We start from the raw sequence: 56,062 nt of genomic DNA on the forward strand, positions 1-56,062 counted from the left end.
AATCGGCCACGTTCGAGATCGACGCGCCGTACGCGTTCGGCACCATCTCGGTCGAGGCGGGCACGCACCGACTCGCCCGCATCAGCCCGTTCGGGTCGGCCGACAAGCGCCAGACGAGCTTCGCCGGCGTCGAGGTCATCCCGCTCCTCGAGGAGGCCACCGAGGTGGAGGTGCCCGAAGCCGACATCCGCGTCGACGTCTACCGCTCCTCGGGCCCGGGCGGCCAGTCGGTGAACACGACCGACTCCGCGGTGCGCATCACCCACCTCCCCTCGGGCATCGTCGTCTCCATGCAGAACGAGAAGTCGCAGATCCAGAACCGCGCGGCCGCGATGCGCGTGCTCCAGACCCGGCTGCTGCTGCTGCAGCGCGAGCAGGAGGCGGCCAAGAAGAAGGAGCTCGCGGGCAGCGTCACCGCGAGCTGGGGCGATCAGATCCGCTCGTACTTCCTGTACGGCCAGCAGCTCGTGAAGGATCTGCGCACGGGGCACGAATCCTCGCAGCCGGAGGCGGTCTTCAACGGCGACCTCGACGGGTTCATCGCCGCCGGGATCCGGTGGCGCTCGCTCGCCAAGAACGACTGATCGCGCGACTGGGAGTTCGCCCGAAGCGGCCCCGCTCCAGCGCGCCTCAGCATCGGCGCGGTCGGCAGGGCGTACAGTCGTCTCGTCATGATCCTCTTCGAGAACGTCACCAAGAAATACCGGGGCACCGCGAAACCCGCGCTCGACGGTATCGACCTCCGGGTCGATCGCGGCGAGTTCGTGTTCATCGTGGGCGCCTCCGGTTCGGGTAAATCGAGCTGCCTGCGGCTGATCCTGCGCGAGGATCAGCCGAGCGCCGGCAAGATCCACGTGCTGGGGCAGGATCTCAGCAAGATCTCCTCGCGCAAGGTTCCGTACTTCCGCCGCAACCTCGGCACGGTCTTCCAGGACTTCCGACTCCTCACGAACAAGACGGTGTACGACAACGTGGCCTTCACGCTGCAGGTGATCGGCAAGTCCCGCGGCTTCATCCAGGAGGCCGTTCCCGACACGCTCGAGATGGTCGGGCTCGCGAATAAGGCGAAGCGCTTCCCGCACGAGCTCTCGGGCGGCGAGCAGCAGCGCGTCGCGATCGCGCGCGCCATTGTGAACAAGCCGGCGATCCTCATGGCCGACGAGCCGACCGGCAACCTCGACCCCGCCACCAGCCTCGGGATCATGCAGCTCCTGCGCGCGATCAACGCGGCGGGAACGACGGTCGTCATGGCGACCCACGAGGCGACCTTCGTCGACATCATGCAGCAGCGCGTGGTCGAGCTCTCGCAGGGCGTCGTCGTGCGCGACGAGGTCGGCGGCGGGTACGGCGAGACCGCTTCGATCCCGATCGCCGACCTCTCCGACGAGAGCGTGCAGGTGCTGCGCACCTCGGAGGCCGTCGTGCGCGCCGCTCTGGCGCCCGAGATGCTCGGCGATACGGCCGGCTCGGCGGCGGTTCAGGATGCGGCGGAGCGCGATCCCGCGCTCGTCGAGGCCGCGGCGGAGGTGGTGGCCGCGGCCGCACCCGAGCCCGAGGTCGAGGAGCCTCGCCAGCCGCAGGCACCCGAGGCGGAGCGGCAGCGGGAGGCCTCGGTCTTCGAGGAGCCCCGCCCCTTCGGCGATGACGACGAGGACGAGGACATCGACGAGACGGTGCACGCCGACGGCCCGCGCGGCCGCGGCATTCCGAGCTTCCTCGAGCCGGCGCGTCCCCTCGACCCCGTGCAGATGGCGGAGACGGGCAGCCTCGCCGAGCACCTCGGGCTCAAACGAACCGACGACGACCAGACGGATGTGGGGCCCGTGCGATGAGGGTGGGACTGGTACTCGGCGAGGTCTGGAACGGCTTCCGCCGCAATCTCTCCGTGGTCATCTCGGTGGTGCTCGTGACCTTCGTGTCGCTCACCTTCGTGGGCGCCGCGATTCTGATGCAGCTGCAGATCCAGCAGATGAAGACGTTCTGGTTCGACCGTGCGCAGGTCGCGGTGTACCTCTGCACCGACTACGACCAGAGCGCCACGTGCTCGGGCACGGATGCGGGGGAGGAGGAGATCGCCGCCGTGCAGGCCGCGCTCGACTCGGACACGCTCGCGCCGTACATCGAGGACACCTTCTTCGTCGACCACGAGCAGGCGTACGAGGAGTTCACGAAGCAGTTCGAGGGCAACCCGATCGTCGAGATCACGAGGCCCGAGCAGCTGAACCAGACGTTCTGGATCAAGCTGAAGGATCCGTCGCGCTCCGACATCATCCAGGAGACGTTCGCGGGCATCCCCGGGGTGCAGAGCGTCTCAGACCAGCGGAGCCTCCTCGACCGCATCTTCCTGTTCCTGGGCGTCGCGAGCTACACGGCCATCGCGATCGCCGGCCTCATGCTCATCGCCGCGATGCTCCTGATCTCGACGACGATCCGCCTGTCGGCCTACTCGCGGCGCCGGGAGATCGGCATCATGCGTCTCGTCGGGGCGTCGAACCGCTTCATCCAGACGCCCTTCATCTTGGAGGGCATCATCGCCGCGCTCATCGGAGCGGTGCTCGCGAGCGCCGCCTCGGTGGCCATCGTGAAGTTCTTCGTGCAGGGCTTCCTGGCGCAGGAGGTGCCGTTCACGAGCTACATCACGGTCGAGCAGTCGCTCGTGGTGCCGCCGATCCTCGTGCTCGTCGGCGTCGTGCTCTCGGCCATCGCCGCGAAGATCGCGATCACCCGCTACCTGCGGGTGTAGCGGGCGCCGGCGGCTGCGCGGGCGGATCGCGCGGCGCGCTATGCTGGGAGGTCCGGCCGCGCGAGAGAGAGGATGTGCCATGCCCAAGGAGACCGGCGAGAAGCTGATTGCCTCGAACAAGAAGGCCCGGCACGAATACCAGATCCTCGACACGTTCGAGGCCGGGATGGTGCTGACGGGCAGCGAGGTGAAGTCGCTGCGCATGGGGCGCGCCTCGCTCGTCGACGGGTACGTCTTCATCGAGAACGGGGAGGCCTGGCTCGATGCCGCCTACATTCCCGAGTACCTCAACGGGTCGTGGACGAATCACGCCCCGCGGCGCAAGCGCAAGCTGCTGCTGCACCGGCATGAGATCGACAAGCTCTGGCAGAAGACGCGCGAGGGCGGCATGACGATCGTGCCGCTCAAGATGTACTTCCTCGACGGCCGTGCCAAGGTCGAGGTCGCCCTCGCGCGCGGCAAGCGCGAGTACGACAAGCGGCAGACGCTGCGCGAGCAGCAGGACAAGCGAGAAGCCGAGCGCGCCATGCGTCAGCGCAACCGCATGGGGGAGTGACCCGCGTGGGAGATCCCGCGACGTCGAACCGGGTGCGCAAACCCGCGGAGGCGCGCCGGGCCGAGATCGTCGCCGAGGCCGCTGCCATCGCCCTGCGGGACGGCCTCGAAGGGGTGACGCTGCGCGCCGTCGCGGTGCCGCTCGGCGTGCGGCCGGGCCTCATCAGCCACTACTTCTCCGCGGTGGAGGGGCTCGTCGTCGAAGCCTTCGTGCTCGCCGTCACGGCGGAGCGCGACTGGCTCTTCGGCGACGACGACGCGCCGCTCGCGCAGATGGCGGGCTTCGTGCGCCGCGCCGAGAGCCCCGAGGCCGTCGAGCTGTGCCGGCTCTGGCTCAACGCCCGCCATCTGGCGCGCGCCATGCCCAGCCTCGCCACCGCGATCGACGAGCAGGAGACGCTCGATCGGGTGCGGATGGTCGCGCTGATCGAAGCCGGGGTGGCGAATGGCGACTTCGCCGCGGACGACCCGGTGGGGGCGAGCACCCGCATCTACATGGCGGTCGATGCTCTCGGCGTCTACGCCAACAACGCCGCGCCGTTCGAGCACCCCGCCCTCCGGCACTTCGTCTCCGACGTGGCGGAGTGGAGCCTCGGGCTCCCGCCGCGTACGCTGCAGGCGGAATCGGGTCGGTGACCCCGCACCCGTTGGTGAAGCAGTTTGCTGGTAGACTTGTCGTTCCGGCGCTTCGCCGGTGGAGTCGGCCTGCGAGCCGGACTGACAAATCCACAGTGCATGATGCGAACGTCCCGACCGCGCCGCCACGGCGGCGCTCCACGGGGCCGATCGGTTTCGACACGTCGATTTTGAGACTGTGAGAAGCGGGCCGAGGACGCGGAGTTATCTCGTAAACGCCCTTCGCAAACCATAGGTGCCAACGTTAAGCGCACCGACTTCGCTCTCGCTGCCTAAGCACGAGACCGAGTCCGTCAGAGCGGGTGGGCTTCCGGCCCGCTTCTGGCGTCATTAAGGGAGCTCGCTGGTGCGTCGCGTCTCAGGGCGCACCGGGACTTGCACTGAGACTGGGCCTGTCGCGCTAGGTGTTCGTGGCGAAGTGCGGGGCCGAGTAGAACGTTTTCACGAACTACGCTCGTAGAAGGCACGGAATCGTCGAAGTGGACCGGGGTTCGATTCCCCGCGGCTCCACCGATGCGTTCGCATCATGCACTGGGCTTCTCGGCCCTCGGGAGCGGCAGGCGCGGCAACCGGGAGGCGCGGGAGCGCTCCGATCCGATACCGTACAGATGCGGGTGACGAAAGGAACGCATCGGATCATGACGAACTCCCACGTGCAGGCCCCTCGCGAACCGGGGCTGGAGCGGGCTCTCAGCAATCGCCACATCCAGCTGATCGCGATCGGCGGCGCGATCGGCACGGGGCTCTTCATGGGTTCGGGCAAGACGATCTCGGTGGCCGGCCCCTCGGTCGTGCTGGTCTACATGATCATCGGGTTCATGCTCTACTTCGTGATGCGCGCGATGGGCGAGCTGCTGCTCAGCCGCACGCACTACCGCAACTTCGCCGACTTCGCGGGCGACATCCTGGGCCCGGGAGCGGCCTTCTTCCTCGGCTGGACCTACTGGTTCTGCTGGGTGGTGACGGGGGTCGCCGACGTCATCGTGATCTCCTCCGTCTACATCACGTACTGGCTGCCCGTGCTGCCGACCTGGATTCCGGCCGTCGCGGTGATCGTGCTGCTGATGCTGCTGAACCTGCCGTCGGTGCGCGGCTTCGGCGAAACCGAGTTCTGGTTCGCGATGGTGAAGATCGTCGCCATCGTGGCGCTCATCGTGGCGGGGATCGTGCTGATCGCGACCGGCTTCACGAACGAGTACACCGATGCGCGCACCGGCGAGAGCATCGTGGGCACGGCGTCGCTGATGAATCTCTTCGCGGTCGGCGGCGGCTTCTTCGGAGGCGGGTTCATGGGGTTCGTCATGGGGTTCCAGATCGCGGTCTTCGCATTCGTGGGGGTCGAGCTGGTCGGAACGACCGCTGCCGAGACGCGGGATCCCGAGCGCAACCTGCCGCGCGCCGTGCGTGCGATCCCGATCCGCATCCTGCTCTTCTACGTCGGGTCGCTGGTGATCCTCATCTCCGTCGTGCCGTGGGTGGCGTTCAGCAAGGACGAGTCGCCCTTCGTGATGCTCTTCTCCCTCGCGGGCATCGGTGCGGCGGCGCACCTCGTGAACCTCGTGGTGCTCACCTCGGCGGCCTCGTCGGCGAACTCGGGCATCTACTCGACTTCGCGGATGGTGTACACGCTCGCCACGAGCGGAGACGCGCCCCGGGTGTTCTCGAGGCTGACCCGCGCCCGCGTGCCGCGCAACGCGCTGTTCCTGACGGGCGTGCTGCTGCTGAGCTCGCTGGTGCTGCTGCTCACCGGGCTCGACAAGTCGGCGGGCTTCTCCATCGTCACGACGATCTCGTCGCTCTGCTTCATGTTCGTCTGGACGATGATCCTGATCAGCTACCTCGTGTACCGCCGGCGCCGCCCGCAGGATCACGCGGGGAGCGCGTTCAAGATGCCGCTCGGCACGACGATGCCGTACATCGTGATGGCGTTCTTCCTGTTCCTGCTGTGGGCGTTCACGCAGGATCCCGAGACGCGCGCCGGCCTGATCGCGACGCCGGTGTGGTTCGTCGTCGTGGGGATCGGCTACCTCGTGCTGCGCAAGAACTCCGCCCACGCGAAGCTGCGCGCCGATCATGCGACGCAGGTGGCGGAGGAGCGCGCCGCCGCTTCGGCGTGGCGCGCGCACCGGGCGTGACGCGTCGGGTCTGAGCCGGCGCTCGACGCGGGGTCCGACTCGGCGCTCGTCGCGACCGGGGTAGGATCGGAGCGTGACGACATCGCGAGCCGAACGGACGAGCCGCGGGCTCGTCGTCGCGGCCCTCGCCTCGTTCGTCGCGATCTTCTCCCACACGGTCGCGGACGGCGGATCGGTGCCGGTGCTGGGCGCCGTGCTCGCCCTCGCGTTCGCGGCTCCCGTGTGCATCGCGCTCGCGGGCCGGAGGCTCTCGTGGGCGCGCCTGTCGGTCGCCGTCGCCCTGAGCCAGTTCGCGTTCCACGGCCTGCTCGTCGCCGGGCTCGGCGGGGGGTCGTTCTCGTTCGGCGGCGCAGCGCATCTGCATCGCGCCGGTGCGATCGCGCAGCGCCTCGCCTCGGATGCGCCGGAGGCCGTGCTCCACGTCGATCACGCCGGGGGCGCGATGTGGGTCGCGCACGCGTGCGCGGCGCTCGTCACGGTGCTCGCGATCGGCGCGGGGGAGCGAGCGCTCGTCGCGATCCTCGGGCACGGACGGCTCCGCCGGGTCGCCGCACTGCTCGACTGGACCCCTCGTGCGGAGGGCGCCACCCGCCCGCTGCTGGCGGCCTGGCGCTGCAGTGCGCCGCGCCTCGCCATCCTGACTGAGCTGCGACGGAGGGGCCCGCCGCTGGCGGCCTGACCCCGCACGCATTCATCGCGGTCGGCGCAGTGCCGCCCGCACTCAGTCAAACGGAGATCATCCCATGCAGCACACCCGTACCCAGAAGTTCACGCGCCTCGCCGTCGGTGTCGGCGCCGGCGCCGTTCTCGCGCTGGCCGCGCCGCTCGCGGCCTCGGCCCACGTCACCGTGACGCCCGATCAGGTCGACGCCGGAGGCTGGTCGTACCTCACCTTCCGCGCGCCCACCGAGTCCGACACCGCGAGCACGACGAAGCTCGAGTTCCACCTGCCGAAGGACACGCCGTTCACCCACGTCTCGTACCAGCCGGTCGCGGGCTGGACGGCGGAGGTCTCGGAGGAGACGCTTCCCGAGCCCGTCGACGTGCTGGGCAACGAGGTCGCCGAGGCCCCGACGGAGGTCGTCTACACGGCGGAGGACGGCGGCATCGAGCCCGGGCAGGTGCAGATGTTCACGCTCTCGGTCGGCCCCGTCGCCGACACCGGCAGCATCGTCATCCCCGTCACGCAGACCTACAGCGACGGCACGGTGGTGGAGTGGGCGGCGACGCCCGAGCAACTGGAGGAGGACGACACGCTCGATCCCGCCCCCGTGCTCTGGGTGAACGACGCCCCGCCGGCCGATGACCACCACGGCGCGTCGGGCGGCCACGACGACGAGCAGGGCGCCGCGGCGGGAGCGGGGACCGCAGAGGCGGCCGGCTCGACGAACGGCGTCACGCTCGGCTTGAGCGTCGCGGCGCTCGTGATCGCCGCGGGCGGCGTGCTCCTCGGCGCCGTCGCGCTCGCGCGCTCGCGCAGGGCCGCAGAGTGACCCAGCCGGGCAGCAGCAGCGGGCTCGCTCCGCGCCGCAGCACCGCGCCGCGCCGCAGCGCCGCGCCGCGCCGGGCGGTGCTCGTCGCTGCCGGCGCCCTCGTCGCTCTCGTCGGTCTGCCGGTAGCGGCGACGGCGGCGTCGGCGCACGACCAGCTCGTGAGCGCCGACCCGGTCACGGGCGCCACCGTCGAATCGCTCGACGAGATCACGCTGCAGTTCAACAACTCGCCCCTCGGGTTGGAGGGCAGCAACCTGGTGCGCGTGATCGGCCCGGACGGGAGCTACTACGAGACGGGCTGCCCGGCCGTATCGGGCCCCACCGTGTCGACCCCGCTGGCGCTCGGCCCCGCCGGCGATTACGAGGTGCAGTGGCGCGTCGTCTCGTCCGACGGCCACCCGATCGCGGAGAACTACACGTTCTCGTACGAGCCCGCCGGCGACGCCGAGGCGGGTGCGGGCTCCGCCGAGCCCGCCTGCGGCGAGGCCGAGCAGTCCGCCGCCGCCGGGGCGGCTGAGCAGACGGACGCGGCGCAGCCCGAGAGCCGCGAGGCGGAGACCGCGAGCCCGGTGAACGGGCTCTGGCTCGGCGTTGGTGTCGGCGGTCTGGCCGTCCTCGCGGTGGCGGTCGCCGTCTTCGTGATCCTGCGCCGGCCGCGCCCCCGCGAGTGACGGGAGCCGCGCCCGCGTCGGCGTGAGACGCGCGCTACCCGCGCGACTCGTCGACGGAGAGCCATGCGGGGAAGGGGTCGGGCAGCATCCGCCAGCTGCCCGGCCCCGCCGCGAACTCCGCATCGGTGAGTGCGGCACCGTCGAGTGCGGCGGTGAGCGCCACCGGTTCGAGGTCGATGCCGATGAACGCGAGATCCTGCCCGATCGCGAGGAGCTCGGCCTCCGCGCTCACCGCGTCGCCGCCGATCGGCTCGAAGGAGATGACCCTGCCGATGTGGTCCCAGCTCGCGACGCGGCTCGGCCGGGTGGCGAGCCGGCAGAACCCGGCTGACCGCACGACGAAGCCGAACTCCCCGGGTTCGATGCGGCGATCGAGCACCGCCTGCAGGCGGCCCGGGTGCAGCGGCCGCTCGTGGGTGTAGCGCACAGCGGAGACGCGCGGGTCGCTCATGTGCGGGTCGTGCTCGCCGTTCAGCAGCGCCACCCATCCCGGCCCGTCCTGCTGCGGCGAGAGCGCCGGCGGCGCCGAGACGGGTTCGTGCCCCGCCTGGTGCAGGCTCAATCGCGAGCGCGGCGCGAGGTGGTTCGCGAGCGCCATGATTGTCGAGAGGTGCGCGGTCGGGAGCGACTCCCAGTTCACGAAGACGATCTGCGTGGAGTACTCCATCTGGCTGACGAGCAGCTCGGCGCGCGCGACGTGCACGCCGCTGCTCCGCATCGGGAGGTAGTCGTCGCGCATCACGTCGGTGAGGAAGTGCACGGCATCGACCACGCAGACGAGGTGGATCAGCTGCACGCGGTCGGGCTCCGCGCCGAACGCGCCGATCGCCTCGGTCGCGCGCACGTCGGTCGGGAGCTCGATGACGGCGCGCCTCGACGCTCCGGCCCACGGGGCGAGCGCGGCGGCCTCGAGCAGCGGGTCGGGGTGGTGGGCTAGCCGAGCGGCGGTGATGAGCGCGGCGCCGGTGTGCGCGGCCCGGCGTGCGGCAAGCGCGCGGCGCTCCGGAGCGCACGCCCCCATCACTGCGGTGATCTCGATGGTGTGCATGTGGTCCTTTCTGGAGCGAGAGCGCGGATGTCCGCGCACATCACTATACTGATAATAATTATCAATAAGCCGAGAGGGGCATTATGAAGGTTCGCGCATCGCTCGCATCGCTGAAGCGACAGCCGGGGGCGCAGGTTGTGCGGCGCCGGGGTCGCGTCTACGTGATCAACAAGGCCAACCCCCGCTTCAAGGGACGCCAGGGGTAGCAGTTCCTCTGGACGACTACCCGCACCAGTCGCTGAGCCCGCCGATCGCGGACCGCACGGTCGCGCCCGAGTCGAGGCGCACGTAGTTCGTCGTGGTCTGCGCGTACCCGGGGGCCGACGCGGCACCATCGGCAGCGCCCCCGTCCGAGATGGTCTCGACGGCCGCGAACTCGGCGTTCGGCGAGAGGCAGACGCGGCCGATGCGCGTGGACGCCGCGGCCGGTGCGAAGACGCTGCGCGTCTCGCCGTCGCGCTCCACGAGCACGGAGCCGCCGGCGACGAGGGAGCCGTCGCCGAGCGCCGAGCCCGCCGACCGGGGGTCGACGCCGTCGGCGACGGGCGGCGGCTCGCCCGGCGTCGAGGCCGCTCGCGCCAGCACGGCGTCGGGGGCGGCCGCGAGCACGGCGCGATCGTCGGCGCCGGCGGGCTGCACCATCGGGGTGCGCTCGGGCTCCGCATCGAGCGTTCCCGTGACGATCCCGCCGAGGTCAACGAGCGACGGGCCCGCCGCATCCGCAACCGCGAGCGCGGTGGTGCCCGGGACGAAGCCGAGCAGGTCTCCCGAGAGACCTAGGTCGAAGACGCGCGGCTCGGGCACCGACTCCCAGCCGAAGAGCCGGCCGTCGGGGCTCTGCAGCACGAGCGAGGTCGTACCCGGCACGAAGCGCCAGTCCCGCACGGGTACGGGCGACCCATCGGCTCCGGTCACGATCGACACGATGGCGGTCGCGGGGTCGATCACGAGCAGCGTGCGATCGTACTCCGTGCCGTCGTCGCCGGCGCCCGAGGCGACGACCCCGATCACGCCGCTGCGCGCCTCGCTGCGGAGCTGCCCGAGGTGCGGCGCCGTCATCACGCGGAACGGGTCGGGATCGGCGAAGGTCGCAGCGGATCCGCCGTCCGTCGTCGCCGCATGGACGTCGAGCGCCGCCCGGCCCGTCTCGTCTCGCAGCACGGTCGCGAGCCCGTCGCCCGTGATCGCGTACTCTTCGATGCGGGGCGCCGCGAAGACCTCGCGGGTGGCAGCGGGATCCTGCAGACGGTGCTCCAGCAGTCGGTCGCCGCCCGGGGAGCGGCTCAGCGTGTAGGTCGCCGGGTCGGGTGTGCGCACCGGCGCCGAGACCACGTCGCTGCTTCCGGTCGCGGCTCCGCTCACCCGCGCCTCGATGCGGTACTCGGCGCCGGTGTCGAGCATCTCGAGGAAGCGGACGGTGAGCGAGCTGCCGTCGGAGGAGACGTCGATCGGCGTCTCGGGCCGCACGCTCACGGCGGCGGCGTCGACGTCGGCGATCGGCTGGCTGAAGTGCAGTTGCACGCGCTGGTCGGTGCGCGAGACGAGCAGCGCCGTATCGGCGTCGACGCCCGCGAGGCGGGGCGGCTGCACGAGGTTGGCGACGGCGAGGCCCGCGGCGAGCAGGCCGAGGATCGCGAATACCGCGATGCGCGACACCAGGGCGCGCCGTGCAGCTCTCGGCTCAGTAGACATACGGGTCTTCCGGTTCGTCGATGGCGGTGACGGCGAAGGGGCGCAGCACCACGGGCTGGTCGCTCGTCACGTCGGGGTTCGCGACGAAGACGCCCTCGACCTCGACCCAGGATCCCTCGGGGTGCTCGCCCGCCCAGCCGGGCGCGAGCACCGGCACGCCGAGCGGTTGGGCGTCGACCGCGCAGCAGGAGACGACGAAGCGGGCGGCGGTGAAGAGATCTGGCTCCCCGCCGGGCGAGGGGAGCACGAACCCGATGAAGCGCGCCGTGCGGCCCTCGGCCTCCGCGCCGCCGCCCTGCCGCAGCAGCATCGCCCAGTCATGGGCGTCGCGGTCGGCATCCGCTCCCGCTGCGGGAGCGTCGCCCGCCGGGCCCGATCCCGCGTTCACCTGCCGCTGCTGAGCAGTCGCGACGGAGAGCGTGGTCGGCGGGGCCACGAGCAGGGCGGCGGCGGTCGCGCCGACGAGCAGCACCGCCCCGGCGAGGGAGAGCGCGCGCCTCAGCGGACGGGGTGCGCTCCCGTCGTGCGCATCCGACCGCTCAGCGCGGCGCAGGGCGGGAACCGCCGCGCACAGCGCGATCGCGGCGATCGCGCAGAGCGACACGGTGAACCAGAAGTATCTCGGGTGCACGTACCAGCCGAGGCGCCCCGTCGCGGCGAGCCAGAGGATCGCGGCGATCCCGAGCCCGCTCAGGATGATCCCGCGCCAGTACCGGTCGAAGCGCTCACGCCACAAGGTTCAGCCCCCATCCGATGACGAGGCAGCAGAGGGCCACGAGGCCGGTGAGCAGCGCGAGCGCGCGGGCGGTGAAGGTGGTGCGCAGCAGGGCGAGCATCTTGACGTCCATCATCGCCCCGAAGAGGAGGAAGGCCACGATGCTGCCCGGCAGGAAGGTCGCGCTGAGCGAGAGGATGAAGAAGGCGTCGACGCTCGAGCAGATCGAGATGATGAACGCGAGCAGCATGAGCGCGAGCACGGACCAGAGCGGATGCGACCCGAGCGCGAGGAGAAGGTCGCGCGGCGCACCCACCTGGATCGCTCCGGCCAGCGCAGACCCGATCACGAGGGCGGGCATCAGGGCGCTGGTCTCCTCCGCGATTCCGACGAGGCTCCGCTGCATCCGGCTCTGACGCGCGTGCTCGTGACCGTGCGCGCACTGGGCGCGGAAGCCGTCGGCGAGCAGCGCGGACTGCTGCGCGGAGCGGCTGAGGAGCCAGCCCGCGAGGTTCGCGATCACGAATCCGCCGATGATGCGCGCTGCGAGAATCCCATCGCTCCACCCGAACGCGTGGTACGTGGTGACGATGGTCACCGGGTTGAGCACCGGGGCGGCGAGCAGGAAGGTCGCGGCCTCGGAGACGGTGAAGCCCCGCAGCATGAGCCCGCGCGCGAGCGGAACGTTGCCGCACTCGCAGACGGGGAGGAGCACGCCGGTGACCGACAGCACCGCGCGCCGCAGCGCCGCGTTGCGGGGCAGCACGCGATCGATGACCGACTGGGGCACCCAGACCTGCACGACCGTGGAGAGCAGGATGCCGAGGAAGACGAACGGCAGCGACTCGATGAAGACGCTCAGCGACAGCGCGACGAAGTCGGCGAGCGCCTCGGGCAGTGCGAGCGCGTCGCTCGCGCCATCGGTGAGCGCCCGCACGCCGATCGCGGCGACGAGCGCCAGGGCGGCGGAGCCGGCGAGCACGAGCGCGCGCGAGCGGTGCACCACCGCCGCCATACCGCCTCCGATCCGAACCGGGTCGGAGCTCCGAGCCGATTCCGCATGGCGCGATCGGGGGAGGTTCGATCGGCGCCGCCGATAATCGTTCTCAGTATAGAAGCGGCGAAGGTCGCCCGGCCGAGAGGCGGGTGCGTGTCGCCGCGCCGCGCGATCGGGAGCAACGGCAGACGACGCCCGCGACGCGCATCGTCAGCGGGCGGGCGACGCGCTGCGGCACGCCGAGCAGATGCCGAAGACCTCGAGCGTGTGCGAATGCACGTCGAACCCGTGCGTGCGCGCCACCGAGGTGAACCACGCCTCGTCGGGCGGCTCGATCTCGATGGTGGTGCCGCAGCTCGTGCAGACCATGTGGTGGTGATGCGTCTGCGGATCCTCGCAGGCGCGGTACAGCTGACCATCGGGGGTGGAGATCGCGTCGGCCTCCCGGTTCTCGACCAGCGCGTTCAGCTGACGGTACACCGTCGCGATCCCGATCTTCGAGCCGTCGTCCGAGAGTCGCCGGTGCAGCTCCTGGGCCGAGATGAAGCCGGCCATCGATTCGAGTGCGGTGCGCACCGCCGCGCCCTGCGCGGTACGCCGGGTGCGAGTGGATGTCACGGTGGGTCTCCCAGGGTCGAGGGTCGCCTCCGATGCTAGCAGCGGAGCGCCGCCCCGAGTTCTCCTGCCGGCGAACGCCCGGGAGCGGGGGCGGAGGCCAGCGGCTGCGGCGAGGCTCGACGCCCCGCGCCTGGGCACCTGTGCGCCCCTGCGCCGCGCTTCCGCGAACGCGGCGGGGCGGATACGCTGGTCGGAGGAACGGGAAGGGGCGGTCGCGTGGGGTTGTTCAGTGAAAGCGCCGCTCCGATCGCCGGCGGCGATGCCCGTCTCCAGCCGCTGAGGCAGCAGCGTCTCGAGGTCGTACTCGACGAGCTGGGCTGGACGTACACGGTCGACGACGCGGGCGACGCCCGCGGCGGCTGGGAATCGGGATCGTTCTTCTTCCTCGTCGACGACGAGGCCGAGCCGTTGCTCTGCGTGCGCGGCTACTGGGGCGGGCGGCTCGGCGAAGCGGAGTACCTCGGCGCACTCGAGCTCTGCAACCTCTGGAACGCCGACCGGCTCTGGCCGAAGACGTTCGTCGGGCGCGACGACGACGGGTCGATCCGTCTGAACGGCGAGCACACCGTCGATTACGCCGCGGGCGTCACCGACGCCCAGCTCGCCCAGCACCTGCGCTGCGCCGTCGGCACGACGCTGGCGTTCTTCGCGGAGGCGGGCGACGCCTTCCCGGAGGCGCGGGTGCGAGCGCAGGCGCCGCGCTGAGTAGGCTGGGCGCATGAAACGCGTCGCCGTCGTCGTGCTCGAGGGCGCGAAGCCGATGGACGTCGGCATTCCCGCGCAGGTGTTCACCCACCGCGCCAGCATGCCCTACTCGGTCGACGTGTGCGGCATCAGGCCCGGTCTGATCGCCGGAGGCGACGGGCTCTCGTACCACGTGGAGCACGGGCTGGAGGCGCTCGACGAGGCCGATCTCGTCTTCGTCCCGGGATACCGGTTCCCCGACCGCGACGCGGCGCCGCGAGTGCTCACGGAGGCCCTCGGCCGCGCGCACGCCCGCGGGGCCATTCTCGCGGCGATCTCGACCGGCGCCTTCGCGCTGGCCGCCACGGGGCTGCTCGACGGCAGGCGGGCGACGACGCACTGGCACTACGCCCGGCGTCTCGCCGAGCGGTTCCCCGAGGTGCAGGTCGACGACCGGGTGCTGTTCGTCGACGAGGGCGCCGTGCTCACCTCGGCGGGCGCCGCCTCCGGAATCGACCTGTGCCTGCACCTGCTGCGCCGCGAGTCGGGCATGGCCGTGGCCAATCACGCCGCTCGCCGCCTCGTCGCCGCGCCCTATCGCAGCGGCGGTCAGGCGCAGTACCTGCCGCACAGCGTGCCGGAGTCGACGGGGGAGCGGTTCACCCAGACCCGCGAGTGGGCGCTGCGCCACCTCGGCGAGCCGCTGACCATCGCCCGGCTCGCGGAGCACGCGCGCGTCTCGGAGCGCACCTTCTCCCGGCGCTTCCTCGATGAGACCGGGTACACCCCGATGCAGTGGGTGATGCGCGCCCGCGTGGATCGCGCGCGCGAGCTGCTGGAGGAGACGGATCTCGGCATCGACACCATCTCGGCGGCCGTGGGGCTGGGATCGGCGACGAACCTGCGCCGGCACTTCAGGCAGGTGCTCGGCACGGCGCCGACGGCGTATCGGCGCACGTTCTCGCAGTCGTCGTAGCGCCCGGTCCGAGCGCCCCGAGCGGTGCGGTTCCGCCCGATCCGACGCTGGCGGTTTCCGTTCGAATGATGGCAATGCGGCCACTGGCGTGCGGGCGCGCGAGGGGCCACTCTGGAATGAGTCCACACTGCACCCCACCTCGAAGGAGATCGAAGAGCCCATGACCCGTCGGGTAGCCATCAACGGATTCGGACGCATCGGCCGGGGCGTACTGCGCGTCCTGCTGCAGGAGCGGAACGACCTCGAGGTCGTCGCGATCAACGACCTCACCGACGCGCCCACGCTGGCGCACCTGCTCTCCCGCGACTCGCTCTACGGCAAGCTCGAGCAGCCGGTGAGCGTCGACGGCACGACGCTCGTCGTCGGCGACCGCCGCATCGAGATCCTCGGCGAGCGCGATCCCGCGAACCTGCCCTGGGCGGAGCTCGGCGTCGACGTCGTGCTCGAATCGACCGGCCTCTTCACGAAGGCGGAGGACGCGCAGAAGCACATCGACGCCGGCGCGAAGCGCGTGCTCATCAGCGCCCCGGGCAAGGGCGCGGATCTGACCCTGGTGGTCGGCGTGAACGACGACCTCTACGACCCCGAGCAGCACCGCATCGTGTCGAACGCCTCGTGCACGACCAACGCGCTCGCGCCGCTCGCGAAGGTGCTCGACGACCTCGCCGGCATCGAGTGGGGCACCATGATGACGGTGCACGCCTACACGGCCGACCAGCGCCTGCAGGACGCACCGCACTCCGACCTGCGCCGCGCCCGCGCCGCAGCCCTGAACATCGTGCCGACGTCGACCGGCGCGGCGACCGCGATCGGCCTCGTGCTGCCGCAGCTCGACGGCAAGCTCGTCGGCGGATCCCTCCGCGTGCCCGTGCCCGTCGGCTCGATCGTCGAGCTCACCGCGGTGGTCTCCCGCGAAGTCACCCGCGACGAGGTGCTCGCCGCCTACCGCGCCGCCGCCGACGGCCCGCTCGACGGCGTGCTCGAGTACTCCGAGGAGCCGCTCGTCTCATCGGACATCGTGGGCAACCCGCACAGCTCCATCTTCGACTCCGAGCTGACGTACGTCGACGGCAAGCACGTCAAGGTCACCGCCTGGTACGACAACGAATGGGGCTTCTCGAACCGCGCGGCGCAGGTGCTCGGCACGCTCGCCGCGTAGCCCGGAGCGCGCACAGCAATAGCGGCCCCGCCCGATCCGATCGGGCGGGGCCGCTATTGCTTCCGCTGCTGCGTCAGCGGGAGGCGCGAGCGCGGAGCCTCAGCACCAGGGCGGCGATCGCCCGCCATCCGACCAGGAAGACGCCGAGCGTCACCGCCGTGACGACGATGAACGACGGCGCCGTGCCCGCGCCGGTTGCCGCGCGCAGGAGCATGCCGATGACCACCGCCCCGGCCCAGACGGGGAGCCCGGTGCGCACGATCGCCAGCGGCCGCCTGACGGCGAGCACGGCGAGCCACGCGATCCCCAGCCCCGCGAGGAACGGCCACGCCGTTCCCAGCAGGCCGAGCAGCGTCTCGGCGCGCGCGTGGCTGCTCCGCCCGATGCCGGCGAACAGGAGCACGAACACGACGTCGATCGCGAGCGCGATGGCGACGGCGCGGCCCGAAGCGGAGGCGCCGCTGCGGTCTCTGCGGCCGGTCGCCGCGCTCACCGGTCCGCCTCCGCGCGCGAGCGCTCGATCACGTGGAGCACCGCGTCGTGCACCCGCCCGTTCGTCGCGAGCGAGCTTCCGTTCCAGGCGCTCTCGGCACCGTCGATGTCGGTGAACCGCCCGCCCGCCTCGCGCACGATCGGCACGAGCGCGGCGAGATCGTACGGCTTCACGTCGAACTCGGCGACGATGTCGACGAGGCCCTCCGCCAGCAGCATGTACGACCACATGTCGCCGTAGGCGCGATCCCGCCAGACCGCCCGCGAGAGATCGATGAGCGGCCGCAGATACCCCGCCAGATCCCATTGCTCGATGCTCTGGAAGCTCAGCGAGGCGTGCTCGAGGTCGGAGACCGCCGAGACGCGCAGGCGACGGGCCTCCGTCCCCTGCTGCCGACCCCACGCACCCGCACCGGTCTCGGCCCACCACCGGGCGCCGAACGCCGGCGCCGAGACGACGCCGACCGTCGGGCTCCCGTCGACCTCGAGTGCGATGAGGGTCGCCCAGTTCGGCACGCCGCGGAGGAAGTTGGACGTGCCGTCGATGGGATCGATGATCCATCGCCGCGCGCCCCGGTCCTCCCGCCCCGACTCCTCGCCGAGGAACCCGTCGTGCGGGCGCTCGGCGGCGATGCGCTCGCGCAGTGCGCGCTCGACCGCCGTATCCGCATCGGTGACGAAGGTGCGATCCGGCTTCGTGTCGATCGCGAGATCGGCGGCGCGGAAGCGGGGCAGCGAGATCGCATCGGCCAGATCCGCGAGTTCGAGGGCCAGCGAGAGATCGGGCGAGGGGAGCGCTCGGGTCATGGACACACCTTCCGTGAGCGGAAACCGGGCGGATACGCGAAAAGCCCGGTATCAGATACCGGGCTTCTCGAACTGTGCGCCCTCACGGGCTCGAACCGTGGACCCGCTGATTAAGAGTCAGCTGCTCTACCAACTGAGCTAAAGGCGCATATCGCTGTTCCGAGGCCTTGCCTCGCTGAGCAACGGATGAAACTCTAACACGTTCGCGGGGGAGCCCTCAAATCGAGGGCGGTATCCCGCGCGCGTCGCCCGAGCCTCCGCCGTTCGGGGCCCGAGCGGCGCGTCCGCTCAGCGCAGCTTCCTGCGCTCCTGCTCCTGCTCGTCTTGCTCCTGCATCGAGACGGTGGCGATGGCGAGGGCCAGACCGGCGAGCCAGGCGCCCCAGACCAGATACCGCCGCCAGTCCTTGCGCATCGAACCGGTGCGCCGCGCGGTGCTCAGCGCTCCGAACGCGGCGCCGATCACTCCGGGATTGGTGACGTACTTGCCAATGGACACGGTGCCTCCCAGCGGTCGATGATGATGACCGTTTCAGCCTAGCGGGAGGGTCTGCGGCGGGGAGGGGGTTGCGGTAGCCTGGCACCGACAGGCTTCGCGCAGGCGAGGTCGCGGAACGGATGATGAAGGAGAAGCCGGCATGGCGAAGCAGGAGACGGGCGCGCTGTTCGAGGAGAGCTCCCAGGGGGCGGTCAGTGCGGTCACGGCGATCGTGTTCCTGGTGTCGATCGTGCTGGTGCTGGGCGGGTTCGTCGTCATGAGCTACGGCGTGAACCCGGAGCTCGGCCCCGCCGAGGTGTGGACCTTCGCCGGCGGCCTCGCCGCGACCACGCTGGGCTTCGCGCTGCCCTTCTCGCTGCTGCCGCTCACGGGCAAGTAGGGCGCGCACCGCGGAGGCGGGGCCGGGGGAGTCGCTCCTCCGGCCCCGCTCGCGCGTTCGGCCGGTCGTCGTGCGGCTCCGCACGCCGTTCTGCGCATGCGGCAGCCCCTAGAATGGCGGTTATGGCAGAGATCGACATGAAGCCGCGCAGCCGCGACGTCACCGATGGAATCGAGAAGGCCGCGGCCCGGGGCATGCTCCGCGCGGTCGGCATGGGCGACGCCGACTGGGACAAGCCCCAGATCGGCATCGCGAGCTCCTGGAACGAGATCACTCCCTGCAACCTGAGCCTCGACCGGCTCGCGCAGGGGGCGAAGGAGGGCGTGCACTCGGGCGGCGGGTACCCGCTGCAGTTCGGCACGATCTCCGTCTCCGACGGCATCTCGATGGGCCACGAGGGCATGCACTTCTCGCTCGTCTCCCGCGAGGTCATCGCCGACTCCGTGGAGACCGTGATGATGGCGGAGCGCCTCGACGGCTCCGTGCTGCTCGCGGGCTGCGACAAATCGCTGCCCGGCATGCTCATGGCCGCTGCCCGCCTCGACCTCGCATCCGTCTTCCTCTACGCGGGATCGATCGCCCCGGGCTGGGTCAAGCTCACCGACGGCACCGAGAAGGAGGTCACGATCATCGACGCCTTCGAGGCGGTCGGCGCGTGCAAGGCCGGAACGATGAGCGAGGAGGACCTGAAGCGCATCGAGTGCGCGATCGCACCCGGCGAGGGCGCGTGCGGCGGCATGTACACGGCGAACACGATGGCCTCCATCGCCGAGGCGCTCGGCATGAGCCTGCCGGGATCGGCGGCTCCGCCCAGCGCCGATCGACGCCGCGACTACTTCGCGCACCGCTCCGGAGAGGCCGTGGTCAACATGCTGCGCCTCGGCATCACCGCGCGCGACATCCTGACGAAGCACGCGTTCGAGAACGCCATCACGCTGCTCATGGCATACGGCGGGTCGACGAACGCGGTGCTCCACCTCCTGGCGATCGCCCGCGAGGCCGAGGTCGATCTCACGCTCGAGGACTTCGACCGCATCGGCTCGAAGGTGCCGCACCTCGCCGACATGAAGCCGTTCGGCAAGTTCGTGATGGCCGACATCGACCGCCACGGCGGCGTGCCGGTCGTGCTCAAGGCGCTGCTCGACGCGGGCCTGCTGCACGGCGACGCGCTCACCGTGACCGGCAAGACGATGGCGGAGAACCTCGCCGAGCTCGATCCCGACCCCATCGACGGCACGGTGATCCACCACCTCGACGACCCGATCCACGCCACCGGCGGCCTGTCGATCCTGCACGGATCGCTCGCCCCCGAGGGCGCCGTGGTGAAGACGGCCGGCTTCGACGCCGAGCTGTTCGAGGGCCCGGCCCGCGTCTTCGACCGGGAGCGCGCGGCCATGGACGCGCTCACCGAGGGGCGCATCGGCAAGGGCGACATCGTCGTGATCCGGTACGAGGGGCCGAAGGGCGGCCCCGGCATGCGCGAGATGCTCGCGATCACCGCCGCCATCAAGGGCGCGGGACTCGGCAAAGATGTACTACTATTGACGGACGGACGATTCTCAGGCGGCACAACCGGCCTGTGCATCGGCCACATTGCACCGGAGGCGACGGACGGCGGTCCGATCGCCCTGGTCCGCGACGGAGACCTGATTCGGGTCGATATCGCCGCACGAACGCTCGATCTGCTGGTAGACCCCTCTGAGCTCGAGGCCCGACGAGAAAACTGGGCCCCGCTTCCCCCGCGGTACACGCGCGGCGTGCTGGCGAAGTACGCGAAGCTCGTCAAGTCGGCGTCACACGGCGCCGTCACCGGCTGAGCCGGAAGACGCGCGCACGGCACGCCGTCGGCCGAACACGGCCGCGTTCCGCGATATCACCTCCGATCACGAAAGCTGGACATGAACTCGGAATCGAGTGCACTCCCATCACCACACGCGGCTCGGCGCGGCGAGCGGATGACCGGCGCGCAGGCCGTCGTCCGCAGCCTCGAGGCGCTCGGCGTGACCGACGTCTTCGGGCTGCCCGGCGGCGCGGTGCTGCCGCTCTACGACGCTCTGATGGACGCCCAGAAGCTCCGCCACGTGCTCGTGCGGCACGAGCAGGGCGGCGGCCACGCCGCCGAGGGCTTCGCCACGGCTAGCAACACCGTCGGCGTCTGCATCGCCACGTCGGGGCCCGGCGCGACGAACCTCGTCACCGCCATCGCCGACGCCTACATGGACTCCGTGCCGCTGCTCGCGATCACCGGGCAGGTCTACTCGCACCTCATGGGCACAGATGCGTTCCAGGAGGCCGACATCGTGGGCATCACGATGCCCATCACCAAGCACTCCTTCCTCGTGAAGCGCGCGGAGGACGTGCCCGAGGCCATCGCGGCGGCGTACTACCTCGCGTCGACCGGTCGACCCGGCCCCGTGCTCGTCGACATCACGAAGGACGCCCAGGAGGCGGAGTTCGACTTCGTCTGGGGCGAGCGAGCCGACCTGGCCGGGTACCGTCCCATCACGAAGGCCAACAGCAAGCAGATCCAGGCCGCGGCCGATCTGATCGCCGACGCCAAGCGCCCCGTGTTCTACGTGGGCGGCGGAGTGGTGCGCGCCGGAGCCGCCGAGGAGCTGCTGCAGCTCGTCGAGCTCGTGGGCGCGCCCGTCGTCACCACGCTCACCGCGCGCGGCGTCTTCCCCGACTCGCACGCGCAGCACCTCGGCATGCCGGGCATGCACGGCACCGTGCCCGCGGTGCTCGCCCTCCAGGAGGCCGACCTGCTGATCACCCTCGGCGCGCGCTTCGATGATCGCGTCACCGGCAAGGCGGCGCTGTTCGCCCCGCACGCGAAGGTGATCCACGCCGACATCGATCCCGCCGAGATCGGCAAGATCCGTGCCGCCGACGTGCCGATCGTGGGTGATGCCGCCGAGGTGATCGCCGACCTGATCGCCGCGATGTCGACCGCGCAGGTCAGCCGCGAGTGCGCGAACATCAGCCCGTGGTGGGAGCGGCTGCGCGGGCTGCAGCAGAAGTTCCCCCTCGGGCACCAGCCGACGAGCGACGGGCTCCTCTCCCCGCAGCAGGTCATCCAGCGCATCGGCGAGCTCACCGGGCCGGAGGGCGTCTACGCCGCCGGCGTCGGCCAGCACCAGATGTGGGCCGCGCAGTTCATCTCGTACGAACGCCCCGGATCCTGGCTGAACTCGGGCGGCGCGGGCACGATGGGCTACGCCGTGCCCGCGGCGATGGGCGCCAAGGTGGCGGAGCCCGACCGCGTCGTCTGGGCCATCGACGGCGACGGCTGCTTCCAGATGACCAATCAGGAGCTCGCGACCTGCGTGGTGAACAACATCCCCATCAAGGTCGCCGTCATCAACAACTCCTCGCTCGGCATGGTGCGTCAGTGGCAGACGCTGATCTACAACGGCCGGTACTCGAACACCGAGCTCAACACGGGGCACGGATCGCAGCGCGTTCCCGACTTCGTGAAGCTCGGAGAGGCCTACGGCTGCCTCGCCATCCGCGTCGAGCGCGAGGATCAGATCGACGAGGCGATCCAGCTCGCCCTCGCCACCAACGATCGCCCCGTCGTCATCGACTTCGTCGTGAGCGCGGACGCGATGGTCTGGCCGATGGTGCGGCAGGGCACCTCGAACAGCGACATCCAATACGCACTCGAACACAGCCCCGAGTGGGAGGCAGAGTAACCATGAGCCGTCGCGTGCTGAGCCTCCTCGTCGAGGACAAGCCGGGTCTGCTGACCCGCGTCGCCGGGCTGTTCGCCCGCCGCAGTTTCAACATCGAATCGCTCGCGGTCGGCCCGACCGAGATGCGCGGCCTCTCGCGCATCACCGTCGTCGTCGATCAGGACGACGTGCTGCTCGAGCAGGTCACGAAACAGCTCAACAAGCTCGTCAACGTCATCAAGATCGTCGAGCTGGACGGCGCCGCCTCGGTGCAGCGCGAGCACGTGCTCATCAAGGTGCGCGCCGACAACCAGTCGCGATCCCACGTGCTCGAGGCGGTCACCCTGTTCCGCGCACGCGTCGTCGACGTCGTGCCCGACGCCCTCACCATCGAGGTGACGGGCGACCGCGGCAAGATCGACGCCTTCCTGAAGGTGCTCGAGCCCTACGGCATCAAGGAGATCGCGCAGTCCGGCCTCATCGCCATGGGACGCGGGTCGAAGTCGATCACCGAGCGCGTCTTCAAGAACTAGCGGAGCGCGTCTTCACGAACGAGCGAAGCGCGCTTCGCTGCACGAGCTATCACGAATCACCACAACGAAGGAGAGTCCCAAGTGGCAGAGATGTACTACGATGCCGACGCCGATCTGTCGATCATCCAGGGCAAGAAGGTAGCCGTCGTCGGCTACGGCTCGCAGGGCCACGCCCACGCGATGAACCTGCGCGACTCGGGCGTCGAGGTCGTCATCGCCCTCAAGGAGGGCTCGAAGTCGACGCAGAAGGCGGAAGAGGCCGGGTTCGAGGTCAAGACCGTGGCCGACGCCGCGGCATGGGCGGACCTCATCATGATCCTCGCGCCCGATCAGCACCAGCGCGCCATCTTCTCCGAGTCGATCAAGGATCACCTGACCGAGGGCAAGACGCTCGCGTTCGCGCACGGGTTCAACATCCGCTACGGCTACATCGAGGCCCCCGCGGGCGTCGACGTGATCCTCGTCGCGCCGAAGGCTCCCGGCCACACCGTGCGCCGCGAGTTCGAAGCCGGCCGCGGCATCCCCGACATCATCGCCGTCGAGGTCGACGCCTCGGGCACCGCGTGGGAGACCGCGAAGTCGTACGCGAAGGCGATCGGCGGCACCCGCGCCGGCGTCATCAAGACCACCTTCACCGAGGAGACCGAGACCGATCTCTTCGGCGAGCAGTCGGTGCTCTGCGGCGGCACCAGCCACCTCGTGCAGTACGGCTTCGAGGTGCTCACCGAGGCCGGCTACCAGCCCGAGATCGCCTACTTCGAGGTGCTCCACGAGCTGAAGCTGATCGTCGACCTCATGTGGGAGGGCGGCATCGCCAAGCAGCGCTGGTCGATCTCCGACACGGCGGAGTTCGGCGACTACGTCTCGGGCCCGCGCGTCATCGGCCCCGAGGTGAAGCAGCACATGCAGGAGGTGCTCGCCGACATCCAGTCGGGCGCCTTCGCGAAGCGCTTCATCGAGGATCAGGACAACGGCGGCGTCGAGTTCCAGGAGCTCCGCAAGAAGGAGGAGTCGCACCCGATCGAGAAGACCGGCGGCGAGCTCCGCAAGCTGTTCGCATGGCAGCAGCAGGACGCCGACTACGTCGACGGCTCGGCTGCACGCTGATCTGATCGCGAATCGAACGCCCGCCGGGGGAGTCCTCCCGGTGGGCGTTCTGCTGTGCGGGGCGCGGCCGGGGCGGGGCCGGGCGGGGCGATCGGGTGCGGGATCGCGCACCCCCTCCGGCGCTCACCTGCGGTGCGCCGCCCAGGTTCACGGGGTCGAGGCGCGCTTCGTGCGGGCGGTGGCGGGCGCCGACCAGGGATCCTCGGGCCACGGGTGCTTCGGGTACCGGCCCCGCATCTCCTTGCGCACCTGCTGATACGGGCCGTTCCAGAACGACTCGAGGTCGTCGGTGACGGCGAGCGGCCTCCGCGCCGGCGAGAGCAGGTGGAAGAGCACGGGAACGCGCCCGTCGACGAGCGCCGGCGTGCGGGCGAGCCCGAACACCTCCTGCAGCTTCACGGCGACGATCGGCCGCTCCGCTCCGGTGCCGGGCTCCGGGTAGACGATGCGCGCACTGCCGCCCGACGGCACGGCCAGTCGCTCGGGGGCGAGCTGCTCGAATCGAGCCGCGTCGGGCCAGGGGAGCAGGCGCCGGAGTGCGGTGGCGAGATCGAGGGAGCGGAGCGCTGAGCCGCCCGAGAACCGCTCCACGTCGGGGCCCAGCCACGCCTCCAGGTCGTCGATCAGTGCGGCGTCGCCCACGTCGGGCCAGGGCGAGCCGAGCTCGGCGTGCAGCAGCGCGAGTCGTGCGCGCAGGCCCCGGGCCGGCTCGGACCAGGGCAGCGAGGCGAGCCCCTCATCTCGGAGCATCAGCGCGATGGCGGGCGCGGTATCCGCAGCGCTCGCGGCGACCGGTGTCGAACTCAGCAGGATCGCGCCCAGCCGCCGCTCCTGCCGCACCTGCACGCGGCCCTGGGCGATGCGCGCCGCACGTCTGTCGGTGCGCAGCGCCGCCCCGAACCGCAGCGCGTCGTCCTCGCGCAGCGCGGCGGCGAGACGGACGACGGCGCCCGTGCCGTCGGCGGCGCGACCGTCGGCCCGCTGCACCTCGCGCACCGCGATCCAGCTCGACGCGAGCAGCGGGCTGCCCTCGGGCAGCGCGGCCCGCGTGCCGCTCGCGAGGAGGTAGGCGCGGGAGCCCGCGTCGACTCTGCGCGCGATCCACTCGGGGCGTGCGAGCGCGACCACCGCGCCCGGCTCGACAGCGCCGGGCGCATCGCGCCGCCGCGCGTCGCCGCCTGTCTCGTGCCGCCGCGCATCGCCGCCCGCATGCGCCGCCGCGATGCGGAGCAGCCGCCGCGCCTCACCGCGCCAGCGCCCCGCCCTGGGCGCGCGGCCTGCTCGCAGCTCGGCGAGCACTCGCGCGAGATCCGAGCCCGGGTCGCGGAAGTCGCCCGATATCGCGGCGACGACCTCCGCGACACCGCTCGCATCGCCCAGCTCGGCGCAGCCCGCGAGCAGGGCGCGCGCCTCCCGCGCGCCGACCGGCAACGGCGCGACGCGCCTGCCGAGGGCGGTGATGCCGCCCGCTGCGTCCACGAGCTCGAGCGCCCGCAGCACTCCCTCGGCCTCGTGCATCGCCGGCTCCGGCGGGCGGGTCAGCAGGGCCAGCCCATCGCCGCGCGGCGTGCCCCAGGCGGCGAGCAGCAGTGCCGCATCGGTGAGGTCGGCCGAGGCGATCTCGGGCGGGGCGTCGGCCGGCACGCGCGCGAAGTCGCCCTCCGAGTAGGCGCGGACGGCGCGTCCCGGGCCGAGCCGGGCTGCGCGGCCCGCGCGCTGCACGGCGCTCGCGCGGGAGGCGCTCACCGTGACGAGACCGGTCATGCTGCGCGCCTGATCCCGGCGCACCTCTCGAGCGAGGCCCGCGTCGACGACGAGTCGCACGCCGGGCACCGTGAGCGAACTCTCGGCCAGCGACGTGCTCACGACGATGCGGGGCGGATCACCCGGGGCGGCACCGCGCACCGCGCGATCCTGCTCGCGGGCGTCCAACCGGCCGTGCAGTGCGAGCACCTCGACCCCGCCGCCGATCGCGTCGACCCGCGCGCGCAGCAGGCGCACCAGTTCGTCGACCTCGCGCCCCCCCGGCACGAACACCAGCGCGTCGCACCCATCGACGCGCTGCGCCTCCGCGGCGACCGCTGCGAGGTGCGCGAGGAACTCGCGGGTGACCCCGCGCTCGTCGAGCCTCGGATGCTCGCACGGGGCGTACTCGACCCGGAGCGGATGGAGCGCCGAGGGCACCTCGACGATCGGGGCGGGGGCGCCTGCAGCGCCGAGCAGATCGGCGACGCGCTGCGCGTTCAGCGTGGCCGACATCGCCACGACGATGAGATCGTCGCGCAGCTCTCGCACCTCCGCGAGCATGCCGAGCAGCAGGTCGCCGTCGACGGAGCGCTCGTGCACCTCGTCGAGGATCACGGCCCCCACGCCCGGCAGGTCGGGCTCCGCGAGCAGGCGGCGCAGCAGCACGCCGGGGGTGAGGGCCTCGAGCCGATGACCGGGATCGAGCACGCGCTCACCGCGCACCGTGAACCCCACGGTGCCGCCGACGGGGGAGCCGTCGAGGTGCGCGATGCGCGCTGCCGCGGCGCGCACGGCCACGCGCCGCGGCTGCGTGAGCAGCACGGTCGGTGCGCCGGCGCCCGGAGTCGCACCCGACGTGCGGGCGAGCAGCAGGTTCGCGACGAGCGGCGGCACGAAGGTCGTCTTCCCGGTGCCCGGCGGCGCGGTGACCACGGCGGCGCCCGCACCCGCGGCGCGCTCGATCGCGTCGGCCGCGTCGGCGACCACGAGGCCGGCGCCGATCGCGGCGAGATCGAAGCGATGCGGCATCGCTCCAGTCTAGAAGCCGCGGCAGGCGGAGGGGCGCGCTCGGCGCCCGCCGCTTTCGGCGGTCTCCGAGTCGCGGACCGATACCCTGGATCCCATGAAGCAGAAGCCGGGCCGCGCGCCGCGGGAACCTCGGGAGAGCTCGCTCGCGAGCGGATGGACCGTCGAAGGCGAGGCGGCGCCCGTCGCCGCTCCGGCCGACGCGCCCCTCGGCGCGGAGCCGTTGCGGCCGGGGCCGCACGCCGGGCCCGTTGCGGCCGCCGCGTCAGTCGCGACGCCACGCTCCGAGGGCGCCGGCACGCCCTCGCCCTCGCCGTCGCTCGCGGGCGAGACGCGTGACGCGGAGCTCGAAGCAGAGCTTGAAGCGGAGCGCGACGAGCGCCCGCAGATGTCGAACGGCGCGCTCGTGGTGCTCGGCGTCTTCGGCGGGCTGTACCTGCTCTACACGTGGGGCTGGTTCATCATCGCCCAGGCCTACTCGGGCAACAACGCGGTCACCGCGGCGGGCAGCGGGCTCATCGGCGGCGTGCTGCAGCAGATCGTGTTCTGGGCCGCGCCGCTCGCGGCGCCGCTCTGGTTCTTCACGGCGCTGGCGCTGAGTCGCGGGGGGCGCACGAAGCGCCTCGCGATCCTGCTGCTCGTCGGAGCGGTCGTACTCGTGCCGCTGCCGATGCTGATCGCGAGAGGGGCCTGAGCGGTGGTGAAACTCATTGCGTCGTGGACTGCCGGGCTGCTGCTCGGCCTGCTGTACCTCTACGCGGTCGTCGCCGGCATCGGCAACTTCGTCGGGCTCGTCGGGTTGAGCGAGGCGCTCGGCACCGGCCTGTCGGGCTCCGGGCGGCTCTGGCTCATCGTCGGCATCGCGATGCCGGTGGTCGCGCTCGCGGCGGCGCTGCTGCTCGGGCGGGGCCGTGGGGCGGGCAGTCGGATCCTGCTGCTCGCCGCAGGGGTCGCGCTGGTCGCCGCGTGGCAGATCGACCTCATGCACGTCATTCCCGAGTCGTCATATTTCGCATAGCCGGGAGCGGGCGATCCGGGCGGGGCTAGACTGGTGACCTGCGTGCGCTGCGCGTATTGTCCTCGTTTTCAACCCGAAGGATCTGCTTGATGTCTGCGCCGGTCGTGCTGATCGCCGAACAACTTTCGCCCGCAACCATCGCCGCTCTCGGCCCCGACTTCGAGGTGGTGCACGTCGACGGCACCGACCGCGACGCGCTGCGCTCGGCGCTCGGCACCGCGGATGCGGTGCTCGTCCGCTCCGCCACGCAGATCGACGCTGAGGCGCTCGGCTGGGCGCCGAAGCTCAAGGTCGTCGCCCGCGCGGGCGTCGGTCTCGACAACGTCGACATCAAGGCTGCGACGCAGGCCGGGGTCATGGTGGTCAATGCGCCGACCTCGAACATCATCAGCGCCGCCGAGCTGACGGTCGCGCACATCCTCGGGCTCGCCCGCCACCTGCCGCGCGCCCATCAGTCGCTGGCTGCGGGGGAGTGGAAGCGCTCCGCGTTCACGGGCATCGAACTCTTCGAGAAGACCGTCGGCATCATCGGGCTCGGGCGCATCGGCGCCCTCATCGCCGAGCGCCTCCGCGGCTTCGGCGTCGAGCTCATCGCCTACGATCCGTACATCACGGCGGCCCGCGCCCAGCAGCTCGGTGTGCAGCTCGTCTCCCTCGACGAGCTCGTGGAGCGCGCCGACTTCCTGACGATCCACATGCCGCGCACGCCCGAGACGCTCGGCATGATCGGCGCGGAGCAGCTGCGCGCGATGAAGCCGACCGCGTACGTGGTCAACGTGGCGCGCGGCGGACTGATCGACGAGGATGCGCTGGCCGAGGCCCTGGCCGCGGGCGAGATCGCGGGCGCCGCGCTCGACGTCTTCGTGCAGGAGCCGCCGGCGGACACGCGTCTCACCGGGCTGCCGAACGTCAACGTCACCCCGCACCTCGGCGCGTCCACGGACGAGGCGCAGGAGAAAGCGGGTGTCTCGGTCGCGAAGTCCGTGCGCCTCGCCCTCGCCGGCGACCTCGTGCCCGACGCGGTGAACGTGGCCGGCGGCGCGATCGACGAGTACGTGCGCCCCGGTCTGCCGCTCACGGAAAAGCTCGGTCAGGTCTTCGCGGGGCTCGCCGACGGCGCGATCGCCTCGGTCGACATCGAGGTGCACGGCGAGCTCGCCGACCACGACGTGCAGGCGCTGCGCCTCGCCGGGCTCAAGGGCCTGTTCTCGAAGGTCGTCAGCGAGCCGGTGTCGTACGTCAACGCACCCCTCCTCGCCGACCAGCGCAACATCGACGTACGGTTCTCCGTCGATGCGCAGTCGGAGAGCTACCGCAACGTCATCACGATTCGCGGCGCGCTCACCGACGGCACGCCCATCTCGGTCTCGGGCACCCTCACGGGCCCGAAGCAGGTGGAGAAGATCGTCGAGATCAACGGGTACGAGGTCGAGCTGCCGATCCCCGAGCACCTGATCGTCTTCAGCTACGTCGACCGCCCGGGCATCGTCGCGACCTACGGCGGCGTGCTCGGTGAGGCGGGCGTGAACATCGCGGGCCTGCAGATCGCACGCGACGAGAAGCGCGGCACCGCCCTGTCGGTGCTCTCCGTGGACGCGCCCGTCGAGGACGCGCTCATCGGAGCGCTCCGCGGCGCCATCGGTGCGGAGAGCATGCACACGATCGACATCGACGCGCTGTAGGCGTCGGACCTCGAAGCCCCTTCCGAGATCCCCGCGGGAGGGGCTTCGCGCTGGGCGCCGCGTGCTGCGCGCCGCCTCGCGCAGGAGATCCCGCCTCGTGCAGGTGCGATCGGCGGATTCCTCCCTGCATGGCGCCGGATCCCCTGTCTGAAGCGCGGCGCTCGGCGCGCGGCGCGCGGGCGCGCGGGCGCGCGGCGCGCGGCCCGCCGCTACCGCGGCCGACCCGCCGCTACCGCCCGGCGCGGATGGCCGAGGCGACCGCCTCGATGTGCCGCAGTGCGGCGCGCTCGGCCGCCGCGCGATCGCCCGCCTCGATGGCGGCGAAGATCTCCGCGTGCTCGACGTCGGAGTCGAGCTGGCGGGCCTGGGTGATGTTCAGGAACTCCGACTGGAGGTCGAGCGAGCGCCGCATGGACGCGGTGATGCTGAGCAGCACGGAGTTGTGGCTCGCCTCGGCGATGAGGGTGTGGAAGTCGCGGTCGAGGCGCACCCAGTCGTGCAGCACGGTGGTGTCGAGCATCCGGCTCAGCAGTCGGCGCATCGCGTCGAGCTCCGCCGCCGTGCGCCGCTGAGCGGCGTGCCCCGCGGTCGGCACCTCGACGTGGATGCGCGCCTCCATGAGGTGGTCGGGGTCGAAGCCGCCGAACTCGGACACTCCGGAGGGCGTCTTCGAGACGACGTAGGTGCCGCTGCCGCTGCGGGTCTCGGTCAGACCGAGGGTCGCGCAGGCGTGCAGAGCCTCGCGCACGACCGATCGGCTGACGCCGAACTGCTTGGCGAGGGTCAGCTCGCCGGGGAGCCGGTCGCCGGGGGAAATCGCATCGTCGTCGATGAGATCCCGGATCGCGCGGAACGCGGCCTCGGTCGCGCTGATGCGCGTGACGGGGGAGTGCATTGACGGACCTTTCGGGAGCGCGTCGCGGGCTCGCTGGTCGAGGGTCGGCGTCGGCGCAGAGCTCATGGGAACAGGATATTGAACTTCTCCCATTTTCGGGTAACCTGTCTGACAGCCGGACAGGTGAGCACAGGCCCATCGGCGGTGAAGCGAAGAAGGTTCGAACCATGAACGATGAAGTTCTGCCGCTCGGCGGGAGCGCCGCCGACGCCCCGAGCGGTGCCGCACCGCACGCGACCGCCGTCGATGCCGGAGACTCCGGATACCAGCGCGGGTTGAAGCGCCGCCACCTCACCATGATCGCCATCGGCGGCTCGATCGGCACCGGCCTGTTCCTCGGGGCGAGCGGCCGCATGGAGATCGCGGGCCCGTCGCTCGCCTTCGTCTACATCATCTGCGGCATCTTCGCCTTCCTCGTCGTGCGCGCCCTGGGCGAGCTCGTCATGTACCGCCCGTCCTCCGGGGCGTTCGTCTCGTACGCGCGCGAGTTCATGGGGGAGAAGGGCGCGTACGCGGTCGGCTGGCTGTACTTCCTCAACTGGTCGACCACGGTGATCGCCGACATCACCGCCGTGGCCCTCTACATGCACTTCTGGGCGGTGTTCGTGCCGATCCCGCAGTGGCTCCTCGCGCTCACCGCGCTCGCGATCGTGTTCGCCATGAACGTGGCGTCGGTGAAGCTCTTCGGCGAGATGGAGTACTGGTTCGCCATCATCAAGGTGGGCGCCATCGTCGCGTTCGGCGTGATCGGCATCTTCCTCGTCGTCACGCAGACCCCGGTCGACGGGCGCACGCCGGGCTTCCAGCTCATCACGGAGAACGGCGGCTTCTTCCCGAACGGCGTCGGCGCGATGTTCGTGATCGCCCTCGGAGTGGTCTTCGCGTTCGGCGGAACCGAGATGGTGGGCGTCGCGGCAGGCGAGTCGGAGAACCCGCGCGCCGCGATCCCGCGCGCCGTCAACTCCATCATGTGGCGCATCGTGCTCTTCTACGCGGGATCGGTCATCCTGTTCACCCTCCTGCTGCCGTGGAATGCCTACTCCGGCTCGGAGAGCCCCTTCGTCACCGTGATGAACTCCATCGGCATCCCCTACGCCGGCGACATCATGAACGTCGTGGTGCTGACCGCGGCCATGTCGAGCCTGAACGCGGGACTGTACGCGACCGGGCGCACCCTCCGCTCCATGGCCGTCGCGGGCACGGCTCCGGCTTTCGCGAAGCGGCTCAACGCCTCGGGCGCACCCTACGGCGGCATCATGATCACGGCCGCGATCGGCGTGCTCGGCGTCGGCCTGAACTTCGTCGTGCCCGCACGCGCCTTCGACATCGTGCTGAACCTCGCGGGCATCGGCATCGTCGGCACCTGGGCGTCGATCATGGTCTGCCATGCGCTGTACGTGCGCCGCACCCGCCGCACCGGCGAGGGGCGCCCCGCGTACCGCCTGCCGTTCGCCTCCGTCACGAACGCGGTCACGCTCGTCTTCCTGATCGGCATCGTCGTGCTCATGGCGCTCGACGCGGCGGTCGGGCAGATCACGCTCATCGTCTTCGCGGGGGTCGTGATCCTCATGGTGATCGGATGGTTCGCGGTGCGGGGCCGGATCAACGCGTCGGCATTCACGGCGGCGTTCTCGATTCCCGACGCGGCCTTCGTCGAGCAGGACCAGCCGGGCGACGGGCGGCCGGGCGACGGGCGGCCGCGGGCATGAGGGATCGCACCCGGTCGCCACGGCTGCTGCTGGTCTACTGCGGCGGAACGTTCGGCATGCACGAGACCGGCGACGGCCTCGCCGCCCAGACGGACCTCGGCGACGTGCTCTCCGGGCTCGTGGACGCCTGGGCGAGGCGCCACGGCCACCCGGTCGACTGGCGGCTCGCGGTGCCGCGATCCGTGATCGACAGCGCCGAGGCGACCCACGGGACGGCGCTCGAGATCGCCGACCTCATCCGTGAGCGCGTCGCCGAGGGCATCTCGGGCGGCGCGGTGCAGGCCGTGGTCGTGGTGCACGGCACCGACACGCTCGCGCACAGTGCGGCCCAGGCGGCGTTCGCGCTCGCCGACCTCGCGATCCCGATCGTCTTCACCGGCGCCCAGCGCCCGATCGGCATCCCGGGAAGCGACGCGGAGCGCAACTTCGACGACGCGTTCCGCGAGGCGCTGTCGGGCGAGGAGCCGGGGGTGCGCCTCGTCTTCGGCGGCGCCGCGATGCCGGCCTGCCGCGCCGTCAAGCGCTCGAGCGAGGCGTTCGACGCCTTCATCGCACGTCGACCGGCGGCCCGCCCCGTCGACGGGGTCGGCTCGGAGCTGGCGGAGGCCCTCGCCGCGTGCGCGCATGCGCCGGCGCCGCGCGTCGGAATGCTGACGATGGTGCCGGGCCTGCCCGCGGAGATGCTCGGGGCCGCGCTCGACGCGTTCCCCGAGGGGCTGGTGCTCGAGTGCTACGGCTCCGGCACGGGGCCGCTCGTCGGGCCGGCGCACCTCGAGACGCTGCGCCGAGCCCGCGACTCGGGTACGCCGGTGCTCGCCATCACCCGCTGCGAGGACGGCGCGGTCGACCTGCCGCGCTACGCCGTGGGCGCCGCCATCGCGGCGGCCGGGGTGATCGGCGGCCACGATCTCACCGCCGAGGCGGCGATCGCGAAGCTGCGGGCGCTGCGGCGGGCGGGGCTCGCGGGCGCCGCGCTGCGCAGCGCCCTGGACCGGAATCTCGTGGGGGAGCAGCAGCGCTCGGGGAGCGCCCCGGAGCGATGATCCTGGGCATCCCCAGGGTGCGGTGCTACGCTGGGGGGAGCGGGCGATCGCCCGCATCAAACGAAGAACCGAGCACGCTGATCGGCGGGCTGGTCTTCGGTGGTGGATCCCTCTGATCCGCGCGGAGCGGTGCGCAGGGTGGTCGTCTACTGAACATCAGCATCCGCGGTCGAACGCAGCGCATGCCGGCGCGATCCGGACTGTCCATCGCGTGCTCTCGTGAGTAAGGAGAACCCGTGGAGGGTCCTGAAATCAAGTTCGCCGAGGCCGTGCTCGATAACGGCACGTTCGGCAAGCGCACCATCCGTTTTGAGACCGGTCGTCTCGCGCAGCAGGCGCAGGGCGCCGTCGCCGCGTACCTCGACGAGGAGACGATGCTCCTCTCGGCGACCAGCGCATCGAAGCAGCCGAAGGATCACTTCGACTTCTTCCCCCTGACCATCGACGTCGAGGAGCGCTCGTACGCCGCGGGCAAGATCCCCGGCTCGTTCTTCCGTCGCGAGGGCCGCCCGTCGACCGAGGCGATCCTCGTCTGCCGCCTGATCGACCGCCCGCTCCGCCCCTCCTTCGTGAGCGGCCTGCGGAACGAGGTCCAGGTCGTCATCACCGTCCTCTCGATCGCGCCCGGCGAGTTCTACGACGCCCTCGCGATCAACGCCGCCTCGGCGTCGACGCAGATCTCGGGCCTCCCGTTCTCCGGCCCGATCGCCGGCGTGCGCCTCGCGCTCATCGGCGACCAGTGGGTCGCCTTCCCGAACGCGGAGCAGCTGCAGGACGCGGTCTTCGACCTCGTCGTCGCCGGCCGCGTCGTCACCGACGCGCAGGGCAACGACGACGTCGCGATCATGATGGTCGAGGCCGAAGCGACCGAGCACAGCTGGGAACTGATCCGCAGCGGCGCGAAGAAGCCGAACGAGGCGGTCGTCGCCGAGGGGCTCGATGCCGCGAAGCCGTTCATCGCTCAGCTCTGCAAGGCGCAGTCGGAGCTCGCAGCGCAGTCGGCGAAGGAGATCGCCGACTACCCGGTCTTCCTGCCCTACACCGACGAGGTCCTCGCAGCCGTCGACGCGCTCGCGCGCACCGAGCTCGCGCCGATCTACCAGATCGCCGACAAGCAGGAGCGTCAGAACGCCGACGACGCGCTGAAGGCGCGGGTGAAGGAGGGCATCGCCGCGCAGGTCGAGGCCGGCACCCTCCCCGAGTCCGCCATCGCGCAGGTCTCCGCTGCGTACAAGAGCGTGACGAAGGACATCGTGCGCACCCGCGTGCTCACCGAGGGCGTCCGTATGGACGGTCGCGGCACGAGCGACATCCGCGCGCTCGACGCCGAGGTCCAGGTCATCCCCCGCGTGCACGGCTCCGCGATCTTCCAGCGCGGCGAGACCCAGATCCTGGGCGTCACCACGCTGAACATGCTCAAGATGGAGCAGCAGATCGACTCGCTCTCCCCGGTGACGAGCAAGCGGTACCTGCACCACTACAACTTCCCGCCGTACTCGACCGGAGAGACCGGCCGCGTCGGCTCCCCGAAGCGTCGCGAGATCGGGCACGGCTTCCTGGCCGAGCGCGCCCTCGTGCCGGTGCTGCCGAGCCGCGAGGAGTTCCCCTACGCCATCCGCCAGGTGTCGGAGGCGCTCGGATCGAACGGCTCCACGTCGATGGGCTCGGTCTGCGCCTCGACGCTGTCGCTGCTGAACGCGGGCGTGCCGCTGCGCGCACCCGTCGCGGGCATCGCCATGGGCCTCGTCTCCGACGAGGTCGACGGGGAGACGCGGTACGCGGCGCTCACCGACATCCTGGGCGCTGAGGATGCGCTCGGCGACATGGACTTCAAGGTCGCCGGCACCGCCGACTTCATCACCGCGATCCAGCTCGACACCAAGCTCGACGGGCTCCCCGCCTCCGTGCTGAAGGGCGCGCTGACGCAGGCGCACGAGGCCCGCCTGACGATCCTGGGCGTGCTGAACCAGGCCATCGACGTGCCCGACGAGATGGCTCCGACGGCGCCTCGCGTGCTCACGGTGAACATCCCGGTCGACAAGATCGGCGAGCTGATCGGCCCGAAGGGCAAGACGATCAACGGCATCCAGGATCAGACCGGCGCCGACATCTCGATCGACGACGACGGCACCGTCTACATCGGCGCGACCGACGGGCCGGCCGCGGAGGCCGCGCGTGCGCAGGTCAACGCGATCGCCAACCCGCAGAACCCCGAGGTCGGCGAGCAGTACCTCGGCACCGTCGTGAAGAACGCCGCGTTCGGCGCCTTCATCTCGCTGCTCCCGGGCAAGGACGGCCTGCTGCACATCTCCGAGGTGCGCAAGCTCGCCGGCGGCAAGCGGATCGAGAGCGTGGACGACGTGCTCTCCGTCGGTCAGAAGATCCTCGTGAAGATCACGAAGACCGACGACCGCGGCAAGCTCTCGCTCGAGCCTGTGATCGAGGAGCAGGCCGCCGAGGCGGTTGACGCTCCGGCGGCACCCGCAGCGGAGTAATCCGCGCAGCGCGGTGCGCCGCACCCGACGCCCGCCGTCCCGTTTCGGGGCGGCGGGCGTCGTGCGTTGCGCGTTCGGCTCTCTCATGAAATGCGACACGATGTGCGGGCATCAACGCCCCGGGGCCGGACTTCCTGTCGCATCTCGGGAGTGCGCACGCGCCGCGACGGTCGCAGGTCGGGAGCGCGCGCACCGCGACGACGGTCCGCGTCCTGATCCGGGCGGATGCAGGGAGCGGTTCACCGGTTCAGCGGGCGTTCCTCGCGGCGGTCGCCTGCGCGATGCGCGCGGTGAGGATCCGGATCATCTCGGCCGGGTGACGCAGATCGTGCGCGGTCACCCGGATCACCGCCCACCCCGCGTCCTCCATAGCGCGTACTCGGGTCACGTCGACGCGGGCCTGCCGCAGCGCATCACCGCCCACGAAGTGGTGCGCGCCTTCGTACTCGATCGAGATCCGCACCGCAGCCAGCGCGGCGGGCGTCGCGGCGGGCGGGTCGTATCGCCCCGGACCGGACACGATCCAGTCGCCCGCGGCGAGGAGCTCCTCGCGCGTGGCGACCTGCGCGAGGAGGCACCAGGCGTCGACGACGCTCGGAAGCCACGGCGGTCGATCGGGAACACGCTCGAGCGTTCCGGGCCGGAGCTGGTGGCCGGCGGTCTCCGGTCGCCGAAGGGGCCGCGACGGGCGCACCGCGCCGCATGTCCACTCCGTGGACGGGGCGCTTGACATCGGCCGAGTAGAGGCGCCAGCGGGGTGTTCCGGCTGAGAGGAGATCGCCGACGCGCGTGGGCGAGGCGTCGAGCAGGGGGAGTGGGGAGTGGGGAGAGCGGACGCATCGCACCAGCATGGCGGTGCGGGCGTGTTCCTGCACACGTTATCCACAGGGGAGCGCTGCTGCATCGTCGTGGACCCCGCCGCCCGAATTTCGCGACGGAAGGTACGCGCATCACGGCGCGATGCTCGGAGTTCTTGTCGCATCTCCGTCTGGGCGAGCCGGCGGGGGCCGCGCGGGCCGTCCGTCCGCCCCGGAAGCTCCGAGCCGCGAGGCCCTAGGCTGAGGGCATGCGCGAACCCATAGCCCTGCCCCTCGACCAGCCCGAACTGACCGCTGATCTGGGCGGCGGGCTCGTCAGGCGCACCGTCCACCCCAGCGGCCTGCGCGTGCTGACCGAGCGCATGCCGGGGGCGCGAAGCGCGTCGATCGGATTCTGGATCGGCGTGGGCTCGCGCGACGAGCAGGCGGAGCGCCCGGACGCCCCCGGCAGCCTCGGGTCCACCCACTTCCTCGAGCACCTGCTGTTCAAGGGCACCCCGACGCGCGACGCGTTCTCGATCGCGACCGAGTTCGACCGCATCGGCGCCGAGCACAACGCGCTCACCGCGAAGGAGTACACCTGCTACCACGCGAAGGTGCGCGATGCCGACCTCGAGGTCGCGGTGACGATGCTGAGCGACATGGTCGCGAACTCGGTGCTCGACGCCGACGAGTTCGAGACGGAGCGCGGCGTGATCCTCGAGGAGCTGGCGATGGCCGCCGACGATCTCGCCGACGTCGCCAACGAGCGCTTCTTCGAGGCCGTGCTCGGGGAGCACCCGCTCGGGCGGCCGATCGGCGGCTGGCCGGAGACGATCACGGAGGCCCGTCGGGCCGACGTCGATCGCCACTACCGCGATCGCTACGATCCCTCGACGCTGGTGGTGACCGCGGCGGGGGCGGTCGACCACGACCGGCTCGTGGCCCAGGTGCTCGCCGCGCTGAACGCCTCGCCGGAGGAGCGCTGGCACACCGACGGCGCCGCCGCCCCCGTGCGGCGGGAGCAGGTGGTCGACGCGTCGCCGGCGGGTGCGGAGGCTCCCGGACGCGCCTCCCTCGACTCGCCGCTCGAGCGGGAGCCGCGCGTGCGGATCACCGAGCGCCCCTCCGAGCAGGTCAATCTGCTGATCGGCACGCACGGCTTCAGCGCCGGCGACCCGCGCCGCTTCGCCTACGGGATCATGAACTCGGTGCTCGGCGGCGGCATGTCGAGCCGGCTGTTCCAGGAGATCCGCGAGAAGCGGGGTCTCGCGTACACGGCGTACTCCTTCGGCGCGAGTTACTCCGACTCCGGCGTGTTCGCGATGTACGCCGGCACCGCCCCCGAGAAGGCGGCGGACGTCATCGAGCTCAGCCGGGTGGAGCTGCGCAGGCTCGCCGACACCGAGATCTCGGGCGAAGAGCTCGAGCGGGCGCTCGGTCAGATCGCGGGTTCCACGGCGCTCGCGCTCGAGGACTCGGACACCCGGATGGGCCGCCTCGCTCGCGCTGAGCTCGGCAGCGGCGAGCTCTTCGATCTCGACGCCTCGCTCGAGCGCTTCGCCGCGGTGACGCCCGAGCACATCCGCGAGGTGGCGGCGACGCTCGCCGCCCGCCCGCTCACGGTGGTCGCGGTGGGGGAGGCCTCGCGATCCTCGCTCGAATCGAGCGACTGACCGCCGAACGGTACCCTGGACCCATGACGAATCGTGTAGCGGTCTCGGGGTCGACCGGCCGACTGGGAGCCCTCGTGTGCGAGGTCGTGGAGCAGCATCCCGACTTCGAGCTGGTCGCGCGGCTGCGCAGCACGTCGGGGCCCGAGGAGGGCGCCGACGCCGACATCGTGATCGACGTGAGCCGCCCCGACGCCTCCCCGGGGATCGTGGATCGCGCGCTCGCCCGCGGGCAGCAGGTGGTCGTGGGTACGAGCGGATGGTCGGCCGCGCTGCTCGCCGAGCTCTCCGCCGAGCTGGAGCGCACGCCGGAGCGCGGCGTGATCGTCGTGCCGAACTTCTCGCTGGGCTCGGTGCTCGGCACCGCGCTCGCGCGCATCGCCGCGCCGTACTTCGACGCCGTCGAGGTGGTCGAGGCGCACCACCCCGGCAAGGTCGATTCGCCGAGCGGCACTGCGGTGCGCACCGCCGAGCTCATGGCTGAGGCCCGCGGCGGCCGCCCGGTCGAGGCCCCGTTCGCGGAGCAGCCGGCGCGCGGTGAGCTCGTCGCGGGAATCCCAGTGCACAGCCTGCGGCTGGCGGGCGTGGTCGCGAAGCAGGAGGTGCGCTTCGGCGGGCCGGGCGAGGTGCTCACGCTCACGCACGACACGCACTCGAACGAGGCGTACCGCGCAGGCGTGCGGGCGGCGCTCGAAGCGGCTCCCGCGGCGCGCGGGCTCACGGTGGGGCTCGATGCGCTGCTCGGCCTGAACGGCGCGGCGCTCGACGGCGGCGCGCGATGAGCGCTCGCACGCGCGCCATCGTCGGCGTCGCGATCATGAGCGCCGTACTGGTGCTGTACTTCGTCTTCGTCGGCATCCGAGCGGTCGCGCTGCTCGGCTCGGGAGACCTCATCGCGATCCTCATGGGCGTCGCCATGCTGGTGCTGCCGCTCATCGGTGCGTGGGCGCTCCTGCGCGAGATCATGTTCGGCAGTCAGGCCACGCGGCTGGCGGGCCGGCTGGAGGCGGAGGGCGCGCTGCCCGAGGAGCCCGTGTCGGCCCGCCCGTCGGGTCGCCCGGATCGCGCCGATGCCGACGCCGCGTTCCCGAAGTACCGCGACGAGGTCGAGGCGCAGCCGGAGTCGTGGCGCGCGTGGATGCGCCTCGGAATTGTCTACGACGCGTGCGGCGATCGGAAGCGGGCGCGCGGTGCGATTCGTCACGCGATCGCCTGCGAACGGCAGGATCTTCGGTCGTAGCCCGGGCGATTCGTGAATCGCGCGCCGCATGCATAGAATCGATGCCCGGGCCGCCACGTCCGGAGCTTTCTGGAACATGCGATCGACGACCCAGTCTGGAAAGGTGACATGGCGAAGTACGACCTCAACGCGCCCGAGCCCGCGACGCGGACGCTCGATTCCGTCAGCGGCATCAGCAAGAAGGGGCTGCCGTCGGGCACGGTCGGAGTGCTCGGCGCCCTGGTCATCGGCCTCTCGGTGTGCGCCCCGGCGTACACGCTCACGGCAGCCGTGGGCCCGGCGGCGAGCGAGGTCGGCTATCAGACCCCCGCGATCTTCCTCATGGGCTTCATCCCGATGCTGCTCGTCGCGCTCGGGTACCGCGCGCTGAACTCCGCGATGCCCGACTCGGGAACCTCCTTCACGTGGGCGACCCGCGCCTTCGGGCCGTGGATCGGCTGGATGGCGGGCTGGGGCCTCATCGCCGCCACCGTGCTCGTGCTGTCGAACCTGGCGGGCATCGCCGTCGAGTTCCTGTTCCAGTCGATCAGCATCATGGCGAACGATCCGTCGATCGCCGACATCGCGGACAACAAGTTCATCAACATCGCGGTCTGCCTCGGGTTCATGGCGCTCGCCACGTTCATCTCCTACCGCGGCATGACGTCGACGAAGGTGTTCCAGTACATCACCGTCGTCTTCCAGATGGGCGTCATGGTGTGGTTCATCATCGCCATGTTCGTTGGCGCGGGCGACCCCGCGAACGCCGAGGGCGCCATGCCCGAGCTGTCGTGGTTCAACCCCTTCGAGGTGAGCAGCTTCAGCGCTTTCGCCGCGGGCATCGCGGTCTCGATCTTCGTCTACTGGGGCTGGGACACCGTGCTCACGATGGGCGAGGAGACGAAGCCGTCGAAGGGCCGGCTCTCCACGGAGAGCAAGGCCGCGATGATCCTCGTCGCCATCCTCGTCGTGCTCTACGTCGGCACGGCGACCGCGACGGTCGCCTTCGCGGGCATCGGCGACGGGCCGACGGGCCTCGGCAACTCCGCCATCGTCGAGAACGTGTTCGCGGCGCTCGCGCACCCCGTGATGGGGCCCGCCGCGATCCTGCTGTCGCTCGCCATCCTGGTCAGCGCCATGGCCTCGATCAACTCGACCGCCATCTCGCCCGCCCGCACCCTGCTCGCGATGGCGCACTACCGGGCGCTGCCCGCGGCGATCAAGCGCGTCCACCCGAAGTTCAAGTCGCCGCACGTCGCCCTCATGCTCTCCTCGATCGTGGCGTCGGTCTTCTACGCCGTGATGCGGTTCGTCAGCGAGGACGTGCTGTGGGACACCATCACCGCGCTCGGCATGATGGTGTGCTTCTACTACGGCATCACCGCTCTCGCGAGCCCCTGGTACTTCCGCAGGACCGCGGTGCGCGAGGGCGTCGGATCGATCATCTCGAAGATCGTGCTTCCGGGGCTCGGCGGCGTGCTGCTGCTGATCGTGTTCGTGAAGACCACGATCGACTCGATGAGCCCCGATGCGGGATCGGGCAGCAATATCGCGGGCGTCGGCCTCGTCGGCATCATCGGCGTCGGCGTGCTCGGCATCGGCGTGGTGCTGATGCTCCTGCAGGCGAAGGCCTCGCCCGAGTTCTTCTCGGGGCGCGTACTGGCGCGCGTCGACGCCTCGGAGGACACCTCGGCGATGCCGGTGTTTGACGACGGCCTCGGCTCGTAGCCCGCGCCGCCGTGCACCTCGGCGTTCCCGGAGCGGGCCGCGGTAGACTCGGGCCCGTGAGTGCGAACGCGATCCCGACCCCGTACGAAGACCTGCTGCGAGAGGTGTACGAGCACGGCACCGCGAAATCGGATCGCACGGGTACGGGAACGCGGAGCCTCTTCGGGCGGCAGATCCGCTTCGACCTGGCCGAGTCGTTCCCGCTCATCACGACGAAGCGGGTGCACTTCAAGTCGCTCGCCGTCGAGCTGCTCTGGTTTCTGCGCGGCGAGGGCAACACCGCCTTTCTGAAGGAGCACGACGTCACCATCTGGGACGAGTGGGCCGACGAGCAGGGCGACCTGGGGCCCGTGTACGGGGTGCAGTGGCGATCGTGGCCGACGCCGTCGGGCGGTCACATCGACCAGATCGCCCGCGTGATCGAGCAGCTGCGGGAGAACCCCGATTCGCGCCGCATCATTGTCTCCGCCTGGAACGTCGCCGACCTCGACGACATGGCGCTCGCGCCCTGCCACGCGTTCTTCCAGTTCTACGTGGCCGACGGCAGGCTCTCGTGCCAGCTGTACCAGCGGTCGGCAGACATGTTCCTGGGCGTGCCCTTCAACATCGCCTCGTACGCGCTGCTCACCCTCATGGTCGCCCAGCAGACGGGGCTCGAGCCGGGGGAGTTCATCTGGACCGGCGGCGACTGCCACATCTACGACAACCACGTCGAGCAGGTCGAGCGTCAGCTCGCCCGCGATCCGTTCCCGTACCCGAGCATCGAGATCCGCAAGGCCGATTCGATCTTCGCCTACGAGCTCGACGACTTCTCCGTCGTCGACTACCAGCACCATCCCGGCATCAAGGCGCCGGTGGCGGTGTGATGTGATCCTCGGAATGATCTGGGCCGAGGCCCGCGGGGGAGCCATCGGCCGCGGCGGCGACATGCCGTGGCGCCTGCCGGAGGACGCGGCGTTCTTCAAAGAGCGGACCCTCGGCGCGCCGGTGGTCATGGGTCGCAGCACCTGGGAGTCGCTGCCGGAGCGCTTCCGGCCGCTGCCGGGGCGCGAGAACGTCGTGATCACGCGCGACGCCGACTACGACGCGCCCGGGGCGACGGTGGAGCCGAGCCTCGAATCGGCGCTCGCGGCGCTCGGCGAGCGCACGGGAGTCGAGGATCGCGTCTGGATCATGGGCGGCGGCCGACTCTACCGCGCCGCGATGCCGTATGCCGACGAACTCGTCGTGACCCGCATCGAACTCGATGTGCCCGACGCCGACACCTTCGCGCCGCAGATCGGGCCGGAGTGGACGCTCGTCGATGCGGGCACGCCCGAGACCTCGCGGACGGGGCTCGTGTACCGCTTCGAGCGGTGGCGCACGGAGGCTCCGAGAGAGAACGTCCGGTAGCCTAGTCACGTGGCACACCCAGAGAATCCTTTCGGTCAGGTCCTCGTCGCACTCATCACGCCGTTCCACGCCGATGGTGAAGTCGATTGGGCTGCGACCGAGAAGCACATCGACGACTGCATCTCGAGCGGCGCGGACGGCATCGTGGTCACCGGTACGACCGGTGAGACGAGCACGCTGACCGACCCGGAGAAGCTGAAGCTCGTCGAGGTCGCGAAGTCGGTCTCGGGCGGCCGTGCCAAGATCATCACGGGCGGCGGCTCGAACGAGACGGCCCACGCGATCGAGCTCTACCGCGCCAGTGAGCGCGCGGGGGCCGACGGCGTGATGATCGTCACTCCGTACTACAACAAGCCGACCCAGGCCGGCCTCCTCACGCACTTCCGCATGGTGGCGGACGCGACCGATCTGCCCGTCATCCTGTACGACATTCCGGGCCGCACGGGCGTGCCGATCACGTACGAGACGCTGCTGCGGCTCGCCAAGCACCCGAACATCCTCGCCGTGAAAGACGCGAAGGGCGACTTCAGCGAGGTCAGCCGCGTGCTGAACCAGACCGACCTGATGTACTTCTCGGGCGACGACGCGAACGTGCTGCCGCACCTGTCGATCGGCGCGACCGGCCTCATCGGGGTGACCGCGAACATCGCGGCCGCTCCGTACCGGGCGATCATCGACGCCGTCAACGCAGGAGACCTCCATACGGCCCGCGACGTGCATCAGCGGCTCGAGCCGCTGGTGCGCGCCGTCATGACGCACGTTCCCGGCACCGTCGCCGCCAAGTACATCCTCCACGGTCTCGGACGGATCGGCAGCCCGCGCGTGCGACTGCCGCTCGTCGGGCCGGAGGAGTGGGAGGCCGCCCTCATCGAGGACGAGCTCGCCCTCATCACCGATGCCCCCGGCATCGATCTCTCGAACTTCAGGCCGGACCGCAACGCGGCTGCCGGCGGTGCCCTGCCCCGGATCGCAGGCACCACCCGCCAATAACAGGAGGCTCAGTGCCCAACCCCGTAATCACCCCGCCCGCGCTCGAATCGGGCACCCTTCGCATCACGCCGCTCGGCGGCCTCGGCGAGGTGGGCCGCAACATGACGGTCTACGAGATCGACGGCAAGCTGCTCGTCGTCGACTGCGGCGTGCTCTTCCCCGAGGAGCACCAGCCGGGCGTCGACGTGATCCTGCCCGACATCTCGAAGATCGAGCATCGCCTCGGCGACATCGTCGCCGTGGTGCTCACGCACGGCCACGAAGACCACATCGGCGCGGTGCCGTACCTGCTGAAGCGGCGCGAGAACATCCCGCTCATCGGCTCGAAGCTGACGCTCGCGTTCGTCGAGGCGAAGCTCAAGGAGCACCGCATCCGCCCCGAGACGCGCGTCGTCGCCGAGGGCGACCGCATCACGACCGGTCCGTTCGACCTCGAGTTCATCGCGGTGAACCACTCGATCCCCGATGCGCTCGCCGTGGCCATCCGCACCGACGCCGGGCTGGTCATCGGCACCGGCGACTTCAAGATGGATCAGCTGCCGCTCGACGGCCGCATCACCGATCTGCGCGCCTTCGCCCGTCTCGGCGAAGAGGGCGTCGACCTCTTCATGACCGACTCGACCAACGCCGAGGTGCCCGGCTTCACGGCCCTCGAGAAGGACATCGGGCCGGTGCTCGAGCGCGTCATCGAGAAGGCGCCCGGCAAGGTGGTGGTCGCGAGCTTCTCGAGCCACGTGCACCGCGTGCAGCAGGTGCTCGACGCCGCGCAGAAGAACGGGCGCCGCGTCGTGCTGCTCGGCCGCTCCATGGTGCGCAACATGAAGATCGCCTCCGATCTCGGGTACCTGACCGTTCCCGAGGGCGTGCTCGTCGACCTGAAGAAGAGCGGCGACATCCCCGACGACCGCATCGTGTACATGTCGACCGGTTCGCAGGGCGAGCCGATGGCGGTGCTCGCGCGCATGGTGAACCAGGAGCACCAGGTCGAGATCGGCGCGAACGACACCGTGATCCTCGCGTCGAGCCTCATCCCGGGCAACGAGAACTCGGTCTACCGCATCATCAACGGCCTCATGAAGCTCGGCGCGAACGTCGTGCACAAGGGCAACGCCAAGGTGCACGTCTCGGGTCACGCCTCCGCGGGCGAGCTCATGTACTGCTACAACATCGTGCGCCCGAAGAACGTGATGCCGATCCACGGCGAGTACCGTCACCTCATCGCGAACGCGGGTGTCGCCATCCAGACCGGTGTGCCGCAGAACCGCACGATCATCGCCGAGAACGGCACGGTCGTCGATCTCGCCGACGGCGTCGCCCGCAAGGTCGGCCAGCTCGAGATCGACTTCATCTACGTCGACGGCAAGAGCGTCGGCCGCGTCACCGACGAGGACCTGCGGGATCGCCGCACGCTCGCCGAGGAGGGGTTCATCTCGGTCATCACGGTCGTCGAGACGAGCCTCGGGCAGATCATCTCGGGCCCCGAGGTGCACGCCAAGGGCGTCGCGGAGGACGACCGGGTCTTCGACAAGATCAAGCCGCAGATCGCCGACGCCCTCGAGCAGGCGATGAAGGACGGCGTGACCGACCCCCATGCGCTGCAGCAGATCACCCGGCGCACCGTGGGCCGCTGGGTGGGCACGAAGCTGCGCCGGAAGTCGATGATCGTCCCTGTCGTGGTCGTGGTGTAGCTCGTGACGACCGGTTCGGCTTCGGCCGTCGCCCGGTTCGCCTCCGACGCGGAGCGCGCGGAGTGGAATGCGCGCATCGCCGCGAACCCGGGCGGCGGAGAGGTGTGGGCGGGCGAGCAGTACCTCGACGTCAAGCGCGCCGAGAACGGGTACCGCGACTTCCGCGTCATCGTGGAGCGCGGTGCACGCCCGCCCATCGCCGTCGGCGTGCTCGCGAAGCGCGCGCCGCTGCTCGGCTGGTGGTGGCATCTGCCCGCGGGGCCCGCGGGCGCGGACGCCGCGGAGGTGCTCGAGACGGCTGCGGCCGTCGCCGCGCTCGCGCGGGCCTCCGGCGCCTTCCTCCTCAAGATCGAGCCGCGGATCGGCCGCGAGGCGATCCCCGACATCCACGAGGCCGGCTACCGCGACGCCGTGCGCATCATTCCGAACCCCTCGACGGTGCTCGTCGACGTCTCCGGTTCGGAGGACGAGGTGTTCGCGCGGATCGGCAAGAAGGCGCGCAACGCGATCAACCGGGCTCGGCGGGATGGCATCTCGGTGTCGCGGGTCGAGCCCACCGCCGAGCACAGCGCCCAGCTCTTCGGGCTGCTGCAGGAGACCGCCGAGGGGCGGTTCGTGCTGCGCTCGGAGCGGTACTACCGCGAGTTCTGGCAGCGCTTCTCGCAAGCCGGCGTCGGGCAGATGTTCCTCGCGCACCGCGACGGTGCGCTCGTCGCCGGAGCGTACGCGATGGCGCTCGGCGCGAAGACGACGTACAAGGACGGTGCCTCCATGCGGGCGAAGACGGCCTACGGGGCCTCGCACGCGCTGCAGTGGGAGGTCATGCGCTGGGCGAACGAGCGCGGCGCCCTCGTGCACGACCTGTGCGGCGCGCCGCCCTCGGATCGCGCCGACGATCGCGAGCACCCGCTGTTCGGCGTGGGGCAGTTCAAGCGCTCGTTCTCGCCGCAGATCGTCGACTACGCCGGTGCGTTCGACCTGCCGCTGCGCCCGCTGGCGTACCGCATCTGGGAGGTCGCGGGCGATCGGATCGCGCGACGCGTCTCACTCGCCGTTCGGAAGGACCCCTACTACTGATGGCCGCCGGACTCATCCGCGCGAGCGCCGTCATGGCGTCGGGCACGATCGTCTCGCGCGTGCTCGGCCTCGCGAAGGCCATGCTGCTCGCCTACGCCATCGGCTCGGTCGGGGCGCGCTCGGCCGACGCGTTCGCGAACGGCAACCTGCTGCCGAACACCGTCTACATGATCCTCATCGGCGGCGTGCTCAACGCCGTGCTGGTGCCGCAGATCGTCAAGGCCGCTCAGAACAGCGACGGGGGAGCGGGGTACATCAACAAGATCCTCACCCTCGTCACGACCGCGCTCGTGGTGATCACGGGCCTCGCGATGGCGGCGGCCCCGTGGATCGTGCGGATCACCGTGGAGGGCTGGGGCGAGGATCAGCTCGCGCTCGCCACGGCGTTCGCGTACTGGTGCATGCCCCAGGTCGTCTTCTACGGCATCTACACCGTCATGGGCGAGGTGCTGAATGCCCGCAGCCGGTTCGGCCCCTTCACGTGGGCTCCCGTGCTCAACAACCTGATCGCGATCGGCGGCATTCTCGTCTTCATCGCGATGTTCGGCGCCGACCCTGAGGGGCGTCTCGCGGTGACGGGGTGGACGCCCGAGATGATCGCCGTGCTGGGCGGCAGCGCGACGCTCGGCATCGTGGCGCAGGCGCTCATCCTCTTCGTGTCGTGGCGCAACGCGGGCATCCGCTTCCGGCCAGACTTCGCCTGGCGCGGCGTGGGCCTCGGCCACACCGCCCGCCTCGCGACGTGGACGCTCGCAATGGTCGTGGTGATGCAGGTCGGCGGCATCGTGACGAACCGCATCGTCGCGATCGGCTCGGGGGAGGGGCCGTCCACGAGCGCGATGCAGAACGTCTGGCTCATCTTCATGATGCCGCACTCCGTGATCGCGGTATCGCTCGCGACCGCCTACTTCACCCGGTTGGCGGAGTGGGGGCAGTCCGGCCGCATGACCGAGTTCCGGAGCGACCTCTCGGCGTCGCTGCGGCAGATCGCGCTCGTCATGGTCTACGCCGCCGTGATCCTCGTCACCGCGGCGCCCTTCGTCGGCCGCATCATCAACTTCGGGGCGCTGCCCGAGCAGGTCGACATGTTCGCCGAGGCCCTCGTCGCCTACGCGGCGAGCCTCGCGGCCTACAGCTTCCTGTTCGTCGTGCAGCGCGCCTTCTACGCGCTCTCCGACACGCGGACGCCGTTCGTGTTCACCACGATCCAGATGGTGCTCGTCATGGCGCTCTCCCTGCTGCTGCCCGTGCTCGTCGCCCCCCGCCACATCGGCGTCTCGTTCGCGGTGATCTGGTCGTTCGCCACGATCGTCGAGGCGCTGATCGCGACCTGGCTGCTCCGGCGCAAGATCGGCTCCATCGACGGGCGGCGAGTGGCGCAGAGCCTGACGAAGTACCTCATCGCCGCCGTTCCCGCCCTCGCCGTCGGCCTGCTCGCGACGCACCTCGGGCGCCTCATCGCGCCCGAGTTCGGCGTCTGGCAGGCGCTCCCGTTCGCGGTCGTCGAGGCCGTCGTCGTCGGCGTCGTCTATCTGCTGGTGCTCCGCCTGCTCCGATCCTCTGAGGTGTCGGACATCGTCGGCACGCTCACCCGAACTCTCGGAAGGACCCGTTCGTGACCTCCCTCACCGTGACCCCCTGCACCGACCGCGCCGAGTGGGATGCCACCGTCGAGCGGCTCGGCGGCCACCCGCTGCAGCTGTGGGGCTGGGGCGACGTGAAGTCGGCCCACCGATGGTCGGCCGAGCGCGTGCTCGTGCGCTCGGGCGCCGGCGCCGACGCGCCCGTGGTGGGCGCCTGCCAGCTCCTCACCCGAACGCTGCCCGGCCCGATCGGCGACTTCGTCTACGCGCCTCGCGGCCCCGTGCTCGCGCGCGACGCCGAGGCGCCGGAGCGGCCCGCCGCCGCGCCGGCACCTTCCGCCGTCGCCGATGCCGTCGCCGACTACGTGCACGGCTCTCGGCGTGCGGTGGCGCTCTCGGTGGAGCCCGACGAGGACGCGGGCGCGTTCGCCCTCACGCCCCGCTGGCGCCGCGCCGAGACGCCCGTGCTGCCGGCGCGCACGCTGATCCTGGATCTGCGGCGGTCGGAGGAGGAACTGCTCGCGGACATGTCGAAGAAGCACCGGCAGTACATCCGGAAGTCGGGCCGGGAGGACGCCCTGCAGATCCGCCCGGTCGAGACGCTCGAGCAGCTCGACGCCTGCCTCGAGGTGTACCGCGAGACGAGCGAGCGCGCCGATTTCGGGCTGCACGAGGACTCCTACTACCAAGACGTGTTCACCATGCTCGGAGACGACGCCCCGGTCTGGGCGGCGTACGCCGAGGGCCGCCCGGTGGCGTTCCTCTTCATGGCGAAGTCGCGCCGCACCGCGTTCGAGCTGTACGGCGGGATGGACGAGACGGGGCAGCGCCTGCGCGCCAACTACGCGCTCAAGTGGCACGTCATCAGGCTCATGAAGTCGATCGGGATCGAGCGGTACGACTTCGGCGGCCTCATCAACGACGGCGTGACCACCTTCAAGACGGGCTTCGCGTCGCACGAGAACCTGCTCGCGGGCAGCTGGGACCGCCCGGGCCCGGGGTACGCGCTGTGGTCGAAGGGCCTGCCGCTCGCGAAGCGCGCGGTTCGGGCGCTGCGCCGACGCTAGGGGCTCCGCCGGTCGCCTCCGGGCCCGGCGATTCGCGCGGGCGCGGAGCGTCAACTCGCCATTGTCGGCGGTCGAACGTACCCTCGTACCATGGCCAGTAAAGCTTCGTCGCGCCAGCACACGGGAAAGGCCGCGACTCGGGGTTCCCGTTCAGCGGATACCCGAGCGACCGCGAAAACGAAGGTGCTCGCCGAACCGGAGGCTACGGACGGCGTCGTCGTGCGCGCCTGGAACGGATTGGCGCACGCCGTCGGGGCCGCGGCCCGCGCCTTCCGCGTCGAGCCGCTCGCGCCCGAGGATCGTCGTGACGGCGTGCCCCTGCTCCTCGTGCTGCTCGCGATCGCCGGAGCGGTGATCGAGTGGTTCTTCATCGGGCAGACGTTCGCCGTGACCCTCGATGCGTGGTCGTTCGGCGGGCTCTTCGGGCGGGTCGCCTTCGGTCTGCCGATCATCATGGCGGGCTTCGCGCTCTGGCTCTTCAACCATCCGTCGAGCGTGCACGACAACCGGCGCATCGCGACGGGGCTCACGCTCGCCGTGCTCTCGGCAGCCGGTCTGTGCCACCTGTACGGCGGCATGCCGAACCCCTGGGAGAACCCGGAGCAGCTGAGCGCTGCGGGCGGCGTCTTCGGCTGGCTGGTGGGTGGGGCGCTCAAGTACCTCACGATGTGGGTCGCGGTGCCGCTGCTCTCGATCCTGATCCTCATGTCGCTGCTCATCGTCTTGAAGACGCCGCCCTCGCGCATCGCCCGACGCGTGCGCGAGGCGTACGCGTTCCTCTTCGGCGTGAGTGCGGAGGGCGAGCATGATGCCGCGCCCGCGACCGCGCCGAAGCGCAGCCGCAAGCAGGAGCGGGCCGAGCAGCAGGCGCTCTTCGACCTTGAGCAGCAGGAGGGCGACGGCGACGCGGTGCCCTGGTGGCGTCGCAACGCCTCCGGCCGGGAGGAGGACCCGGAGTACGCGGCCGACCGCTCCGGCCTCGATGCCGCACTCGGCGGCTCCGCACTCGGCGGCACCGCGCCTGAGGCGGAGAAGAACGGCGCGTTCGAATCCGCGCTCGCCCCCGAGCCGGCGACCGGCGTGTTCCCCTCAGACCTCTTCGACGAGCTCGAGCAGGCCGAAGCAGCCGTGCAGGCGACGGCGACCGGACCGGCGTCGGGGCTCGGCGACGACTCCTGGGACGACTTCGCGGCCGCCGCTCCCGAACCGCCCGCGGAGGAGCCGGCCGCACCTGCGGCGGCCTCGGAGCCCTTCGTCGTCGCGCCGCCGCACAGCCCCGCCGACCAGGCCGCGTACCGCCTGCCCGACCAGAACGCGCTCTCGGCCGGCGACGCCCCGAAGACGCATACGGAGGCGAACGACCTCATCACGGCCGCGATCGCGCGGGTCTTCGAGGAGTTCAAGGTCGATGCCCGGGTCTCGGGCTTCTCACGCGGCCCGACCGTGACGCAGTACGAAGTCGAGCTCGGCCCCGGCGTCAAGGTGGAGAAGGTCACCGCGCTCTCGAAGAATCTCTCCTACGCCGTCGCCTCGAACGAGGTGCGCATCCTCTCCCCGATCCCCGGGCGGAGCGCAATCGGCATCGAGATTCCGAACCAGGACCGCGAGAACGTCGCGCTGGGCGACGTGCTGCGTTCGAGCAAGGCGCAGCGCAGCCCGCACCCGATGACCATCGGCGTGGGCAAGGACGTCAAGGGCGGCTTCGTCGTGGCGAACCTCGCGAAGATGCCCCACCTGCTCGTCGCCGGTGCCACCGGCTCGGGCAAGTCGAGCTTCATCAACTCCATGATCACCAGCATCCTCATGCGGGCGACGCCCTCCGAGGTGCGCATGGTGCTCGTCGACCCGAAGCGCGTCGAGCTCACCGTCTACCAGGGCGTGCCGCACCTCATCACGCCCATCATCACGAACCCCAAGAAGGCGGCCGAAGCGCTGCAGTGGGTCGTGAAGGAGATGGACATGCGCTACGACGACCTCGCGAGCTTCGGCTTCCGCCACATCGACGACTTCAACGAGGCCGTGCGGTCGGGCGGCATCGTGCTCCCCGAGGGCAGCCAGCGCGTGCTGAAGCCCTACCCCTACCTGCTCGTGGTGGTCGACGAGCTGGCGGACCTCATGCTCATCGCCCCCCGGGACGTCGAGGACTCGATCCAGCGCATCACGCAGCTGGCCCGCGCCGCCGGCATCCACCTGGTGCTCGCGACGCAGCGTCCCTCGGTGAACGTTGTGACCGGCGTGATCAAGTCGAACGTGCCGAGCCGCTACGCGTTCGCCGTCGCGTCCGGCACGGACTCGCGCGTCATCCTCGACGAGGTGGGCGCGGAGCGGCTCATCGGGCAGGGCGACGGCCTGCTCCTGCTGAACGGCGAATCGTCGCCGGTGCGCGTGCAGGGCGCGTGGGTCGGGGAGGCGGAGATCGCGCAGGTGGTCGCACACGTCAAGGCTCAAGCGCAGCCCGAGTACCGCGCGGACGTGGCGCAGGCGGTCGAGAAGAAGGAGATCGACGAAGACATCGGCGACGATCTCGAGGTGCTGATCGCGGCCATCGAACTCGTCGTCTCCTCGCAGTTCGGCTCGACCTCGATGCTGCAGCGCAAGCTGCGCGTCGGCTTCGCGAAGGCGGGCAGGTTGATGGACCTGATGGAGTCGCGCGACATCGTCGGACCGTCGGAGGGATCGAAAGCCCGCGACGTGCTCGTCAGCCCTGAGCAGCTGCCCGAAGTGCTCGCGCGCATCGGCGGCGGCCCGGCCCCCGCCGCACCCGCGTTCGAGTCCCCGCGCCCGCAGCCGCCGAGCGCCGGCGCACCGGGCTCCTCCGCATCCGTGGCGAGCGGCGCGGCGGGCCTCGCCTCCGGAGGCGCCGCCTCCGCTCCGAGCACCGGCGGCGACGCGGAGACGGACGTCATCGATCCGTTCGACGCATCGCTCGGAACCGCCGACCCCCGGTACGACGACCCGATCGCCCAGCACCAGGCGAGCCTCGAAGAGGTCGAGAGCGACGGCGACGAGGACGCGTGGCAGCTCACCGGGCGGGACTGACCCGAAACGCTTCGGACCGATGCCGGACCGAAATCCGAGTGGCGCGGAGCCCCCGCGCCGATGAAAAGAGGAGACGACGGTGACGCATCCCGACGCGCAGGTGGCCCCCGGTCCGCACGAGCCGCAGGAGCACGACCGCCGGCAGCGCGGCGCCTGGATCTGGGGAGTGACCGCCGCGCTCGCCGTGGTGGTGCTCGGCGCCGCCGGCACGGTGATCGCCGTCGACGCGCAGTCGAATAATCGCGGTGAGGTGCGTGCGATCGCGGCGCAGTACCTCGACGCGGTCGCGGCGGGGCGTCTCGCCGACGCGGAGCAACTCTTCGACGGAGCACCGTCGGCAGGCTCGGGCGAGGCCCCGAGCGCCGACGTGTTCGCCGAGGCGGAGCACATCGCGCACCCCGAGCTCGGGCGCTTCCGCGTCGACTTCGACGCCGGCCGGGCCACCGGCGAGGTCGTCTACGAACTCGACGGCTACCCGTACACCGACCACCTCGAGCTGCGTCGCGACGAGGACGACTCGTGGAGCGTCACCTCGGGGCTGCGATACGACGTGATGCTCGACACGGCCGGAGGCGGAGCGCTCGGGTTGCGCGGAGCCGACGAGCCGTTCCCCGCGGGGGCCGACGTCGTGACCCTTTACGCGGGCCAGTACGCGCTCGAATCGCACAATCCCTACTTCACGACCCTCGACGGGGCCCGATTCCCCGTCACCTCCGCGGGCGACGCGCTCTTCGCCTCCGACTGGGTCGCTCCCGGGCCCGACTACGCCGACGAGGTGCAGCGGAAGGTCGCCGAGGCCTACCGCGAGTGCGCCACGTCGACGGACGTCTGGGAGTTGCAGTCATGCGGCATCGACGTGATGGAGCCGAGCCCGAGGTTCGACCCCGCCGCCCAGGTGGCCGTATCGGTGGAAATGGTGACGCCGCCGCTGGTGAGCAGCGTCGACGAGACCTCGATCTGGATGCAGATCGAGGATCGCGGGGCATTCACGGCGACGTACACCGGCCGCGGCGCCGACGGCCGACCGCTCACCGAAGAGCTCGAGGTGGGCGCCTCCGACGCGGACGTTGAGGTGACGCCGACGACGGACGGGCTCGACGTCGAGATCTACGCCTACTAGGAGCGGGCGGCGGCGCCTCAAGTAGGCTGCTGACATGACCGCCAACGCCCCCGCGCCCGCGGCGCCCAGCAACTGGAACGCCCCCAACGTCATCACGGGGGCGCGCATCCTCGCCACGCCGTTCTTCCTGTGGATGCTGCTCGCCGATGGCGGCACCGACGGCCCCTGGCGGTGGGCGGCGGCCGTGTTCTTCGTGCTCGCGATCGCGACGGACGCGTGGGACGGGCACATCGCACGGTCCCGAGGGCTCATCACGGATCTCGGCAAGCTGCTCGACCCGATCGCCGACAAATTCCTGACCGGCGCAGCGCTGGTCGGCCTCTCGATCCTGGCCGAGCTGCCCTGGTGGGTCACCGTGCTCATCCTCGTGCGCGAGGTCGGCATCACCGTGCACCGTCTGCTCGTCGCCCACGACGTCGTGCTCGCCGCCGCCTGGGCGGGCAAGGTGAAAACCGTGGCGCAGTCCGTCGCGATCACCCTCGCACTGCTGCCGCTCGCCGGTGTCGTGGGATCCGCCGCGCCCCTCGTCGAATGGGTCAACATCATCACGATGACCATCGCCTTCATCCTCACTATCACGAGCGGGCTCGACTACATCGTGGGGTACGCGCGGGCGAGGCGGGCGGCACGGTGACCGCGTCCCGCCGAGCGGAGCTCGCCCGGCGCGTCATCGAGGAGGCGGGCGCGCGCGGGCTCACCCTCGCCGTCGCCGAGTCGCTCACCGGCGGTCTGCTCGCCGATGCCTTCGTCTCGATTCCGGGGGCCTCGCGCGTGCTCGTCGGGGCATCGTCGCCTACGACACCGCGCTCAAGCACTCGCTCCTCGGAGTCGACGACGAGCTCCTGCGCCGGAGCGGCCCCGTCGACGGCGACGTCGCGCGACAGATGGCCGCCGGGGTGCGTCGAGCGTGCGCCGTGCCGCGCAGGGGCTCCGCCGAGGCTCCCACGGCAATCGGCGTCGCCACGACGGGCGTCGCCGGGCCCGATCCCGATCCGCAGACCGGTCAACCCGCCGGAACGGTCTGGGTCGCGGTGAGCGCGGGCGCCGTCGAGCGGCAGCGGCTGCTCGACCTCGACGGCGACCGCGCGACCATTCGCGCGGCAGCCGTCACCGCGGCGATCGAGCTGCTGGTCGAGTGCCTCGAGCCCGGATCGGCCTCATCCGCTCCGTGACCTCGGTACGCTGGGGGCGAATCGATCATCGCAGATCGCGGCGATCCAACTCCGCGAAGGGGAATTGAGAGTGCAGAAGAACAGACGTTGGACTCGCGTGCGCGCCGGTCTCGCGGCAGGATTCGCAGCGACGCTGCTGCTGGGAACCGGAGCGGCGACTGCGGTCATGCCGGCTCAGGCGGAGGGGGAGACGTACGTCATCGCGACGGACACCACCTTCGCGCCGTTCGAGTTCCGCGATCCGTCGACCGGAGACCTCGTCGGCATCGACATGGACCTGATGAACACGATCGCGGAGCGGGAGGGGTTCAGCGTCGACATCCGCTCGCTGGGCTTCCAGGCCGCGCTCTCGGCCGTGCAGTCGGGGCAGGCCGACGGCGTCATCGCCGGCATGTCCATCACGGACGAGCGCAAGGAGATCTTCGACTTCTCCGAGCCGTACTTCGAGTCGGGCGTGCAGATGGCGGTCGCCGCGAACGACGACTCGATCGAGGGCTATGACGACCTCGCGGGTGAGACCGTGGTCGCGAAGTCGGGTTCCGAGGGGCTCGCCGAGGCCGAGAAGCTCGCCGAGGAGTACGGCTTCACGGTGAAGGCGCTCGATCAGTCGGCGACCATGTACGAGTCGGTGAAGAACCAATCGGCGGTCGCAGTGTTCGACGACTACCCGGTGCTGGCCTACGGCATCGACCAGGGCAACGGACTCAAGGTCGTCACCGAGAAGATCCCGGGCGGCGAGTACGGCTTCGCCGTGGCGAAGGGCGAGAACTCGGAGCTGCTGGCGGCGTTCAACGACGGGCTGGCGAAGCTGCAGGCCGACGGCACCTACGACGAGATCCTCGACACGTACCTCGGCGATTCCGAGACCACGCAGGGCGGCGGCAACATCTTCGAGCTCGTGGTCGAGAGCTGGCCGGCGCTCTCCAAGGGCCTCTGGAACACGGTGTCGATCACCGTCGTCTCCTTCATCATCGCCCTCGCGCTCGGGCTCGTGTTCGGGTTCATGAAGATCTCGTCCTCGCGCGTCGTGCGCGGAATCGCCACGGTGTACGTCTCGATCTTCCGCGGCACGCCGATCCTCGTCTGGGCCTTCCTCTTCTACTTCGGGCTGCCGCAGCTCACCGGGGCGCCCGGAAACGTCTTCCTCGCCGGTGTCGCCACGCTCGCGCTCAATGCCGGTGCCTACCTGACCGAGATCGTGCGCGGCGGACTGCAGGCCGTGGATCCGGGGCAGATGGAGGCGGCGCGGTCGCTCGGCCTCGGGTGGGGCGCTCGATGCAGCGCGTCGTCGTGCCGCAGGCAGCCAAGATCTCGATGCCCTCCGTCATCAACCAGCTCGTCATCACGCTGAAGGACTCGTCGCTGCTCCTGACCATCGGCTTCGCGGAGCTCCTCTACCAGGCGCAGCAGATCTATGCGGCGAACTTCCGCACGACGGAGATGCTCATCATCGTCGGAGTGATGTACTTCATCGTCATCACCCTGCTGACCTGGCTTGCGAACATCGTGGATAAGAAGGTGAACAAGTGACCGAGAACACGGCAACGCACACGGGCACTCCGGCGATCGAGGTCGCGGGACTGCGCAAGTCGTTCGGCAGCAACGAGGTGCTCACGGGCATCGACCTCGTCGTGGCGGAGGGGAGGTGGTCTCCGTGATCGGACCCTCGGGATCGGGCAAGTCGACCCTGCTCCGGTGCCTCAACCGCCTCGAGGAGCCGAGCGGGGGCTCGGTCGTGGTGAGCGGCATGGAGCTCACCTCGCAGCAGGCCGACATCAACGTGGTGCGGCAGAACATCGGCATGGTGTTCCAGCACTTCAACCTGTTCCCGAACATGACGGTGCTCGAGAACATCATGCTCGCCCCGGTCGACCTGAAGAAGAAGTCGAAGAACGAGGCCCGCGATGCGGCGCTGTCGCTGCTCGAGCGCGTCGGGCTCTCCGAGAAGGGGGACGCCCGACCGGCGTCGCTCTCGGGCGGGCAGAAGCAGCGCGTCGCGATTGCGCGTGCGCTCGCGATGGAGCCGAAGATCATGCTGTTCGACGAGGCGACGTCGGCGCTCCGACCCCGAGATGGTGGGGGAGGTGCTGCCAGGTGATCCGCGATCTCGCGGCCTCGGGCATGACGATGGTGCTGGTCACCCACGAGATGGGCTTCGCGCGCGAGGTGTGCGATCGCGTCGTGTTCATGGACGGGGGCGCCGTGGTGGAGGAGGGCGCACCCGAGCAGGTGTTCGGCGATCCGCAGCAGGCGCGCACGCGGGAGTTCCTCTCGAAGGTGCTGTGAGCGCC

The 56,062-nt window shown here is 70.8% G+C and carries 50 protein-coding genes, 1 tRNA gene, 1 other RNA gene and 3 pseudogenes (1 of these 55 only partly in view); 43 read left to right on the forward strand and 12 right to left on the reverse strand.

All coding sequences use genetic code 11. The annotated features are described in order from the left end of the window. From prfB to BLT44_RS14620, 10 genes are all read left to right on the forward strand, one after another. Positions 1–584, forward strand: partial view of a peptide chain release factor 2 gene (prfB, locus tag BLT44_RS14575; RefSeq protein ID WP_010156580.1) — the 3' portion only. The gene continues 526 nt to the left of window position 1, outside the view; only the last 584 of its 1,110 coding nucleotides appear in the window; its start codon lies off the left edge, out of view; the stop codon is at positions 582–584. Between the two features lie 87 nt (positions 585–671). Further along, positions 672–1,832: a cell division ATP-binding protein FtsE gene (gene ftsE / locus BLT44_RS14580; protein ID WP_010156581.1), complete on the forward strand. Its 1,161-nt coding sequence runs from the start codon at positions 672–674 to the stop codon at positions 1,830–1,832. Next, positions 1,829–2,743: a permease-like cell division protein FtsX gene (gene ftsX, locus BLT44_RS14585; RefSeq protein ID WP_029608253.1), complete on the forward strand. Its 915-nt coding sequence runs from the start codon at positions 1,829–1,831 to the stop codon at positions 2,741–2,743. Before ftsE ends, ftsX begins: the two co-directional genes overlap by 4 nt. Before the next feature lie 79 nt (positions 2,744–2,822). After that, positions 2,823–3,299, forward strand: a complete 477-nt coding sequence (gene smpB, locus BLT44_RS14590) for an SsrA-binding protein SmpB (protein ID WP_010156583.1) — start codon at positions 2,823–2,825, stop codon at positions 3,297–3,299. Then, positions 3,296–3,934, forward strand: coding sequence for a TetR/AcrR family transcriptional regulator (locus BLT44_RS14595; RefSeq protein ID WP_231291539.1), 639 nt, complete (start codon positions 3,296–3,298; stop codon positions 3,932–3,934). The genes smpB and BLT44_RS14595 overlap by 4 nt, the downstream gene beginning before the upstream one ends. A 142-nt stretch (positions 3,935–4,076) precedes the next feature. After that, positions 4,077–4,447, forward strand: a transfer-messenger RNA (tmRNA) gene (ssrA, locus tag BLT44_RS14600). A 125-nt stretch (positions 4,448–4,572) separates the two neighbouring features. Continuing rightward, positions 4,573–6,069 carry an amino acid permease gene (locus tag BLT44_RS14605; protein WP_010156585.1) on the forward strand — a complete coding sequence of 499 codons (1,497 nt, stop codon included), beginning with the start codon at positions 4,573–4,575 and terminating at the stop codon, positions 6,067–6,069. 73 nt (positions 6,070–6,142) lie between these two features. After that, positions 6,143–6,748, forward strand: a complete 606-nt coding sequence (locus BLT44_RS14610) for a hypothetical protein (protein WP_010156586.1) — start codon at positions 6,143–6,145, stop codon at positions 6,746–6,748. A gap of 64 nt (positions 6,749–6,812) precedes the next feature. Then, complete coding sequence (locus BLT44_RS14615; protein ID WP_074690446.1) at positions 6,813–7,562, forward strand: YcnI family copper-binding membrane protein; 750 nt, start codon at positions 6,813–6,815, stop codon at positions 7,560–7,562. Continuing rightward, entirely contained in the window at positions 7,559–8,233 is a 675-nt protein-coding gene (locus BLT44_RS14620; RefSeq protein WP_083352005.1) for a copper resistance CopC family protein, read from the forward strand. The genes BLT44_RS14615 and BLT44_RS14620 overlap by 4 nt, the downstream gene beginning before the upstream one ends. Before the next feature lie 34 nt (positions 8,234–8,267). On the opposite strand, the gene BLT44_RS14625 is transcribed toward BLT44_RS14620, so the two are convergent. Continuing rightward, positions 8,268–9,281 carry a GTP-binding protein gene (locus BLT44_RS14625; protein ID WP_010156588.1) on the reverse strand — a complete coding sequence of 338 codons (1,014 nt, stop codon included), beginning with the start codon at positions 9,279–9,281 and terminating at the stop codon, positions 8,268–8,270. A gap of 83 nt (positions 9,282–9,364) precedes the next feature. Between BLT44_RS14625 and ykgO the strand changes: the two genes are divergently transcribed. Further along, positions 9,365–9,487 carry a type B 50S ribosomal protein L36 gene (gene ykgO / locus BLT44_RS14630; protein WP_010156589.1) on the forward strand — a complete coding sequence of 41 codons (123 nt, stop codon included), beginning with the start codon at positions 9,365–9,367 and terminating at the stop codon, positions 9,485–9,487. A 16-nt stretch (positions 9,488–9,503) separates the two neighbouring features. Here the strand turns inward: ykgO and BLT44_RS14635 are convergent, their stop codons facing one another. From BLT44_RS14635 to BLT44_RS14650, 4 genes are all read right to left on the reverse strand, one after another. Further along, positions 9,504–10,973 (reverse strand): hypothetical protein, encoded by a 1,470-nt coding sequence (locus BLT44_RS14635; RefSeq protein ID WP_143026176.1) that lies wholly within the window; start codon positions 10,971–10,973, stop codon positions 9,504–9,506. After that, positions 10,963–11,709 carry a TIGR03943 family putative permease subunit gene (locus tag BLT44_RS14640; RefSeq protein ID WP_010156592.1) on the reverse strand — a complete coding sequence of 249 codons (747 nt, stop codon included), beginning with the start codon at positions 11,707–11,709 and terminating at the stop codon, positions 10,963–10,965. Before BLT44_RS14640 ends, BLT44_RS14635 begins: the two co-directional genes overlap by 11 nt. After that, on the reverse strand, positions 11,699–12,703 hold the full coding sequence (locus tag BLT44_RS14645; protein ID WP_010156593.1) for a permease: 1,005 nt from the start codon (positions 12,701–12,703) through the stop codon (positions 11,699–11,701). Before BLT44_RS14645 ends, BLT44_RS14640 begins: the two co-directional genes overlap by 11 nt. Before the next feature lie 192 nt (positions 12,704–12,895). After that, on the reverse strand, positions 12,896–13,303 hold the full coding sequence (locus BLT44_RS14650) for a Fur family transcriptional regulator (RefSeq protein WP_010156594.1): 408 nt from the start codon (positions 13,301–13,303) through the stop codon (positions 12,896–12,898). Between the two features lie 216 nt (positions 13,304–13,519). On the opposite strand from BLT44_RS14650, the gene BLT44_RS14655 reads away from it, so the two are divergent. The 3 genes from BLT44_RS14655 (at position 13,520) to gap (ending at position 16,122) form a co-directional block, all read left to right on the forward strand. Then, on the forward strand, positions 13,520–14,008 hold the full coding sequence (locus tag BLT44_RS14655; RefSeq protein WP_010156595.1) for a type III secretion system chaperone family protein: 489 nt from the start codon (positions 13,520–13,522) through the stop codon (positions 14,006–14,008). A 13-nt stretch (positions 14,009–14,021) separates the two neighbouring features. Beyond that, positions 14,022–14,963 carry a GlxA family transcriptional regulator gene (locus BLT44_RS14660; RefSeq protein WP_010156596.1) on the forward strand — a complete coding sequence of 314 codons (942 nt, stop codon included), beginning with the start codon at positions 14,022–14,024 and terminating at the stop codon, positions 14,961–14,963. Between the two features lie 160 nt (positions 14,964–15,123). Then, positions 15,124–16,122: a type I glyceraldehyde-3-phosphate dehydrogenase gene (gene gap, locus BLT44_RS14665; protein ID WP_010156597.1), complete on the forward strand. Its 999-nt coding sequence runs from the start codon at positions 15,124–15,126 to the stop codon at positions 16,120–16,122. Positions 16,123–16,195: 73 nt separating this feature from the next. Here the strand turns inward: gap and BLT44_RS14670 are convergent, their stop codons facing one another. The 4 genes from BLT44_RS14670 to BLT44_RS14685 all read right to left on the reverse strand — a co-directional run bounded on the left by BLT44_RS14670 (position 16,196) and on the right by BLT44_RS14685 (position 17,919). After that, the gene (locus tag BLT44_RS14670; RefSeq protein ID WP_010156598.1) at positions 16,196–16,615 is read right to left on the reverse strand and encodes a DUF3054 domain-containing protein; all 420 of its coding nucleotides are present in this window, start codon (positions 16,613–16,615) and stop codon (positions 16,196–16,198) included. After that, positions 16,612–17,421 (reverse strand): inositol monophosphatase family protein, encoded by an 810-nt coding sequence (locus BLT44_RS14675; RefSeq protein WP_010156599.1) that lies wholly within the window; start codon positions 17,419–17,421, stop codon positions 16,612–16,614. Before BLT44_RS14675 ends, BLT44_RS14670 begins: the two co-directional genes overlap by 4 nt. Positions 17,422–17,496: 75 nt before the next feature. Continuing rightward, a tRNA-Lys gene (locus BLT44_RS14680) sits at positions 17,497–17,569 on the reverse strand. A gap of 140 nt (positions 17,570–17,709) precedes the next feature. Continuing rightward, positions 17,710–17,919: a hypothetical protein gene (locus BLT44_RS14685; protein ID WP_010156600.1), complete on the reverse strand. Its 210-nt coding sequence runs from the start codon at positions 17,917–17,919 to the stop codon at positions 17,710–17,712. Between the two features lie 139 nt (positions 17,920–18,058). On the opposite strand from BLT44_RS14685, the gene BLT44_RS14690 reads away from it, so the two are divergent. The 5 genes and pseudogenes from BLT44_RS14690 (at position 18,059) to ilvC (ending at position 23,612) form a co-directional block, all read left to right on the forward strand. After that, positions 18,059–18,298, forward strand: coding sequence for a hypothetical protein (locus BLT44_RS14690; protein ID WP_010156601.1), 240 nt, complete (start codon positions 18,059–18,061; stop codon positions 18,296–18,298). 122 nt (positions 18,299–18,420) lie between these two features. Beyond that, on the forward strand, positions 18,421–20,115 hold the full coding sequence (ilvD, locus tag BLT44_RS14695) for a dihydroxy-acid dehydratase (RefSeq protein WP_010156602.1): 1,695 nt from the start codon (positions 18,421–18,423) through the stop codon (positions 20,113–20,115). Positions 20,116–20,136: 21 nt separating this feature from the next. Further along, positions 20,137–21,993, forward strand: a pseudogene (locus BLT44_RS14700) (acetolactate synthase large subunit); the annotation flags it as partial. 2 nt (positions 21,994–21,995) lie between these two features. After that, positions 21,996–22,505 (forward strand): acetolactate synthase small subunit, encoded by a 510-nt coding sequence (gene ilvN, locus BLT44_RS14705; RefSeq protein WP_029608254.1) that lies wholly within the window; start codon positions 21,996–21,998, stop codon positions 22,503–22,505. A gap of 48 nt (positions 22,506–22,553) precedes the next feature. Beyond that, positions 22,554–23,612: a ketol-acid reductoisomerase gene (gene ilvC, locus BLT44_RS14710; protein ID WP_074690450.1), complete on the forward strand. Its 1,059-nt coding sequence runs from the start codon at positions 22,554–22,556 to the stop codon at positions 23,610–23,612. Positions 23,613–23,759: 147 nt separating this feature from the next. Here ilvC and hrpB read toward each other — a convergent pair whose 3' ends face one another. Then, complete coding sequence (gene hrpB / locus BLT44_RS14715; protein ID WP_074690452.1) at positions 23,760–26,387, reverse strand: ATP-dependent helicase HrpB; 2,628 nt, start codon at positions 26,385–26,387, stop codon at positions 23,760–23,762. A gap of 94 nt (positions 26,388–26,481) precedes the next feature. Here hrpB and BLT44_RS14720 point away from each other — a divergent pair, with 94 nt between their 5' ends. The 3 genes from BLT44_RS14720 (at position 26,482) to serA (ending at position 29,084) form a co-directional block, all read left to right on the forward strand. Next, complete coding sequence (locus BLT44_RS14720; RefSeq protein WP_074690454.1) at positions 26,482–27,078, forward strand: hypothetical protein; 597 nt, start codon at positions 26,482–26,484, stop codon at positions 27,076–27,078. Between the two features lie 3 nt (positions 27,079–27,081). After that, on the forward strand, positions 27,082–27,402 hold the full coding sequence (locus BLT44_RS14725) for a hypothetical protein (RefSeq protein WP_010156608.1): 321 nt from the start codon (positions 27,082–27,084) through the stop codon (positions 27,400–27,402). Between the two features lie 89 nt (positions 27,403–27,491). Beyond that, the gene (serA, locus tag BLT44_RS14730) at positions 27,492–29,084 is read left to right on the forward strand and encodes a phosphoglycerate dehydrogenase (RefSeq protein WP_010156609.1); all 1,593 of its coding nucleotides are present in this window, start codon (positions 27,492–27,494) and stop codon (positions 29,082–29,084) included. A 229-nt stretch (positions 29,085–29,313) separates the two neighbouring features. On the opposite strand, the gene BLT44_RS14735 is transcribed toward serA, so the two are convergent. Further along, positions 29,314–30,045: a FadR/GntR family transcriptional regulator gene (locus tag BLT44_RS14735; protein ID WP_176783314.1), complete on the reverse strand. Its 732-nt coding sequence runs from the start codon at positions 30,043–30,045 to the stop codon at positions 29,314–29,316. 101 nt (positions 30,046–30,146) lie between these two features. On the opposite strand from BLT44_RS14735, the gene BLT44_RS14740 reads away from it, so the two are divergent. The 3 genes from BLT44_RS14740 to BLT44_RS14750 all read left to right on the forward strand — a co-directional run bounded on the left by BLT44_RS14740 (position 30,147) and on the right by BLT44_RS14750 (position 35,226). Further along, positions 30,147–31,688, forward strand: a complete 1,542-nt coding sequence (locus BLT44_RS14740; protein WP_010156611.1) for an amino acid permease — start codon at positions 30,147–30,149, stop codon at positions 31,686–31,688. Then, positions 31,685–32,731 (forward strand): asparaginase domain-containing protein, encoded by a 1,047-nt coding sequence (locus BLT44_RS14745; protein WP_040504965.1) that lies wholly within the window; start codon positions 31,685–31,687, stop codon positions 32,729–32,731. Before BLT44_RS14740 ends, BLT44_RS14745 begins: the two co-directional genes overlap by 4 nt. A 236-nt stretch (positions 32,732–32,967) precedes the next feature. Then, positions 32,968–35,226, forward strand: a complete 2,259-nt coding sequence (locus BLT44_RS14750; RefSeq protein ID WP_010156613.1) for a polyribonucleotide nucleotidyltransferase — start codon at positions 32,968–32,970, stop codon at positions 35,224–35,226. Between the two features lie 247 nt (positions 35,227–35,473). Here BLT44_RS14750 and BLT44_RS14755 read toward each other — a convergent pair whose 3' ends face one another. Then, entirely contained in the window at positions 35,474–35,959 is a 486-nt protein-coding gene (locus tag BLT44_RS14755) for a hypothetical protein (protein ID WP_143026179.1), read from the reverse strand. A gap of 333 nt (positions 35,960–36,292) precedes the next feature. Here BLT44_RS14755 and BLT44_RS14760 point away from each other — a divergent pair, with 333 nt between their 5' ends. From BLT44_RS14760 to BLT44_RS14840, 18 genes and pseudogenes are all read left to right on the forward strand, one after another. Continuing rightward, positions 36,293–37,699, forward strand: a complete 1,407-nt coding sequence (locus BLT44_RS14760) for a M16 family metallopeptidase (protein WP_010156615.1) — start codon at positions 36,293–36,295, stop codon at positions 37,697–37,699. 23 nt (positions 37,700–37,722) lie between these two features. Further along, on the forward strand, positions 37,723–38,478 hold the full coding sequence (dapB, locus tag BLT44_RS14765; protein WP_029608255.1) for a 4-hydroxy-tetrahydrodipicolinate reductase: 756 nt from the start codon (positions 37,723–37,725) through the stop codon (positions 38,476–38,478). Then, positions 38,475–38,936, forward strand: coding sequence for a hypothetical protein (locus BLT44_RS14770; RefSeq protein ID WP_010156617.1), 462 nt, complete (start codon positions 38,475–38,477; stop codon positions 38,934–38,936). Before dapB ends, BLT44_RS14770 begins: the two co-directional genes overlap by 4 nt. A gap of 108 nt (positions 38,937–39,044) precedes the next feature. Continuing rightward, entirely contained in the window at positions 39,045–40,643 is a 1,599-nt protein-coding gene (locus tag BLT44_RS14775; protein ID WP_010156618.1) for an APC family permease, read from the forward strand. Between the two features lie 56 nt (positions 40,644–40,699). Further along, on the forward strand, positions 40,700–41,509 hold the full coding sequence (locus BLT44_RS14780) for a thymidylate synthase (protein WP_010156620.1): 810 nt from the start codon (positions 40,700–40,702) through the stop codon (positions 41,507–41,509). Positions 41,510–41,522: 13 nt separating this feature from the next. Beyond that, the gene (locus BLT44_RS14785; RefSeq protein WP_010156621.1) at positions 41,523–42,035 is read left to right on the forward strand and encodes a dihydrofolate reductase; all 513 of its coding nucleotides are present in this window, start codon (positions 41,523–41,525) and stop codon (positions 42,033–42,035) included. 9 nt (positions 42,036–42,044) lie between these two features. Beyond that, positions 42,045–43,025 carry a 4-hydroxy-tetrahydrodipicolinate synthase gene (dapA, locus tag BLT44_RS14790; protein WP_010156622.1) on the forward strand — a complete coding sequence of 327 codons (981 nt, stop codon included), beginning with the start codon at positions 42,045–42,047 and terminating at the stop codon, positions 43,023–43,025. An 11-nt stretch (positions 43,026–43,036) separates the two neighbouring features. Further along, on the forward strand, positions 43,037–44,713 hold the full coding sequence (locus BLT44_RS14795) for a ribonuclease J (RefSeq protein WP_010156623.1): 1,677 nt from the start codon (positions 43,037–43,039) through the stop codon (positions 44,711–44,713). Between the two features lie 3 nt (positions 44,714–44,716). Beyond that, positions 44,717–45,790 (forward strand): lipid II:glycine glycyltransferase FemX, encoded by a 1,074-nt coding sequence (locus BLT44_RS14800; RefSeq protein ID WP_010156624.1) that lies wholly within the window; start codon positions 44,717–44,719, stop codon positions 45,788–45,790. After that, positions 45,790–47,409, forward strand: coding sequence for a murein biosynthesis integral membrane protein MurJ (gene murJ / locus BLT44_RS14805; RefSeq protein ID WP_010156625.1), 1,620 nt, complete (start codon positions 45,790–45,792; stop codon positions 47,407–47,409). Before BLT44_RS14800 ends, murJ begins: the two co-directional genes overlap by 1 nt. Next, entirely contained in the window at positions 47,406–48,440 is a 1,035-nt protein-coding gene (locus BLT44_RS14810; RefSeq protein WP_074690456.1) for a lipid II:glycine glycyltransferase FemX, read from the forward strand. Before murJ ends, BLT44_RS14810 begins: the two co-directional genes overlap by 4 nt. A 90-nt stretch (positions 48,441–48,530) precedes the next feature. Continuing rightward, positions 48,531–51,479 (forward strand): FtsK/SpoIIIE family DNA translocase, encoded by a 2,949-nt coding sequence (locus BLT44_RS14815; protein ID WP_074690457.1) that lies wholly within the window; start codon positions 48,531–48,533, stop codon positions 51,477–51,479. Between the two features lie 79 nt (positions 51,480–51,558). Beyond that, the gene (locus BLT44_RS14820; RefSeq protein WP_010156630.1) at positions 51,559–52,599 is read left to right on the forward strand and encodes a hypothetical protein; all 1,041 of its coding nucleotides are present in this window, start codon (positions 51,559–51,561) and stop codon (positions 52,597–52,599) included. A gap of 34 nt (positions 52,600–52,633) precedes the next feature. Next, positions 52,634–53,233, forward strand: a complete 600-nt coding sequence (gene pgsA / locus BLT44_RS14825) for a CDP-diacylglycerol--glycerol-3-phosphate 3-phosphatidyltransferase (protein WP_010156631.1) — start codon at positions 52,634–52,636, stop codon at positions 53,231–53,233. Continuing rightward, positions 53,230–53,771 (forward strand): annotated as a pseudogene (locus BLT44_RS14830) (CinA family protein). The gene pgsA and the pseudogene BLT44_RS14830 overlap by 4 nt, the downstream one beginning before the upstream one ends. Positions 53,772–53,841: 70 nt before the next feature. Next, positions 53,842–55,122 (forward strand): amino acid ABC transporter substrate-binding protein/permease, encoded by a 1,281-nt coding sequence (locus BLT44_RS14835; RefSeq protein ID WP_342341530.1) that lies wholly within the window; start codon positions 53,842–53,844, stop codon positions 55,120–55,122. Then, positions 55,086–55,301, forward strand: coding sequence for an ABC transporter permease subunit (locus tag BLT44_RS16125; protein WP_342341531.1), 216 nt, complete (start codon positions 55,086–55,088; stop codon positions 55,299–55,301). Before BLT44_RS14835 ends, BLT44_RS16125 begins: the two co-directional genes overlap by 37 nt. Further along, positions 55,298–56,057, forward strand: a pseudogene (locus BLT44_RS14840) (amino acid ABC transporter ATP-binding protein). Before BLT44_RS16125 ends, BLT44_RS14840 begins: the two are co-directional and overlap by 4 nt. Positions 56,058–56,062 lie beyond the last annotated feature (5 nt).

Source organism: Leucobacter chromiiresistens (genome assembly GCF_900102345.1).
Taxonomy (GTDB): domain Bacteria; phylum Actinomycetota; class Actinomycetes; order Actinomycetales; family Microbacteriaceae; genus Leucobacter; species Leucobacter chromiiresistens.

Bases quoted from the DNA above. Each gene is read 5' to 3' on its own strand.
- ilvN (WP_029608254.1), top strand. From the start codon at position 21,996: ATGAGCCGTCGCGTGCTGAGCCTCCTCGTCGAGGACAAGCCGGGTCTG.
- BLT44_RS14625 (WP_010156588.1), bottom strand. From the start codon at position 9,281: ATGCACACCATCGAGATCACCGCAGTGATGGGGGCGTGCGCTCCGGAG.
- dapB (WP_029608255.1), top strand. From the start codon at position 37,723: ATGACGAATCGTGTAGCGGTCTCGGGGTCGACCGGCCGACTGGGAGCC.
- BLT44_RS14735 (WP_176783314.1), bottom strand. From the start codon at position 30,045: ATGAGCTCTGCGCCGACGCCGACCCTCGACCAGCGAGCCCGCGACGCG.
- BLT44_RS14775 (WP_010156618.1), top strand. From the start codon at position 39,045: ATGGCGAAGTACGACCTCAACGCGCCCGAGCCCGCGACGCGGACGCTC.
- BLT44_RS14660 (WP_010156596.1), top strand. From the start codon at position 14,022: ATGAAACGCGTCGCCGTCGTCGTGCTCGAGGGCGCGAAGCCGATGGAC.
- BLT44_RS14675 (WP_010156599.1), bottom strand. From the start codon at position 17,421: ATGACCCGAGCGCTCCCCTCGCCCGATCTCTCGCTGGCCCTCGAACTC.
- murJ (WP_010156625.1), top strand. From the start codon at position 45,790: ATGGCCGCCGGACTCATCCGCGCGAGCGCCGTCATGGCGTCGGGCACG.
- hrpB (WP_074690452.1), bottom strand. From the start codon at position 26,387: ATGCCGCATCGCTTCGATCTCGCCGCGATCGGCGCCGGCCTCGTGGTC.
- BLT44_RS14740 (WP_010156611.1), top strand. From the start codon at position 30,147: ATGAACGATGAAGTTCTGCCGCTCGGCGGGAGCGCCGCCGACGCCCCG.
- BLT44_RS14755 (WP_143026179.1), bottom strand. From the start codon at position 35,959: ATGTCAAGCGCCCCGTCCACGGAGTGGACATGCGGCGCGGTGCGCCCG.
- BLT44_RS14770 (WP_010156617.1), top strand. From the start codon at position 38,475: ATGAGCGCTCGCACGCGCGCCATCGTCGGCGTCGCGATCATGAGCGCC.
- BLT44_RS14745 (WP_040504965.1), top strand. From the start codon at position 31,685: ATGAGGGATCGCACCCGGTCGCCACGGCTGCTGCTGGTCTACTGCGGC.
- BLT44_RS14645 (WP_010156593.1), bottom strand. From the start codon at position 12,703: ATGGCGGCGGTGGTGCACCGCTCGCGCGCGCTCGTGCTCGCCGGCTCC.
- BLT44_RS14690 (WP_010156601.1), top strand. From the start codon at position 18,059: ATGGCGAAGCAGGAGACGGGCGCGCTGTTCGAGGAGAGCTCCCAGGGG.
- pgsA (WP_010156631.1), top strand. From the start codon at position 52,634: ATGACCGCCAACGCCCCCGCGCCCGCGGCGCCCAGCAACTGGAACGCC.
- BLT44_RS14785 (WP_010156621.1), top strand. From the start codon at position 41,523: ATGATCTGGGCCGAGGCCCGCGGGGGAGCCATCGGCCGCGGCGGCGAC.
- BLT44_RS14760 (WP_010156615.1), top strand. From the start codon at position 36,293: ATGCGCGAACCCATAGCCCTGCCCCTCGACCAGCCCGAACTGACCGCT.
- ykgO (WP_010156589.1), top strand. From the start codon at position 9,365: ATGAAGGTTCGCGCATCGCTCGCATCGCTGAAGCGACAGCCGGGGGCG.
- BLT44_RS14720 (WP_074690454.1), top strand. From the start codon at position 26,482: ATGAAGCAGAAGCCGGGCCGCGCGCCGCGGGAACCTCGGGAGAGCTCG.
- BLT44_RS14615 (WP_074690446.1), top strand. From the start codon at position 6,813: ATGCAGCACACCCGTACCCAGAAGTTCACGCGCCTCGCCGTCGGTGTC.
- ilvD (WP_010156602.1), top strand. From the start codon at position 18,421: ATGGCAGAGATCGACATGAAGCCGCGCAGCCGCGACGTCACCGATGGA.
- serA (WP_010156609.1), top strand. From the start codon at position 27,492: ATGTCTGCGCCGGTCGTGCTGATCGCCGAACAACTTTCGCCCGCAACC.
- ftsE (WP_010156581.1), top strand. From the start codon at position 672: ATGATCCTCTTCGAGAACGTCACCAAGAAATACCGGGGCACCGCGAAA.
- ftsX (WP_029608253.1), top strand. From the start codon at position 1,829: ATGAGGGTGGGACTGGTACTCGGCGAGGTCTGGAACGGCTTCCGCCGC.
- BLT44_RS14605 (WP_010156585.1), top strand. From the start codon at position 4,573: ATGACGAACTCCCACGTGCAGGCCCCTCGCGAACCGGGGCTGGAGCGG.
- smpB (WP_010156583.1), top strand. From the start codon at position 2,823: ATGCCCAAGGAGACCGGCGAGAAGCTGATTGCCTCGAACAAGAAGGCC.
- BLT44_RS14635 (WP_143026176.1), bottom strand. From the start codon at position 10,973: ATGTCTACTGAGCCGAGAGCTGCACGGCGCGCCCTGGTGTCGCGCATC.
- BLT44_RS14815 (WP_074690457.1), top strand. From the start codon at position 48,531: ATGGCCAGTAAAGCTTCGTCGCGCCAGCACACGGGAAAGGCCGCGACT.
- gap (WP_010156597.1), top strand. From the start codon at position 15,124: ATGACCCGTCGGGTAGCCATCAACGGATTCGGACGCATCGGCCGGGGC.
- BLT44_RS16125 (WP_342341531.1), top strand. From the start codon at position 55,086: ATGCCCTCCGTCATCAACCAGCTCGTCATCACGCTGAAGGACTCGTCG.